Here is a 54,700-nt window from a genome sequence, read left to right on the forward strand (position 1 = left end):
GACTGGGAGGTCGGGGGAGCGCCGGACGAGGCACGGCCGAGCGGCGGATCGGCATAACATCATGTCATGAATGGCGACGCCGCGAGGGCCTCGGAGGTGACTCCGGGGTCCTCGACGCGTGTCGGGCACGTGTCGTGCAGAACGACAGGTCGTGACTCTGATCAACCCCTGTGGACCCGTCGGGCGTGGCCTGGTCGGCCGGATCGCCGTCATCACGGGGAGCTCCGAGAGGGATCTCGCAAAGCAGTCGGTGACGGCGCTGCTGCCGGAGAGCGCGCGAGTGAGCGGTCGGGCGGCTGTCGCCGGCCGCGAGGTCATCGGTCTGCCGGCCGCAGAGTTGCGGCGGCTACGCGGGCAGGAGGTCTCGATGGTCTTCCAGGAGCCGATGACTGCGCTGAACCCGATGCTCAAGGTCAGCGACCAGCTCATGGAGGTCGTGCAGGTCCACGGCATCGCCTATGCGCGATGCGTTGGAGCGTGCGATCGAGCTCATCGACCAGGGCGGGATCGACGACCCGCCGCCGGCGGATCAGGCAGCACCCGCACCAGTGCTCCGGCGGACAGCGCAAGCGCATCGTCATCGCGACGGCCATCGCGTGCGGTCCGGGATCCTGGACCTGCTGCGCGGGCTGAAGCATGAGCCGGACGCCGGCATCCTGCTGATCACCCACAACATGGGCGTCGTCGCCGACATAGCTGATCGGGTGGTGGCCATGCTCGACGGTGCGGTGGTCGAGTCGGGTGACGTCTCGCAGATCCTGCGCGAGCCGCAGCACCCCTGCACGCGACTCCAGCTCTCCGCGATGCCGAGACTCAGCGAGGGTGTGGCTGCGGAGCAGGCGCCGGACGAGGCGTCGACGCCTCGGCGTGCGCCGACACCGGGCGGGACGGAGGGCGGTCGCCGCGAGAGCCGGAGTCCGCGACGAGTCCGCCCCTACCCTCGAAGCCCGGGGCTGGAGCACAGCTTCCACCGGAAGCCCCCGGGTAGTCGAAGGGGTGGGCTTCAGCGTCGACTGCGGGGAGATCTTCGGCCTGGTCGGGGAGCCCGGATCGGGAAAGTCCACATCGACCAATACGATCCTGGGCTGCTCGACGTGGTCCCTCTGCCGGCCAGCGTTATCGACCGATACCCGGACGAGCCGACGTCGGCGCTGGACGTCTCGGTGCAGGCCTCAGTGCTGGAGATGTTCCGCGGGCTGCAGGAGCAATACTCCTTCGCATGCCTCTTCGTCTCCCACGACCTGGCCGTGGTCGATTCGCTGGCCCATCAGGTCCTGGTCATGCCGAAGCGACGGACGGTGGAGCAGGGGAGCACCGGTCACGTGCTCCGTCATGCGCGCCAGGACTACACGCGTCGACTGCTGGCCGCGGCCCCGGTGCCCGACCCGGCGGAGCAGACCCGGCGTCGTCAGGAGCGCCGGCGCATGCCGGCAGCGCACGGCGAGTCCGGGCCCTGATCGCCCCGCCTCACGCCCCGTCGCCGTGGATCCGCTCGGCCTCGGCGCCGGCGTCGTGCAGCGCGGCGAGCACCCGGCGCACGGCGAGGCGTTCGGCCCGGTCGGGGCGCATGATCGCGCTGATGTGCCGCCGGGCGTCGACGTCGGCCAGCGGTCGCAGCATCGTCGTCGCAGTCATCGGCGAGGTGAACCGCGGCAGCAGCGCCAGCCCCGAGCCGTCGGCGACCAGCGCCTCCATCAGGCGGTTGTCCCGCAGCCGCTGCAGGATCTGCAGCTCGGCACCGGCGGCGCGGGCGATCTCCTGCAGGACGGTGTCGAAGGGGTAGTCGCGCGGCACCCCGTACCAGGGATATGCCGCGGCCTGCGCGGCGGTGACCGTCTCGGCGGCGGCCAGCGGATGATCCGCGGCGACGGCGACGTCGATCGGCTCCCGCGCCAGCGGCACCACGGTCAGCCCCTCGGTGCCCGCCGGGCGCGGGCCGCTGAGGCTGTGGGCGACGACGACGTCGTGGTCGAGGGTCAGCTCGGCGAACTGGGCCTCGGCGATGTCGGCGTCGTGGCAGACCACCTCGATGCCCTCGGCCTGTGCCGCGTGCAACGTCCGGGGCAGCAGGACCGCCGCCGCGCTGGGCAGCATCGCCAGCCCCACCGTCCCGGTCGGATGCGCGCGGAAGGCGTCCCAGCGCGCCTCGGCGGCGGCGATCGCCGTGCCGACCTCCGCGCCGGCCTCGGCCAGCACCCGGCCGGCGTCGGTCAGCCGCAGTCCGCGGCCCTGGTGCTCGACCAGCGCCATCCCGGCCTCCCGTTGGGCGGCCTTGAGCTGCTGGGAGACCGCCGAGGCGGTGCGATGCGTGGCCTCGGCGACGGCGGTGATGCTGCCGCGGTCGGCCAGCTCGCGGAGCAGGTCCAGATGGCGCACGTCCATGAAGGCAGGCTACAGCGACGATGCAGGAGAATTCGATAGTGCTTCATCGGTCGGGGTGAGCAGACTGGAGCCATGCCGATCCGCCACCGCCTCCTCGCCCTGCTGGTCGCGGTCCTCTGGGGCCTGAACTTCCTGGCCATCGACACCTCGCTGGGTCATTTCCCGCCGTTCTTCCTGGTCGCGCTGCGTTTCACCCTGCTGGCGATCCCGACTCTGCTGCTCGTCCCGCGCCCGGACGTGCCCTGGCGCTGGCTCATCGGCTACGGCCTCGGCTTCGGCACCTTCCAGTTCCTCTTCCTCTACGCCGGCATGGCCGCCGGGCTGCCGGCCGGAATCGCCTCACTGGTGCTGCAGGCCTCGGCCCCGGCGACGCTGGTGCTCGGGGCGGTGCTGCTGCGCGAGCGCGTCCGCGGCGTGCAGATCGTCGGCATCGTCGTCGCCGTCGTCGGGCTGATCGTCGTCGGGATCCAGCGCGCCGAGCTCAGCGGTGCGCTGCCCTTCCTGCTCGTCGTCGCCGGTGCGCTGAGCTGGTCGGTGGGCAACCTCTGCAACCGGAAGGCGGCCGCCGCTGAACCGATGCGCTTCGCGATGTGGATGTCGATCGTGCCGCCGCTGCCGATGCTGCTGCTCTCGCTGTTCGTCGAAGGACCGGAGACGATCCTCGACTCGCTGGCCGCGGCGGCGACGCCCGAGGCCGTGCCGGCGCTGCTCGGGCTGCTCTACACCATGGTGCTGGGCACAGTCGTCGCCTCCGGGATCTGGAACAGGCTGATGGCCCGACATCCGGCCGGAGTGGTCTCGCCGTTCTCGATGCTGGTCCCGGTGGTCGGGATGAGCGCGGCCTGGATCGTGCTGGGGGAGCGGGTCACCGTGCCGGAGCTGCTGGGCGGGGCGTTGGTGGTCGGCGGCGTGCTCCTGGGCAGCCGCCGGAGTCTGCCGATGCCGGGCCGGCGACGGCCGGCCCGCGCGCATCCGACCGCTGTGAGTCCGGCCGATGCGGCGACGACGGGAGGCGCGGTCAGTCCGGAACCGGTGCCTGGCCCCACGGCAGCAGCCGGGTCGACGGAGCCGGATCGTCCCTCAGCCGCCCGTAGGTGACGACGTCGACGCGCTCGCCGTCGACCAGGAACTTGCCGCGCTCCAGCCCCTCCCGGACGAATCCGGCCGCGCGGGCGACGACGCCGGAGGCCGGGTTGTCCGCCCGATGGCCCAGCTCCAGCCGCTCCAGGCCGGTCACCGGCCGGTCGCCGTCGAGCGCCGGCGTCGCCGGCGGCGGGAGCGTCTCGTCGACCGGAGTCGAGAGCGCGTGGTGCGCCGTCGTCGCCGCGGCGGCGGAGGCTAGTCCGCGGCCGCGGTGCTCCGGGCGGACCCAGTAGAACAGCCAGCCGCGCCGGTCCTCGGCAGTGATGCGCAGTCCGACGACGCCGACCGCCTCGCCGTCGACGTCGATCGCCGCGGCATGCCGGCCGCGGGAGGCGTCGGTCACGTGCAGCACGTACGCCCGCGCGGACTCGAGGCCGTCGACGTCGCCCTGCCGGGCCATCTGCGGATCGGCGGCGAAGGCCTGCCGGACCGCTTCGGCATCGGGGAGGCGCAGCGGCCGCAGGCCGGCTCCGTCGAACGGGTCGGGCGTCCTGCGGCGGGATGTGGGGTCGGAGGCGGGATCCGCGGGCATGGGGCCACTGTATCCGGCGGGGCGCCGGGCACTCCGGCGCCGGGGCCCGGTCGACGTCCCGCTGCTGACCGACGTGCCCGTCGTCGACGCGTTCGCCACCGGTCCGCCCGGTCCGAGACCTCGTGCACCGCTCCGCCTCGTCGAGTTTTCGGGACCTCCTCCAACTGGACCGTGCCTATGAAACAGGACGGGGCGGATCGGCGCCCCCGTCCAGTTGGACGGGGAGAACTGGTCCACCGGCCGGACGCTCCGATCACCCGCCCGCAGCCTCTGCACGCCGCCCGGTACGGCGCTGGCCCGGCGGACCAGTAGACTGGGACATGCTGATGCCCGCACCGCCGCGGGGCGACGTCGTCGTCCCGGTCCGTCGTGCTGGCCGAACACCCCTTTCTGGAAGGTACGCACTCCACCATGACCATCACCGCCGCCCGCGCCCACCTCGGCTCTGACGAGCGCCGGGATCTGCGCAACGTCGCGATCGTCGCCCACGTCGACCACGGCAAGACCACCCTCGTCGACGCCATGCTCTCCCAGACGAAGGCGGTCGGAGGCCACGGCGACGTCGAGGACCGCGTCATGGACTCCGGCGAGCTGGAGAAGGAGCGCGGCATCACGATTCTGGCCAAGAACACCACCGTGTTCTACTCCGGGCCGCATGCCCAGGAGGACGCCGGGGTCGACAAGGTCACCATCAACGTCATCGACACCCCCGGCCACGCCGACTTCGGCGGCGAGGTCGAGCGCGGCCTGTCCATGGTCGACGGCGTGGTCCTCCTCGTCGACGCTTCGGAGGGCCCGCTGCCGCAGACTCGATTCGTGCTGCGCAAGGCGCTCGCCGCCCAGCTGCCGGTGCTGCTGGTGGTGAACAAGACCGACCGGCCCGACGCGCGCATCTCCGGCGTCGTCTCCGACTCTCAGGACCTGCTGCTGGGCCTGGCCTCGGACATCGCCGAGGAGGACTCGAGCATCGACCTGGACACGGTGCTGGACGTGCCGGTCGTCTACGCCTCCGGCAAGGCCGGCCGCGCCTCGCTCGAGCAGCCCGAGGACGGCGGCCTGCCGCAGAGCGAGGACCTCGAGCCGCTGTTCTCGGCGATCCTGCGCCACGTCCCGGCCCCGCGCTACGACGCCGAGCAGATCCTGCAGGCCCACGTCACCAACCTCGACGCCTCGCCCTTCCTGGGGCGGCTGGCGCTGCTGCGCGTCTTCAACGGCACGCTGCGCAAGAACCAGCTGGTCTCCTGGGTCCGCAAGGACGGCTCCCACAAGACCGTCAAGATCACCGAGCTGCTCATCACCGAGGGACTCGAGCGCGTCCCCGCCGAGGAGGCCGGACCGGGCGACATCGTCGCCGTCGCCGGCATCCCGGACATCATGATCGGCGAGACGCTCACCGATCCGGAGAACCCGCAGGCGCTGCCGGACATCGTCGTCGACGACCCGGCGATCTCGATGACCGTCGGCATCAACACCTCGCCGATGGCCGGCCGGGTCAAGGGCGCGAAGGTCACCGCCCGGCAGGTCAAGGACCGCCTGGAGAAGGAGCTCATCGGCAACGTCTCTTTGAAGGTCCTGGACACCGACCGTCCCGACACCTGGGAGGTCCAGGGACGCGGCGAGCTCGCGCTGGCGGTGCTCATCGAGCAGATGCGCCGCGAGGGCTTCGAGCTGACCATCGGCAAGCCCAAGGTCCTCACCCGGGAGATCGACGGGGTGATGCAGGAGCCGATGGAGCACATGATCATCGACGCCCCCGAGGAGTACATGGGTGCGATCACCCAGCTGCTGGCCGGGCGCAAGGGCATCATGGAGACGATGAGCAACACCGGCACCGGCTGGATCCGCATGGAGTTCCGCGTGCCCGCCCGCGGCCTGATCGCCTTCCGCACCAAGTTCCTCACCGAGACCCGAGGCGCGGGCATCGCCTCCTCCTACGCCGACGGCTTCGAGCCGTGGAAGGGCGACATCGAGTACCGCATCTCCGGCTCGCTGGTGTCCGACCGCGCCGGCACGGCCACTCCGTTCGCGATGATCAACATCCAGGAGCGCGGCACCTTCTTCATCGACCCGACGGACGAGGTCTACGAGGGCATGGTCGTCGGCGAGAACTCGCGCAACGAGGACATGGAGATCAACGTCACCAAGGAGAAGAAGCTCACCAACATGCGCTCCGCGGGCTCGGACAGCTTCGAGGGGCTGACTCCGCCGGCGAAGCTCACGCTGGAGGAGTCGCTGGAGTTCGCCAACGAGGACGAGTGCGTGGAGGTCACCCCGGAGGCGGTGCGCATCCGCAAGGTGGTCCTTGACTCCTCCGAGCGCAGCAAGCAGTCCCGGAAGAAGAAGAGCACGTCCCAGTGACGACGACGGCGCGTCCGCGCCGCGGCTTCCGCCCGGTGCTGATGGGTCTGACCGTCGGCATCGGCGCGGTGCTCGGCGTGCTGGGCACCGCCCTGCACGCCGGGATCTGGGTCATCGGCGAGACGCAGGGCGGCCTGGTGATCCCCTGGGGTGCGGCCCTGGCCCTGCTGATCTGCCTGCTGGCCCAGCTGTGGATCGGCCTGCGCGCGGACTCCGTCGTGGAGTCGACGACGATGGGGGCGGTGACCTTCTCGCTGGTCACAGTCACCATGGTCTGGCCCGGGGCCGATCAGTTGGCCGTGCCCTACAGCGCCGAGGCGATGGAGGCCCTGCCGGGCCCGACGATCGCCTCGCTGGTCTGGTGGTTCGGCTCGGCGGGGATCACCTTGGTCAGCATGCTGGCGGTGCGCTGGCTGATCGCCCGCGAGCCGCTGCCCGCCGAATGGCCGGAGGCCGGCTCCGATGCCCGCGCCGGCGTCGGCGCCGGGTCCGGCGAGTCTGTGACGCGACCATGACCCCCGGTCAGGACATCGAGGCCGGTGCTCGGTAGACTGGGGGCACCGGCCGTCCGAGGACGTCGCCCCCGTCGCGCTCGACGCCGGGCCGGTCGGAGAGCACCCCGAGAAGCACAGCTGGTCGCCTCGCCCACGACCGGCCGATCCCGTGTCGCCGTCGGCGGCTGAGGAGAGACAGAGGAGTCCATGACTTACATCATCGCCCTTCCCTGTGTGGACCTGAAGGACAAGGCCTGCATCGAGGAATGCCCGGTGGACTGCATCTATGAGGGCGAGCGCTCGCTCTACATCCATCCCGACGAGTGCGTCGACTGCGGCGCCTGCGAGCCGGTGTGCCCGGTGGAGGCCATCTACTACGAGGACGACGTCCCGGACGAGTGGCAGGAGTACTACCGCGCCAACGTCGAGTTCTTCGACGACGTCGGCTCGCCGGGCGGCGCCGCGAAGGTCGGGATGATCGAGAAGGACCACGAGGTCATCACCGCGCTGCCGCCGCAGGAACACTGAGGACGGCCGGCGCGCGCATGCTGACCCTCCCCGAATACCCGTGGGACGCCATGGTCCCGTATCGCGAGCAGGCCCGACGGCATCCCGACGGCGTCGTGGACCTGTCCATCGGCACGCCGGTGGACCCCACGCCGCCGGTGGTCCGCGAGGCGCTGGCGGCCGCCGCCGACGCTCCCGGCTATCCGACCACGCACGGCCGCCGCGAGCTCCGCGAGGCGGTCGCGGGCTGGTTCGGCCGACGGCGCGGCGTCGCCGACCTCGACCCGGAGGCGGTGATGCCGACGATCGGCTCCAAGGAGCTGGTCGCCTGGCTGCCGACGCTGCTGGGCCTCGGCGCCGGCGACGTCGTGCTGCGTCCGCAGGTGGCGTATCCGACCTATGACATCGGCGCGCAGATCGCCGGGGCCGAGGTGGTCGCCGCCGAGGATCCGACGACGTTGGACGAGGAGACGCTGGCACGGGTGAAGCTGATCTGGGTCAACTCGCCGTCGAACCCCACCGGGGAGGTGAAGACCGCCGAGCAGCTGCGCGCGATCGTCGAGCTGGCCCGGCGCCTCGGCGCCGTCGTCGCCTCCGACGAGTGCTACGCGGAGCTGCCCTGGACCGTCGACGAGGTCCCCTCGATCCTGGACCCGCGGGTCTGCGGGGGAGACCATCGCGGACTGCTGGCGGTCTACTCGGCGTCGAAGCAGTCGAACCTCGCCGGTTACCGGGCGGCGTTCGTCGCCGGCTGCGGGGAGCTGATCGCCGGACTGATCAACACCCGCAAGCATGCCGGGATGATCATGCCGGCCCCGGTGCAGGAGGCGCTGCGCGTCGCACTGACCGACGACGACCATGTCGCCGCCCAGCGGGAGATCTATCGTCGACGTCGGGAGAAGCTGCTCGGTGCGGTGGAGTCGCGGGGGCTGCAGGTGACCGGCTCGCAGGCCGGGCTCTACCTGTGGTGCGCCGACGGTTCCTCGGACACCTGGGAGATCGTCTCCTCGCTGGCCGACGAGGGGATCGTCGTCGGCCCCGGAGTCTTCTACGGCGATCATGGAGCCGGGCACGTCCGGGTGGCGCTCACCGCCGCCGACGAGCGCGTCGACGCCGCCGTCGACCGCTTGGGCTGACCGGCCCGCGGCAGCCCCGCGGGGCGGGCGCGCGGCGCCTCGATCCCCGCTGTGCCGGGCCGGGCCAGAGCGTCCGGTGCGGCAGACCATCACCGACCATCGATGCTGTGCACGAACTGGCCCACGAGGTGACGACCAGGTAGGTTAGCTGTGTCGCCAGATGAGTGTGCCCGACAAGGAGACCGCATGACAGAGCAGTCACCAGCTCGTCTGATCCACGACGATCAGAACCTCGAGCTTCCGGTGAAAGCCGCCGTGGAGGGGAACGACGGCTATGAGATCGCCCCGCTGCGCGGCACGACCGGCAACGTCACCTATGACCCCGGTTTCATGAACACCGCGAACACCACCTCCGCGATCACCTATATCGACGGTGACGCGGGGATCCTGCGGTACCGCGGCTATCCGATCGAGCAGCTGGCCGAGCACTCGAACTTCCTCGAGGTCTCCTACCTGCTCATCCACGGCGAGCTCCCCACCGCCGACCAGCTGAGCGCCTTCGACAACGTCACCCGTCGGCACACGCTGCTGCACGAGGAGCTGAAGGACTTCTTCGGCGGCTTCCCGCGGGACGCCCACCCGATGCCGGTGCTCTCCTCCGCTGTCTCGGCGCTGTCGACCTATTACCCGGACTCGCTCGACCCCTACGACGCCGAGCACGTCGAGCGCTCCACCTACCGGCTGCTGGCGAAGGTCCCGACCATCGCCTCCTACGCCTACAAGAAGTCCATCGGCCAGCCGATGCTCTACCCGGACAACAACCTCACGCTGGTGGAGAACTTCCTCCGCGGCTGCTTCGGCGTGCCGGCCGAGCCCTACGAGCTGGACCCGGACCTGGTGAAGGCCCTGGACACGCTGCTGATCCTGCACGCCGACCACGAGCAGAACTGCTCGACGTCGACGGTGCGGCTGGTCGGCTCGGCCCAGGCGAACATGTTCGCCTCCATCTCCGCCGGCGTCAACGCGCTCTACGGTCCCGCGCACGGCGGCGCCAACGAGGCGGTGCTGAAGATGCTGCGGCAGATCCAGGGCGGAGACGTCACCCCGGAGGCCTTCATGGAGAAGGTCAAGAACAAGGAGGACGGCGTCCGCCTGATGGGCTTCGGCCACCGGGTATACAAGAACTACGACCCGCGCGCCCGCGTGGTGAAGGGCATCGCCGACGACGTGCTGGCCAAGCTCGGCGGCGACGACGAGCTCTTCGAGATCGCCCAGCGGCTGGAGCAGAAGGCGCTGGAGGACGACTACTTCATCGAGCGGAAGCTCTACCCGAACGTGGACTTCTACACTGGGCTGATCTACAAGGCCATGGGCTTCCCGGAGAAGATGTTCACCGTGCTCTTCGCCCTGGGCCGGCTGCCCGGCTGGATCGCCCAGTGGCGGGAGATGATCCAGGACCCGTCGACGAAGATCGGGCGTCCGCGCCAGATCTACACCGGCGCGACCGAGCGGAACTACCGGGGGGTCTGAGGGCCGCTGAGCTCGATCCCCCGCGACGCCCCTGTCGGATCCGTCCGGCAGGGGCGTCGTCGTGCCGGCCGGAGGCGGGGCGGCGAGCAGCGGGGGAGAGTCGGGGACCAGCGGGGCCGGTGGGCTCAGTCCGGCGGAGCGAACCCGATCCGCACTGTGCGCGGCGCGGCGTCCTCGTCGGTGTCGTCCTCGGTGTCCTGCCCGGCGTCGTCGAGACGCTCCCACCGGCCGGTCTCGCGCCGCCACTCGTAGCCGGCGGCCTGCACCGACCACACGCCGTGGACGTCGGCGGTGGCCACCGCCCACTGGCCGACCAGCCAGGCGGGGTCGACCGCCGGCCGCTCCTCGGCCGCAGGGATCTCCACGACCAGCCGCGTCGCGCCGTCGGCGCCCTCCTCATGGCGGATGACCTGCTCCTCCGAGTCGTCACGGCCGTCGCCGTGCGGGAGGTCGAGGACGCGACCGAGGACTGCGGACATCTGCGCGTCCATGCCCTCAGGATCGGCGGCCGGGACGTCCTGCCGGCTGAACTCGCAGGTGACGCCCAGCGGCTGGCGGCCGGCCAACGGCGGCGCGAAGGCGCGGGCGGGATCGACCTGCTCGTCGTAGACGCTGGGGTCCAGCGGGCGGTCCAGGACTGCGGCGGCCTCCTGGACGTCCAGCTGCGGCGTCCAGGAGCGCTTCTCGCGATCACGGGCCTCGACGAGGGAGTCGTAGAACCCGGACACCGGGGCGAGGACCTGCACTTCCTGCTCCCGATCGGTCCAGTCGGGGCCCTCGTCGCGGAAGAGGGCCCGCGCCGGACGATCCTCGCCGCCCGGCGAGACGCGCAGCTCGGACTCCTTCAGCGAGATCGCCAGCGCGTCGACGGCGGCCTCGACGGGCAGTCCGCGGTCGGCCGACATCGCCGCGATGAGTGCGGCGTGCGCCGCCTGCTCGGGGTCCAGGTGGTGCTCCTGGTCGCCGAGGGGCACAGTGCAGCCGGGGTCGAGCAGGTACTCCTGCTCGTCGATGTAGCGCCAGGCGCCGTATCCGGTGCCGCCGACGAGCACGACCATCACCGCCAGCACCGCGATGGTCCGCCGGCGGCGACGCCGGCGGACCATGTCGCGGGTGGCGACGATGGGACGCGAGGAGCGGCTCATGCGGCGGCGGCCCGGCTCAGTTCTTGTGCAGCGCGGTGTTGAGCTCGACCTTCTCGCCCATGCGCGGCACCGCCTGCACCTGACCGGTCGTGGAGTCCCGGCGGAAGAGCAGGTTGGACACGCCGGAGAGCGCGGAGGCCTTGACCGTCTCGCGCACTGTGCGGTCGTCGGCCAGGACGGCGACCTTGGTGCCGGCGGTGATGTACAGCCCCGCCTCGACGACCGAGTCGTCGCCGATGGAGATCCCCACGCCGGCGTTGGCGCCGAGCAGCACCCGCTCGCCGAGGGTGATCTTCTCCTTGCCGCCGCCGGAGAGGGTGCCCATGATCGAGGCGCCGCCGCCGACGTCGGTGCCGTCGCCGACGACGACCCCGGCCGAGATCCGGCCCTCGACCATCGAGGTGCCCAGGGTGCCGGCGTTGAAGTTCACGAAGCCCTCGTGCATCACCGTGGTGCCCTCGGCGAGGTGGGCGCCGAGCCGCACCCGGTCCGCGTCGCCGATGCGCACTCCCGTCGGGGTGACGTAGTCGACCAGCCGGGGGAACTTGTCGATGCTGTGGACGGTGACGTGCCCGCGGCGACGCAGCTTCAGCCGCGTGGTCTCGAAGCCCTCGACCGCGCAGGGGCCGAAGTTCGTCCAGACCACGTTGGTCAGGTGGGCGAAGATGCCCTCCAGGTTGATGGTGCGCGGCTGCACCAGCCGGTGGGAGAGCAGGTGCAGGCGCAGCCAGACGTCGGAGGTCGAGCCCGCCTCGGCGCCCAGGTCGGCCTCGACCGAGACGACCTGGGTGGACACCCCGCGGTCGGGGTCCTCGGACTCGGCCTCGCGCAGCGAGGCGAGCAGCTCGGAGTCGTCGTTCTCGACCAGCGGCGCCAGCACCGGGGCCGGGAACCAGGTGTCGAGCACGGTGCCGTCGGCGGTGACGGTGGCCAGGCCGTGGCCGGAGGCGAGGCGGGCGGAGGCGTCTGCGGAGGTGTCCAGCGAAGTCATGGTCACCATCCTACGGATTAGAGTGGGCGCATGTCCGAGCGCCATGACTCCAGCCCGTCCGTGTCCGCAGAATCCCTCGGAACCGCCGATGCCGCCGCTGCCGCGGGTCGCGGAACCAGGCCCGGCGGCTCGCCGACGGTGATCGACCCGGAGGTCGACGTCGTCGAGCTCACCGAGCGGATCATCGCCTGCGCCTCGGTCTCCGGCGAGGAGACCCCGCTGGCCGACGCCGTCGAGGCCGCGCTGGCCGGGATGGAGGTGCTCGACCTCCACCGCGACGGCGACACGCTGATCGCCCGCACCGACACCGGCGCGGCCGAGCGCGTGGTGCTGGCCGGGCATCTGGACACCGTGCCGCTGCCGAGCGGCGCCGGCTCCCGCGGCACGGTGCCGCCGCAGTGGGAGGGCGAGACGCTCTACGGCCGCGGCGCCGTCGACATGAAGGGCGGAGTCGCGGTGCAGCTGAAGCTCGCCGCCGAGATCGCCGCGCAGGTACGCGGACTGGCCGCGGGAGCCTCGCTGGACCGGGAGGTGACCTGGGTCTTCTACGACCATGAGGAGGTCGCCTCGCACCTGTCCGGGCTGGGACGGGTGATGCGTCGGGTCCCGGAGCTGCTCACCGGCGACTTCGCCGTGCTGCTGGAGCCCACCGACGGCGTCGTCGAGGGCGGCTGCAACGGCACCTGCCGCATCCGGGCGACGATCCGCGGCACCGCCGCCCATTCGGGCCGCTCCTGGATGGGGCGCAACGCCATCCATCGCGCCGCCGCGGTGCTGACCGCGCTGGAGGCGTACCAGCCGCGCGCCGTCGAGGTCGACGGGCTGGTGTACCGCGAGGGGATGAACGCCGTGGACATCTCCGGAGGTGTCGCCGGCAACGTGATCCCCGACGTCTGCACGATCGAGATCAACCACCGCTTCGCTCCGGACACCACCGAGGAGCAGGCCCACGAACGGATCCGCGCGCTGCTGCGCGAGGCCGGGGTCCCCGACGAGCAGACCGAGGTCACCGACACCTCGGCCGCCGCCCGGCCGGGGCTGGACCATCCGGTGGCGCGGGCCTTCGTCGAGGCCGTCGGCGGCGAGCCGAAGCCGAAGTACGGCTGGACCGACGTCGCGCGCTTCTCCGCGCTGGGCGTGCCGGCGGTGAACTTCGGCCCCGGCGACCCGCTGCTGTGCCACACCGACGACGAGCACGTCTCCGCGGCGGCGCTGCGCGCCTGCCACGCGGCGCTGAGCCGCTGGCTGGGCTGATCCGGCCGGCCGGGATATCCTCCTGGTGTGAGACGGATTACGGTTCGGTCACCAGGTCATCGCCGCTTGTCTGCGGATGACCCTGCGGCCCTAGTCTGGCCGGACCGGACCGGCGGCGACCCCGCCCCGATCCGTGACGACGCGTCACATCGCACCATCAGGAGGAGACCATGAGGATCCGAAGCACTGCGGCCGCGGCGACGGCGACGGCGGCCATGCTGGCCCTGTCGGCCTGCGGCGGCGACGACGGCGACTCCGGAGGCGACGGCGGCTCCGGCGACGGCGACTACGTCACCGATCTGACCTTCGGCACCGGCGGCACGTCGGGCACCTACTATCCGCTCGGCGGCGAGCTGACCGACATCTTCTCGTCGAGCATCGACGACATCTCGGTCAACTACGTCGAGTCGGGCGCCTCCGCCGAGAACCTGGGACAGATCTACCAGGAGGAATGGCAGCTGGGCATGACCCAGAACGACACGGCCAACCTGGCTGTCAACGGCGAGCTCGAGGGGCTGGAGGGCGAGCAGATCGACAACGTCGGCTGGATCGCCAACCTGTACCCGGAGGCCGCGCACCTCATCGTCCGAGAGGATGCGGGCATCGAGTCGGTCGAGGACCTCGAGGGCGCCACTGTCGCCGTCGGCGACGCCGGCTCGGGCACCCGCGCCATCTCGGATGCGATCCTCTCGGCCTACGGACTGGAGGAGGGCGACTACACCCCGGAGGTCACCGACTTCGGAACGTCCACCGAGATGCTCGCCGACGGGCAGATCGACGCGACGATCTTCGTCGTCGGCACTCCGGTGGCCGGGCTGACCCAGCTCGCCGCCTCCACCGACGTCGAGCTGCTGCCGGTCGAGGACGAGCAGGCCGAGACCATCTCGGAGAACTCCGGCGCGGAGGCCTACGACATCAGCGCCGACACCTACGACTTCCTCGACGAGGACGTCCAGACCGTCTCGGTCTTCGCCTCGCTGGTGGCCTCGACCTCGCAGATCAGCGAGGACGTCGCCTATGAGATGACCCAGGCGATCTTCGAGAACTCCGATGACATCACCCTCGAGGTCGGCGACTCGATCAGCCAGGACGAGGCCCTGGTCGGCGTCGGCGACGTGCCACTACACCCGGGCGCCGAGCGGTACTACGACGAGCAGGGCGTCGAACTGCCGTGAGCGACGTCCCCTCCGCCGACCGGCCCTCGGCTGCTACGCAGCCGGGGGCCGGCCCCCGGAACGAGGCCGCTGCAGTCCTCCGCGAGAGGGACACCTCCAGCCGCTACCGCACCGACATCGGCTGGTGGGGCTGGATCGTGGGGGCGATCTCGGTCGTCTTCACGCTGTACCACCTCTACGCGGCGCTGGAGCGGCCGTTCAACAACTGGATGCACGGCTCGCTGCACCTGGCCGGGGCTACCTCGCTGATCTTCCTTCTGTATCCGGCCTCGCGCCGGCTGCTGCGCGCCGCCGGCCCGGTGCCGCGGTGGCGCCGCGCGCTGACCGGCGCCGGCGGCTCGGTGCCGGTCTACGACGCGGTGCTCGCCGCAGCGGGGCTGTTCTGCAACCTCTACATCTTCGTCGAGTACACCCGGCTGACCGGCAACTCGGTGCAGGTGCTGGGCTACAGCGACACCGATCATCTCGTCGCGATCCTCGGGATCGTGCTGGTGCTGGAGGCGACCCGCCGCTGTGTGGGCGTGCCGATCGTGATCATCGCGCTGCTGGCGATGACCTACGCGATCTTCGGCGACCGCAGCCCGCTGTTCTCGCACTCCGGGATGTCGCTGGAGGGCTTCGCCACCGACACCTTCCTCTCCATCGGCTCGGGCATCTTCGGCACGCCGCTGCAGGTCTCGTCGAACTTCATCTTCCTCTTCCTGTTCTTCGCCGTGGTGCTGCTGCGCACCAACATCGGCCAGTTCTTCAACGACCTGGCCTTCCGCGCGGCCGGCAAGTACACCGGCGGACCCGCCAAGGCCGCCATCGGCGCCTCGGGTCTGCAGGGCATGGTCTCGGGGTCCTCGGTGGCCAACACCGTGGCTTCGGGCTCGTTCACCATCCCGATCATGAAGAAGGCCGGATTCAAGCCGCACGTCGCCGCCGCCACCGAGGCCACCGCCTCGACCGGTGGGCAGCTGATGCCGCCGATCATGGGCGCGGCGGCGTTCATCATGGCGCAGAACGTGCCGGACCTGGAGTACAACGACCTGATCGTCATCGCCGTCATCCCGGCGCTGCTGTACTTCCTCGGGGCCTTCCTCTCCATCCACTTCGAGGCCAAGCGTCACCGCATCAAGGGCCTGCCGGTCGACGAGCTGCCCAGCTGGCGCTCGCTGCTGGTGCGCGTGGACCTGCTGCTGCCGCTGGTGGTGATCATCTCCACGCTGCTCTCCGGGCTGTCGCCGATGCGCGCGGCGCTGCTGGGCATCGGCACCGCCTTCCTGCTGAGCTTCCTGCGGACCTCGACCCGGCTGGGCCTGCGCGGGCTGGTCGAGCTGCTCTCCGCCGGCGCGCGCACCGCGCTGCCGGTCATCGCCGCCTGCGCGACTGCCGGCATCGTCGCCGGCACGGTGACCTCCACCGGGCTGGGCGGACAGCTGGGCGGCGGGCTGGTCGACCTCGCCGGGGGCAGCTTCCTGCTGGTGCTGGTGATGGTGATGATCGCCTGCATCGTGCTCGGCATGGGGCTGCCGACGACGGCGAACTACGTGGTCACCGCGACGGTCGCCGCGCCGATCCTGTACAACAACTTCGACGTGCCGCTGATCGCCGCGCACCTGTTCGTCTTCTTCTTCGGCATCCTCGCCGACATCACCCCGCCGGTCTGCCTGGCCGCCTACGCCGGCGCGGGCATCGCGCATGCGAACCCGATGGCCGCCGGCGTCTCGGCGCTGCGCATCGCAGTGGCCGGGTTCCTCATCCCGTACGTGTTCATCCTTCAGCCGGCGCTGCTGCTGCAGGGCTCCTGGCAGGAGCTGCTCATCGCGCTGGTGACGGTGATCGTCGGGATGGTCGGCATCGCCTCCGGGCTCGCCGGGCATCTGGCGGTGCGGGCCAGCTGGCTGGAGCGCGTGCTGCTCGTCGCCGGCGGCCTGGCGCTGATCTACCCGCATCTGGGCGTCTCGCTGGGCGGTCTGGCGGCGATGGGGCTGGGCCTGCTGCTGCAGCTCGTCCGGCGTCGGCGCGGCGGGGGAGACGCCGACGCCGCATCCTCGCCGAGCTGAGGCGCGCCGGCGCTAGGCTGGGGCCATGACACAGAACAGCGCTGACGAGCACAGCACCGCCTCCGCCACCGCGTCCGGGACCGAGACCGGCACCCGTCCGATCGCCCTGGTCACCGGCGCGACGCGGGGGATCGGCCGCGCCGTGGCCGAGGACCTGTCCCGCACCCACCGGGTGCTGGTCGGCGGCACCTCCGCCGAGCGGGTCCAGGAGGTCGTCGACTCCCTGGGCGACGCCGCCGGCTTCGTGGCCGACCTCTCCGACGCCGACCAGCTCGACGCCGCCGTCCAGGCGCTGGGCCTGGAGAAGCTGGACCTGCTGGTCCACTCCGCGGGTCTGGCCTGGGGCGGGGAGGTCGGCTCCACTCCAGCCGAGGACTGGCGGCGGCTGTTCGAGGTCAACGTCTTCGCCGTCGCCGAGCTGACCCGGCGGCTGCTGCCGGCTCTGCGCCAGGCTCGGGGACAGGTCGTCGCGATCAACTCCGGGGCCGGGCACAGGTCGTCGGCGGGCAACGGTCCGTATGCCGGCAGCAAGTTCGCCCTGCGTGCGCTCACCGACGCGCTGCGGGCCGAGGAGCGCGGCGTCGTGCGCGTGACCTCGATCCACCCGGGCCGCGTGGACACCGACATGCAGCGTGACCTGCAGTCCCAGCTGGGCAATCTGCGCTACGACGGCAGCGTCTACATCGCCCCGGAGTCCGTGGCCGAGACTGTGCGGCTCGCCGTGGACACGCCGGCGGCGTCGATGGTGGAGGAGCTGTCGATCCGGCCGGTGCAGTCCTGAGGACGTCCGTCCACGAGACGGGACTCGACCGGGCCGGCCCCTGATTCGGCACCGGTCCGACATGCGACAGGGCCCCGTTCCGATCGGAACGGGGCCCTGCGAGAAGCTCCCCCAGCTGGATTCGAACCAGCAACCCCTCGATTAACAGTCGAGTGCTCTGCCGTTGAGCTATGGAGGATTGCGACTGAAAAAGTGTAGCAGGATCGCGACAGCGAGGCGAAACCGGCCCGGCGTCTGCGACGGACATCACACGTCCAGGGTGTTCCGAGCCTCGGGAACGGGCGCTCGGCCGGGCGATGAACTGGCATCGAGGGGAAGGGCGTGGCAGACCTGCGGCGGAGCAGTACCATGGAGCGCGTGCTGACCCCCGATGAGGACACCCAGACCGCTCCCGCGGCCGGCGACGCCGCGCCGATCCGTGTGAGCGCCGTGGTCATCCGCAACTCCGACGGCGAGGTGCTGACGGTGCGCAAGGCCGGCACCGACCGCTTCATGCTGCCCGGCGGCAAGCCCGAGCCGGGGGAGACGCCGGTGCAGACCGCCGCCCGCGAATGCTGCGAGGAGCTCGACGTCCAGCTGTGGCAGGAGGACCTGCGGCGGCTGGGCACCTTCCGCGCCCCGGCGGCGAACGAGCCCGATCGCGACGTCGAGGGTGTGGTCTTCGTCCACGACGCCGTGCCCGCCGGCGCCGACCACACGCCCTCGGCCGAGATCGAAGAGCTGCGCTGGGTCGACTTGACCGCCGAGGAGCCGTCGGCGGACCTGGCCCCGCTGCTCCGCGATCAGATCGCCCCGGCGCTGCAGGCCGAGGCCGCCGTCGCCTGACGACGGCTCGCCCACCCCGCCGACCGCTCGGAGGAGGAGTCCATGCCGCGTCTCACCGTGTTCACCGGATCCAGCACCGGCCATGATCCGGTCCATCGGCGCGCCGCCGATCAGCTGGGCGCCGCGCTGGCCCGGCGCGGCATCGAGCTCGTCTACGGCGGCGGGCATGTGGGTCTGATGGGCGTGCTCGCCGACGCCGCGCTCCGCGCCGGGGGAGTCGTGCACGGCGTGATGCCCCAGCACCTGGTCGACCGGGAGGATGCGCATCCGCGGCTGACCACGCTGGAGGTCGTCGAGGACATGCACGCTCGCAAGCGCCGCATGGCCGAGCTCGGCGACGGCTTCCTCGCGCTGCCCGGCGGCGTCGGCACGCTGGAGGAGCTCGTCGAGATCTGGACCTGGCAACACCTCGGGCTGCACGCCAAGCCGGTGGGTCTGCTCGACGTCGCCGGGTTCTGGCGACCGCTGCTGGCGCTGGCCGATCACATGGTCGAGGCCGGTTTCCTCTCCCGCGATCGCCGCGAGGGACTCTGGACCGGCGAGGACGTCGAGCCGCTGCTGGACCTGCTGGAGGGGACCGGCCGCGGCTGACGGGCGGCGTCGCCGGCGTCGTGCGGCTCGAGCCGGGTCGTCGCGCCCGCCCGACTGCTATCCTCTCCACGACCCCGGTGGTCGCCCGGAGCACCTGGAATCTGCCGATCAGGAGTGAGCATGCCCGCTGCAGACACGACCGCGGCCGACGTCGCCCGGCTCATCATCAGCTGCCCCGACCAGCCGGGGATCGTCGCCGCCGTCTCGGAGGTCATCACTGATCTGGGCGGCAACATCACCACGCTGGACCAGTACAGCACCGGCGTCGCCGGCGGGCGGTTCTTCCAGCGCACCGTCTTCCACCTGCCGGGGCTGGCCGCCGAGCGCCCGCGCGTCGAGGAGGCGATCCGCACCCGGCTGGCCGACCGCTTCGACATGGAGTGGAGCCTGACCGACGCCGCGACCTCCAAGCGGGTGGCGATCTTCGCCTCGAAGACCGACCACTGCCTGCTGGACCTGCTCTGGCGGCACCGCCGCGGCGAGATCCCGATGGACATCGCCATGGTGATCTCCAACCATCCGGACCTCGCCGACGACGTGCGGCCCTTCGGCATCCCGTACTTCCACGTGCCGGTGGAGAAGGGCGACAAGGCCGCCGCCGAGGCGAAGCACCTGGAGCTGCTGCAGGGCAACGTCGACGTCATCGTGCTGGCCCGCTACATGCAGATCATCTCCGAGACCTTCCTCGAGCAGGTCGGCGCTCCGGTGATCAACATCCACCACAGTTTCCTGCCGGCCTTCATCGGCGCCGGGCCGTACCAGAAGGCCCGGGACCGCGGCGTGAAGCTGATCGGGGCCACGGCGCACTATGTGACCAAGGACCTCGACGAGGGGCCGATCATCGAGCAGGACGTCATCCGCGTCTCGCACGAGGACGACGTCGCCCAGCTGACCCGCTACGGCGCCGACGTCGAGCGGGCGGTGCTCTCCCGCGCAGTGCAGTGGCACTGCGAGGACCGGGTCATCCGCAACGGACAGACCACGATCGTCTTCTGACTCCTGGGGCCAGGGCGGGGCGCCGGACAGGACATTACGTCATGGAAGGGTTCTGCAATTCACCTGACGAAGGTGAGGCGATCCTCTTCTGTAGACTGCAGGCGCCGTCTTCCCGGAAGGAACCGCCGATGTCGTCCACCTCCTCCCTCTCCTCCACACCCTCCGCCGCCTCCGCGGCGCCCGCGGCGCGGAAGCCGCGCGTGCAGCACCTGATGCGGGTCGAGTCGGTCCGCCGGCTGAGCCCGCATCTGCTGCGCGTCACGCTCGGCGGCGACGGCTTCTCCGGCATCGAGTTCAAGGAGGCGACGGACCAGTACATCAAGCTGCTCTTCGCCGACCCGGCCCTGGGCCTGGAGCGCCCCTTTGACATGGAGGCGCTGCGCGAGCGGCTGCCGACGGAGCAGATGCCGGTCACCCGGACCTACACCATCCGAGCGATCGACCGTGCCGCCGGCACTCTGGCGCTCGACATGGTCACGCACGGCGACGAGGGGCTGGCCGGGCCCTGGGCCGAGCAGGCCCGGCCGGGGGACCTGATCAGCTTCTTCGGCCCCGGCGGAGGTTACGCTCCGCGGCGGGAGGCGGACTGGCATCTGCTGGCCGGCGACGAGTCGGCGCTGCCGGCCATCGCGACGGCGCTGGAGGCGATGGACCCCGAGGCCCGCGGCGTCGCCGTCGTGGAGGTCCCCGCCGCCGCCGACGAGGTCCCGCTCGCCGCGCCGGAGGGCGTGGAGGTGCGCTGGCTGCACCGCGGGGCGGCGTTCACCCCGGAGACCACGCGACTGACCGAGCACGTCGAACAGCTCGAGATCCCCGACGGCGACGTCCAGGTCTTCGTCCACGGCGAGCGAGAGGAGATGAAGCGGCTGCGTCGGCGTCTGGTCGAGGAGTGCGGTCTGCCGCGGAAGGGGATGTCGCTCTCGGCCTACTGGGCCCACGGCCGCGTCGAGGACCAGTTCCAGGCGGAGAAGCGCCAGCCGATCGGGGCGATCGACCCGGACTGAGCCGGGCCGGCCCGCGGGCCCCTGGGCGGTGTCGTCCGGGGCTGCGTCGTCCTGGACTGCGTCGTCCTGGACGGCGCTCGGCGGCCGCCCCGGGTCGCGGCGCTCACCCGGAGACGGCGCCGATGCCGCCGAGGATCATCCCGATCACCAGCATCCCGACCAGCAGCAGCACGGTGAGCGCGGCGCAGGGGCCGGCCCACCGGGAGTAGCCGGCCAGTCGGCGCCCGTCCCGGTCGCGCAGTGCACCGGCGAGCAGCATGATCAGGTCGATGATCGCCCAGGCGGCGGCCAGCGCGAACAGCGTCTGGCCGAGGACGGCGCGCTCGAGGGTGAGCAGCAGCACGACGCCGGCCGCTGCGAGCAGGAGCTTCGCGATGCCGACGGCGGGACGGCCCAGGTAGAACCAGGCGGCGCCGAGCGGGCCGAGCAGCAGCGCGAGCCCCCAGGCGACCGGGAGCCGCTTCGTCGAGACTGGCTGGTCGGCATGGACGCGCCGATCCTCATCGGTCCAGGTGTTGGCGTAGAGCTCGTCGAAGTCCCAGTCGTCGACCATGGATCCATCTTAGAGGGGGGGGAGAGGCGGGGGCGCTCTCCGCCGGTCACGTGCTGGGCGTCAGCCGCCGAGCCGGGGTGATGGTAGTTTTGATCCGGGAGTCTGCCCGCCAGGCTCGCAGGTCCGACCACACTTTCCAGGACGGAGGAGCTGCCTTGTCACAGCACGGCGCAGGGCACACGCGCACCGCCCCTCGGCCGACGCTTCTCGACCTCATCAAGGTCGTGCTGCGTCTGGGGCCGAAGCAGATCACCGACGAGATCCAGCTGGCGATCGGCCAGCTGAAGACCAAGGGCGTCACCGCCGGCGTCGCCGTCGGGCTGATGGTCGCCGGTCTGGTCTTCGTGACCTTCCTGATCGTGGCCCTGATCGTCGCCGCCGTCGGCGCCTTCGCCCTGATCTTCGACGTCTGGGCCGCCGCGCTGATCGTGGCCGGCATCTTCCTGCTGATCGCGCTGCTCTTCGCGCTCGTCGGCTATCTGCGGCTGAAGAAGGCGCTGCCGCTGCTGCCCGAGGACGCCATCCGCGGGCTGCGCCTGGATCTGGGCGTGGCGCGCGAGGGCAGCGAGTTCGATCCGAAGACGCTCGACCGCGAGGACGCCGAGCGTCGCCGCCGCAAGGAGCAGGCCAAGAAGGAGGCCGCCGAGCGGAAGAAGCGTGAGGCCGAGCAGACCGGTGAGGGCGCCCCGCAGAAGCCGCCGTATCGCGAGCTGCTGCGCCGGACGTCGCTGCGCCGCGACCACCTCGGCTCGCTGCAGGACCAGCTCCGGGCACGCCTGGACAAGGAGTCGCTCAAGGCCGAGCTGCGCGGCGCTGCCGGTTCGGCTCGTCGTCGGTCCTCCGGCGGTGACGGCTCCGGCGGCGGCACCGACTCGTCGGGCTCCGCCGAGTCCGGAGAGCGCGGCGGCGCGGCCGACTATGTGCAGGCCCGCTGGAAGCCGCTGGCGGTGCTGGGCGCCTCGACGGCCGCCGGGGCGGTCTTCCTGCGCGAGCTGACCAAGAAGTAGATCGCCGTGCGGCACTCGGCGCGCCGCGATCTCCGCCGGCGAGCCGGAGCCTCGTCGGCCCGACCGACGAGGAGACCGTGCGACTGATCGGCGCCGGAACCCGGGAGGGTTTCGACTACACCGTGCGCAGGACGTTCTGGACGGTGCCGAACGTCGTCACCGGCCTGCGTCTGACGCTCCTGCCGGTCTTCATCCACCTGATCCTGGCCGAGGAGCTGGTGGCCGCCGTCGTGGTGCTGGTCGTCCTCGGCGGCACCGATTGGGTCGACGGCTGGATCGCCCGGCGCTTCGACCAGCACTCCACCGTCGGCCGCTGGCTGGACCCGCTGGCCGATCGGCTCTCCGTGGCGATCGTGGCGGTGACTCTGGTCGCCGTCGGCATCGCCCCGCTGTGGTTCGTGCTCAGCATCCTCGTTCCCGATGCGATGCTGGCGATCAATGCGGCGGCGCTCTTCGCCGGCTCCCCGGAGCTGGCGGTGACCGCACTGGGCAAGGTGCGGACTGCGGTGCTGATGCTCGGCGCTCCGCTGGTGCTGCTGGCCCGCGCCGAGGTGCTGCCCGGCGCGGGGTGGACGCCGATCGCGGAGAGCGTGCTGGCCGCGGGGTGTCTGATGCACATCCTGGCCGCAGTCGACTATCTTCGACGTGCGCACCGTCAGGCGAGGCGGCTGCGCGCACGGGGGATCGATCCCCGGGACCGCTCCCGGTGGGTCGCGGGGGAGCAGACATGACCACCCCGCGGCATGCCCGCCCGTCGTCGCCCGCCGTCCGTCGCCCAGGAGGACAGGACCCGCTGATGCTCAGCACCGAGCCGAGCTCCGAGACCCCCGCCGACCACTCTGCGGCCGACGGCGCCGCCGCGCGTCCGCTGCGCATCCTCATCGCCGCCGACACCTACCCGCCCGACGTCAACGGTGCGGCGGTGTTCTGCCAGCGGCTGGCCCGATACATGGCCGCCGCCGGCCATGAGGTCCACGTCGCGGCCGCCCGCAACACCGCCGGGCCGGGCGTCGTGGAGGAGACTCCGGAGGCGACCGTCCACCGGTTCCGCTCGCACAAGGCTCCGACCCACGAGTACTACCGGCTGTGCCTGCCCTGGCAGGTGGAGCCGGCCATGGACCGACTCCTCGCCGAGATCCGGCCCGACGTGGTGCACGTGCAGTGCCACTACATGATCGGCAAGGCGGCCATCGAGGCGGCCGAGCGGCGGCGGATACGCACCATCGCCACCAACCACTTCATGCCGGAGAACCTGGATCCGTTCCTGCCGTTCCCGGGCTGGTTCCGGCGGATCGTCGCGGAGAACTCCTGGCGGGACATGTCGCGGCTGATGGGCAAGGCCGCAGTGGTGACCACGCCGACGCCGCTGGCGGCCGAGACCATGAAGCGCCGGGCCGGGTTCCAGCGGGTGCTGCCGCTGTCCAACGGGATCGACGTCGACCACTACAGTCTGCGCGAGGGCGAGACGGTCGAGCCGCATCCGCGGCCGACGGCGCTCTTCGTCGGCCGGCTGGCGGTGGAGAAGCACGTCGACGTGCTGATCGATGCCGTCGCGCAGACCGATCCGGCGCTGGACATCGGTCTGGAGATCGTCGGCGACGGCGAGCAGCGCGACCGCCTGGCCGGGCAGATCGAGCACCTGGGCCTCGGAGACCGGGTGCACCTGCGCGGCCATGTCGACGACGACGAGCTGCGGCGCGCCTATATCCGGGCCGACGCGTTCTGCCAGCCCGGCACCGCCGAGCTGCAGTCGCTGGTCTCGCTGGAGGCGATGTCGGCGGCCCGGCCGGTGATCCTCGCCGATGCGCTCGCGCTGCCGCATCTGATCGAGGAAGGCCGCAACGGCCACCTGTTCACCCCGGGAGACGTCGCCGACCTGACAGCCAAACTCGAGGACCTCTTCCGCCGCAGCCCCGAGGAGCGGGCGGAGATGGGACGGCACAGCCGCACCATGGCCCAGCGACACTCCCAGGCGAAGACCATGGCGGCCTTCGAGCAGCTCTACCGCGGCGCAGACTGGGCCGAGCCCAACCGCCTCGGCAACTGAGGCGCCGTCGCCGACTCCGGGCGCCCGGGCATCGGCGATAGGATGGTCTTCGGCCGTCCTGCCTGTGCGTCCCCGGCGCACGATGCGGCCGCGGGGCGTTAGCTCAGCAGGTCAGAGCAGAGGACTCATAATCCTTTGGTCGCGGGTTCAAGTCCCGCACGCCCCACCGTTGAAAGTCCTAGTCAGAGCGCTAGTAAAGGAAGTTTCTCACTAGGAAGGTAGAAGTCCAGTACGCAGTCAGTACGCAGCAGAATTGATTGCGCCGCCGAGGCCGGTCAGGTCGTCCTCGTACAGCGACGCATAGGCGTCCAGCGTCTCGGTGGCCGACTCGTGGCCGAGGGCGCGCTGCAGCGCCTTGATGTTCGCGCCGGCCTGGACCGCAATCGAGGCGTAGGTGCCGCGCAGGTCGTGGACGCGCATCGAGTCGTCCAGCTTCGCCTGACGCAGCGCCGGCCGGAACGTCCGGTTGAGCCAGTTCCCGGAGCGCAGCAGACCGCCGCCGGGGGAGTGGAAGACATCTTCTCGGTCGTCGTGGCCGTCGACGAGGGGGGCGGAGCTCATCGGCCAGCGCCTCCGGCATCGGCACCCATCGTGTCGCGTGAGACTTCGGGGTGCTCTCGTGCAGGGTGCCGCCGATGTCGATATAGGTCCGCCGGACAGTGATCCTCAGCCGCTCGAAGTCCAGCGCTCCTACCTGTAGCGCCGTCGCTTCACCCCATCGCAGCCCCGTCGTCGCCATGGTCAGCAGCAGGGCACGATCCACGGCGGTCGGCATCGCATCGGCAGCCCGGTGTAGCTCTGCGATGCTTAACCGAGTGTGCTCACGCCTGCCGCCGGCCCTGGGGAGCTTCACTGTCGCAGCAGGATTCACAGCGAGCAGGCGGTCCTCTACGGCCTGCTGCAGGGTCTTGCGGAGGATGAGGCCCGCGTGACGGGCGCGGGCGCCGGAGACCGCATCGTCGCCGCGCTGCAGGCCGACCAGCCATGCCGACACGTCACTGGTGAGCACGGCGTCCAGCGGGACATTCTCCCATCGAGGGAGGACACGAGATCGAGCGACGGAGCGGTACGAGTCCAGCGTCTTCGCCTTCACCTGTAGGCCGTCCATGTACCGCTGGAGTGCGGCCCCGACTGTCTGCCGTCCGGCCGCTGGGTCGACGTAGGTGCTCGTGGTGAGCGCGGTCGTCACCCCGTCTACGTGCCGTTGTGCGTCGACCTTGCGGTTAAACGCCTTGGTCTTCTCCTGGCCCGAGGGGTCGACCCAGCGGGCGCGCCACCGCAACCCCTGGCCGTGTCGAGCAGAGGGGGTGCCGTCGCCTCGAGTCCAGAGGTCTTCAACCCCGGCTCGGCGATTACGACGCTGACTCATCCAGCTTTGCCCGTCGCCGAAGCTCAGGGTGAGCATTCACGAACCGCTGCATATTTGGACCTAGGCGACCCGTGTCAACGACTGTGATTCCGTGGTAGTCGAGGATGTTCGCCCGCTCCTGTGAGCTGAGACGCCGAGCGGAAGACAGGGCGTGCTTGGAGAAGTCCAGCCGGAGTTCGAATTGCTCTTGAACTGTCTGGAGGGTCCCCTCCAGGAGTTCCTCTTGTTGCCCGCGCCAATCTGTACCCCGCCTATCTGCGGCACGGGCAAATGCTTTCTGCCGCTCGTAGTAGCGGGCAAGCGCCTCAACGGCATCGGACAGTGCGGTACCCGCCTCCAAGGCGGCGTCATACATCTCTTGATGGAGCTTGATCTGCTTCAACGTTTCCGGGGTGCTGAGCATGTCGTTCAGATCGTGCCCCAGCTCTCGGGAGATATCGGCGGCTTCATCGAGGCGGACCGGGCGAGTTCCAGATTCAATCTTCTGGACGGTCTGCTGGTGGAAGTTGTATCCCACCGCTGACATGCGCCTAGCGAGTTCCGCTTGCGAGATCTCTTGGGACTCGCGCTCCGACTTCATGTTCTCCCGGAACGCGTCCAGTCGCGTCTCTCCTGGTGGCAGTTCGCTCATGACTCCACCATACGACACTCCTCTGGGGTTGGCCTGGGTTGAACAGCGCACACCTGGTGTTGTGGGCGTGCTACACTTTTGAGTGAGGGCCAAAGAGATTGGCTCGACACTCACAGAGTGTAGGAAGGAAGGGTCAGCAGATGACGACCATCGAAGAGCTCCCGCTGTACATGACCACGAAGCAAGTTTCGGAGCTGACCGGGGTGCCAGAGGGCACGCTGAAGTTCTACCGGAGTCGGCAGAGCGGAGGCCCGCGCAGCTTCGCACTGACTCCGCGCTCGATCCGCTACGCCCGCGAGGACGTCATGGCATGGATCGAGGACCGGCACGCACAGGGCGTCGGCGGCATCGAGGGGGCGGCGTGATGAGTACGCAACAGCCCCAGAACACAGAGAAGCGGCCTGGAGTCTCCCGCCAAGAAGCTCACCAGGCCGCTACCGATTCAGACACCTATCAGGAGGTATCCGCTATGTCCGACGATACAGGAACCCCGAGCAACTCCGGAACCGCGCAGGCCGAGGAATGGCATCCGTGGTGGTGCGCCCGCGGCGAGTACTGCTCGCCCAATAGCGCGGGGGACGCCATCCACTACTCGCCGCCGCGTCGACTCGTCGCCACCCTCCCGTCCGAAGGCCCTGACGGTGGGGAGGACTTCACCGCGGGTGTCGCGGCCGTCGCCCCCACCGAGTGGGGCGAAGTGTACGACCAGGCTGCCTGCCTGAGTATCCACAACGTGTCGGGCATCGGCGACATCGACCTTCATTTGGGCGTCAACTCACTCCGCGACTTCGCCGATTGGCTGATGGCGATGGCCGATCTCATCGAGTCGGTCCACGCGGGCCAGCGCCCGGACCTCGCCGAACTCGAGGGGGCGGTCTCCAATGCCTGAGGAGCAGATCGTCACTGTCGCGCACGAGCGGCTGTCCGATGTCTTCGCGGTCGTCTCGCAGGTCTCCAGCGCCGACGGTGCACCCCACTACCGGCGCAAGGTCCACCTGTCGCTGAGCGCGGCTCAGAACGCAGTCAAGCGGGCGCGAGAGCGCGGGCTGCAGGCAATGATCGTGCTCTGCCGCATGGAGCCCGTCGAGGCGGAGGAGGACGCATGGACTCACGGTTCCCGACTCACTACCTGAACTACCGGGATGTCCTGCGACTCTCTCCTGCGGCGTTCCGCACGTTCGTCCTCAGCACCGCGTGGTCAGTCTCGAACATGACCGACGGCAGTATCCCTCGGGCAGACCTGCCCCTGGTGCCGTTCGCCACTGAGGAGCACGCCGCGGAACTCGTCTCCTCGGGGCTGTGGTCCGAGTCGGACGACGGCTACGTCATCACGGAGTTCGCTAAGCACCAGACATCGGCAGCTCGGATGGAGGCGTCGCTGACGAACCGCCGCGAGACCGACCGTGCTCGGAAGCAACGTGAACGGAAGCACCGCTCCGGCGATCACTCCTCGTGCCTGTCGGAGCACTGCGACGAGGCAGACTCAGCCCCTCCTCAGGAGGAGTCACGGGGACTGTCACGTGACCGTCACGTGAGGTTAGAAGGCAAGGCAGAGGCAGAGGCAGAGGCAGAGGCAGTCCAGGGAGTTCACGAATTTGTGGATGAGGAGACTGGCGAAGTCTTCGACTCAGCATCGACCTCGGATTCTTCAGATTCGACCCCGCTCTCGTCGCGGGTGCCGTCGTTCTCGGAGGCTCCGGAGTATCGGTCGGCTGATCCGTTCGGGTCGACGTCGAGTTCGTCGGCTTCGTCGCCTGATGGTCCGTCGTCGGTGGACTTCGATGCGCTGTTGGATGAGTTCCGGAATCCGGGGGTGGCCTGATGTGCAGCACATGCGGTTACAGCTCGTGTGCTTGTTCGTATATCGCCGAGCTTGGTCCTGGTGGTGAGCATGAGGCGCTGGTGTATGTGGCGCGTCGGATGATGTGGGCTCCTCGTCCTCATCGTGGCGGTTGCCCGTGTCCGGGGTGCTTCTCGGAGCGGCTGTCGTCGTGGCAGGGGGTGCCGTCATGAGTGATCCAGGCATGATTCGTCGCTTCTGGGAGGTGCCTCGTGAGGGCGTCAAGGTCGACGAGGAGGACCCGCTGATCGGCTGGCGGGTCGATGAGGTCGCCCCGGATGGTCGGCTGCGCGGGGTCGGTCGTGACTGTGTTCTCCGCGCTGACCGGTGCACGGCCCCCACCGGTCGACTGGTGAAGGTCCGGTCACTGGTAGCCCACGTGGCCCCGCACCCCAACTGCGAGTGTGGACCGCGGCTGCTCGGCGACGTGCAGGCCCTGTCGAAGTTCTGGGGCGACCTCCGCGACTACTCGGTCGATGCGGGGCTGCGGTGGGCTCCACCCGGCTCGAAAGTCGTCGGTAGATACTCGGCGATGGGGAGGGTGTGCCCTGGGTATGCGGTCCCGGTCGATGACCCGCCGACGACGATCCGGATCGGTGCTGCTCGTCTGCTGGCGGTCTTCGCTTCTGGCGACGTCGACGTGAAGGCGCTGCGGCGAACCTACCCGGACGTGCCGGTCCGGCCAGCGTCGGAGATCCCCGACGGGGCGTTCGGATGGTTGGCCGATCCGGGCGCTGTGGTGCTGCAGGCGACGCCTCATCGGCGCCACATCACAGTTCGGACGGGCGCGGCCACGCTGGAGATCCCCCGGTCGTGGCTGGAGCCGCCAGCAGTCCGTGAGGCGATCTGGAAGGCCATCGGCGGCGAGTGGGCGATGGCAGGCCCGGTCTCGGTTGTCGCTCAGCGGGTCGTGTATCCGCTGACGGTCGACGAGCTGAACTATCGGCAGATGTTGGGTGTGGCGTTTGGAGTCTGCATCGCACTCGGCAACCTTCCGGAAATTGAGTTTGAACTCTAGGAGGAACGGGATAATGACTATCTACTATTCGACATACAGCAAGGGCCTGGGGTCTGCAACGGGTGAGCACGAGGAGCCGCTGCCTACCGAAGTCCCGCGCGACGACCTCGAAGCCGCCGAGCACGGTGGCGCACCGAAGTCGACACCGCCGGGGCCGCTCCCCGTCGACCGCTCCTCAGTTCACCTCGCGCAGATGTTTGCCGAGAAGTCCCGGGCAGATCTCCTCGCCGAGAAACTCCGGACTGCGGAGACCGACGTTCGGAAGCTCCGAAAGATGGTGAAGGACGCCCGGCAGGACGCGGGCCGCTACCGCCATCGCCTCCGCGCCACTGAGGTCGACCTGGAGACTGCCCAGGCGACCATCGCGCACCTTCGCGGCATCGCCGACGTCGTGACCGAAGGGGAGGCCGCATGAGTACCACCCCGAAGATGTACACGGCGAAGATTCGAGCACGCGCTACGGCCTATGTCCTGGCCGTCGCCCGCAACGATGAGCACCGTCACGAGATGCTCGCCGACCTCACCCAGGATGAGCTCCTCCACGTCTTCGAGGGCATCGCGCTTATCGGAGCGAGGACGATGCGGGAACACACCCGCGGCGCCGAGGTGAACACTCTTGAGCGGATGCTCCGGCTCGAACTCCAGACGATGAACAACACTGATTCTTCCCAGGAAGGAAGCTGAATATGAGCGACGAGACGACTGAGAACATGACCGACGAGCAGAACACGGCCCAGGAGGCCGCAGGAGCCCCGGAGACGACCCAGGAAGAGACGGAGGTCCACGGGGATGTAGAAGCTCAGGAAGGCGCACAGGACCCCGAGAAGCAGCAGGAGCAGGACGAGCAGCAGAACCCCAACGCGGAGGCCAAGCGCTATCGCCTCCGCCTGCGGGACGCCGAGGCTGAGCTGGAGTCCACCCGCACCGCCATCGCCGCACTGCAGGAGCAGGTGCTCTCCACCGCACTCGGTGACGGCATCGACGTCGCGCCGGACACCTCGAAGAACCACGCGGTCGACCCCGACACGCTGCAGCCGAAGCCGATCACGGTGTCTCTCCTGCACCCCGATGACCTGTTCAGCATCGGCGGTGTGGACAAGGCCGAGCTGTTCACCGACGGCGCGCTGGACCAGGCGAAGCTCTCCCAGGCGGTCGGGCAGCTCCACATCACGCGGCCCGAGCTGTTCCGGGAAGGTCGGCACGGAGACCCGATCCATCAGCCGGTTCCGACCGCGGGGAACCAGCCGGACACTCAGGCCGCGATCAAGCGTGCCCTCGAAGGCGGCGGCGGATGGCAGGGCGTGATTCAGAACCGCGGCTGACCAACAACTGGCACTGCGCCTCGCCCTGATCACCCACACGGTGGTCGGGGCGGGGTCACGTCAGCCCAGCATGATATAATCAAATCAGACGTTCCACGTTTCCCGAGGAAACAACGAACATCACCGAGACCCCAGTAGGGGTTTCCGGAGCACCCCGAGGGTCGCTGCGGATCAAGACACACGTTCTGATCTACAGGCGACCCTTTTCTGTGTCCACGGGTCGCCGGAAAGGCCAACAATGGCTCTCAACACTACTTCTACCGGCCGCGCATGGCTCCCCGACGCGACCGGTGACCTCATCCTCCGGCCCGTCGCCCGCGAGTCCGTCGCGCTAACCGCACTCGGTGGACCGGTCACCGCGCCCGCCCAGACCAACCGGTTCCGCATCCCGATCGTCGCCGCGGACCCGTCGGCCTCCTACGTCGCCGAGGGCGCAGAGATCCCCCTGAGCGACGGGGAACTCTCCGAGGTCTCCGACGTCTTCCACAAGCTCGCCGGTCTCTCGGTGATCTCCCGTGAGCTCGCCGACGATTCGAGCCCCGGTGCTGCTGATCAGATTGGGCAGGGCCTCGCCCGGGATATCGCCAAGAAGCTGGACGCCAACTTCTTCGGCGCCGGGGGTCTCAACGCGCCGATGGGCCTCGAAGATCTCGCCGGGGTTACCGTCCACGAGACCAGCGGCACCTCGTGGGCTGACACCGACGCGTTCGTCTCCGCGATCTACGGCGCCGAGGGGGAGGGTGCGACCCTGGGTGCGTTCGTCGCTAACCCGACTGATGCTCTGGCGCTGGCCCAGCTCCGAGAGGCCGACACCAGCAACAAGCACCTGCTGCAGCCCGACCCGACCCAGCCGCTGCGGCGACTGCTGGCCGGCATCCCGCTGCTCACTTCGCCGGCCGTCACTGTCGGCACCGTGTGGGGCCTGCCGACCGAGGGCCGGCTGCAGGTCTGCGTGCGCGAGGATGTGCGCGTCGACGTCGACGGCTCGGCGTACTTCTCCAGTGATCAGGTTGCTGTGCGTGCGACTCTGCGACACACGAATCTGTGTGCCCATGAAGCTTCGGTGCAGAAGGTCATGCTTGCCGCCGCCTGATGCTCACCTGAGTCCCTGAGAGGCCCTGAGAGGCCCTGAGAAGCGCCACACGTGCCCCGTTCGCACCAGCCCGCCAACGGGCCACGCGGACGGGGCACACGTGCATGTGGACGAGGACTGCGGCACTTGCCGCAGTTGAGGAGCACGACGACGTGATCAACCGCTGAGCACCTGACCCGCTCCGGGTCACCTGCCGACGACAGGACCAACACGCACCCCCGGGGTTACCTCCCCCCGGGTGGCCCATGCCGTCGTACCACCAGTGCATGGCGCTCTACTCACGATCCGATTTTCTAGGGGTATTCATATATCGCGTTGTTTGGCCCGTTATTGATGCTTTCCGGGCATCGTGGGGCGGGTCTGTGCGCTCCTGGTACTGAGTAACGGATATTCAGCGTCATTCCGGGGGTGTAGGCGGATCGGGCGATCAACTGGCGAAATTTCGCCAGTTGCCGTTACGGCAAAGCGCCAGGTCAGGCGCATGGCCTCGAATCCTCCACGAGGGCCGGGGGGATATCTCCAGTGCCCCGGGGTGGAGCGGAGGAGGGCACCCCGAGGGGGTGGGGCCGGGGGCGAAGTGTATCCGCTCACTTCAGGTCGCGGTGAAAGCCTCCGCCAGTGTCCCGCTGGTCGATGACTGTCTCGCCGGTCAGCGGGTCGTCGAGGTCCAGCGTCTCGATGGTCTCCGCGTCCCAGGCTGCATTCAGCGCCGGGACATCCCCGCCGCCCTCCGCGGGGAGGGTGGCGTGCACAGCGACCCTCGCGGCGTCCGGGTATTCCTCGGTCGCGATATCCAGCGCGTCCAGCGTGTCCTGCTGGATGCCGGTCCGCATAAGATCCACCGTGAAGTTCTCGGACGCTGCCCATTCGAGGAAGACCTGCATCCCTACGCCGCCGACCTCGTAGTAGCTGACAGTGAACTCGGTGTCGTAACGCTCGATGTCGCGAGGCTGGGATGGGTCGGCTGCTTCCTTCTCGGTCTCCTCACTGGGCTTCGATGTCTCAGTTGGGGTGGGTGTCTCGGCCGGCTCCTCCGATTCCTCAGCAGCAGACTTGGACTCCTCTGCCTCTCGGCTGGCCTCAGCCTCAGCCGACTTGGAAGCCTGGGCGTCGCGGCTAGCTTCGGCTTCTGCAGATTCCGATGCCTCGGCCTCGTGGCTAGCGTCAGCTTCAGCGGACCGGGAGGCCTCAGCCTCTGCCGCCTTGCTCTCCTGCGCTTCCTGACTGGCTTCAGCGGCCTCGGCGGCTTCCTGTTCGTCGACGATCTCCTGCATCCCGTCCGGGTCGACCGCCCACAGAATGCCGCCCAAGGCCAATACGCCCCCAATGAGGAGCACAAAACCTGTCCCCAAACCAGCGGCGATCTTCACCACCAGTGGCCACCTTTTGATGCGCTGCCATAGCGACAGCTTGCCCTCCGCCATGTGCGCCTCCCAGGCTGTGCGACGGTGGGGAGAGCCTAGTCCTGCGCTATGGCAGCAGGCGATACATCCTGGCCGGGCTTCGAGTAGTGCAACGTATCGAGACGTCCTCGAAGGCCCGCGATGTGAATGCGAACGCCTTCCACTTCAGTACGCAGTCAGTACGCAGTAACCTGAGTTTTCGTAGTCTTGAGTCGCCTCACGTCAACCCAATAAACCCTTCTGACCTGGCCGTTCGAGGTTGGCGCCTCGTCAGACGTACCTCTGAATCGGACTCATAATCCTTTGGTCGCGGGTTCAAGTCCCGCACGCCCCACCGCCTTCAGCCGCGTCGCGGGCTCGCCGTCAGCGGGCGTCGTCCGCCGGCTCCCGCACCAGCATGTCGACGTGGTCGATCTGCAGCCGCAGATCGCCGGCGCGGATCTGCGCCAGACGATCCTCGCCCCAGCGGCGGGCCCGTTCGGGGTCTCCTGCGGTCTCCTCCGCCGCACCGGCGGATTCCCCGGCCAGCTGTTCGGCGGCGGCCCGCGCGCGGTCGGGGACGAGCTGCTCCAGCAGCGCGGCATCCGCTCCGCCGGCGGCGTCGAGGACCCAGGGGGTCTGAAGGCGATCGACGCTGAGCCCCCGGGTGCCTGCGATCTGCTCCAGCGTCGCCGGCGCCTGCGGTCCGCGGCGTCCACCCCGGCGCTGATGCCGGTCGAAGGCTCCGGAGACCAGATGATCGTCGGGATGCCGCGGGTCGGCGGACATCCCTCCGGTGACCGTCAGCGCGAGCAGCATCGGTGTCCGGTGCCGTGCGGCCGCGGCGACCAGGCTGTCGATCTGTGCGGCGGTGAGCAGGTCCAGCAGCGCCGAGGCGATGACCAGCGTCGGGGTCTGCGCGGTCGCGAGGATCGCGTCGAGCCCGGCGACGTCGTCGCAGCGGGTGCTGATCGGGCCTCTCGCGCCCCGGGCCCGCAGTCGGCGCGCCGTGGCGGCGAGCAGCTCCGGGTCGTGGTCCAGCAGCACCCATTCCTCGTCGCCGGCCAGCTGATCCTGCAGCCAGCGTCCGCCGGAGCCGGTGCCGCAGCCGACGTCGACGATGCGGAGGGGAGGCCGAGCGGACAGCAGGTCGGCGACGGGGTCGCGCGTGGACTCGCGGGCCGCGGCGTCGGCCGCCTCGCGCAGCGTCAGCCAGTCGGCGCTGATGGGCTCGGCCGGCGAACCGGCGTCGGGACGCGTCACGGGCCCGGTCTGCGAGCCAGTCATCGCGCCACGCTCCGGATCAGGGTCTGCCAGGCTGCTGCGGTCCGTGTCCATGGCGGAAGCCTATCCGCTCGTGCCCGGGCGGTCTCGGCCCACCGGCGGCGCAGCGTCGTATCGTCGAGCCAGGCGCGCAGCTGCGCGGTCCACGCCTCGGGGCTGCCGGGGTCGCAGGCGGCTCCGGCCTCGCCCAGCGCCTCCTCCGCGCCGGTCCCGGCGGAGACGATGCCGGGGACGCCGTGGACGCAGGCTTCTGTGACCACCATCCCGAAGGTCTCGGCCCAGGAGGGGAGCAGCAGCAGGTCCGCGTGCTCCCAGAACTCGGGCATAGCCTCCGGAGTCAGCGCCCCGCGGTGGTCGACGCGTCCGGGCAGGCGTCGACGCAGCTCCGCCAGCACGGAGGCACCCTCCGGAGTCTCGGCTCCCGGCCCGGCGAGCTGGAGGGTCCACCCGCGGTCGAGCAGAGGTTCCAGGGCATCGCCGAGGAGACGATGGTTCTTCCGCGGAGTGAAGGAGGCGGCCATCGCCAATCGCGGCGGCCGGAGCGCGAGGGCGGCGCCGGCATCGGCGCCGGCATCGGCATCCGCAACGGCATCGACACCGGCATCCGGGCAGGATCCCCGTCCGAAGCCGGGGCCCGACGCCGGCCGCGTCACGCCGGGGGAGATGACCTCGACGCCGCGGCGTCCGTGCCGCCGTCGGATCTCCTCGGCGGCCCACCGGCTCGTCGCCACCACACGCCGGGCCTGCCGCACCGCCCGCCCCTCGGCGGCATTCAGCTCGTCGGAGTCCGGACCGGCGTCGGCGGCCAGCGGCAGGTGGACCAGCAGGACGTCGGCGACCGGGCTGGCGCCGCCGTCGGCCCGGTCGACAGCACTGGCGGCGGAGAACAGCTCGGGCATCCCGCCGCCGACGAGCCCGTCGACGACCACCGGATGAGATCCGACTCGGTCTCGGACCGCGGACAGCTGTGCGTGCACCTCATGCCGTGCGGCCTCGTCGGGGCGCGGCCAGGCGGCGGAGAGGTCGACGCGATGGACCTCGAGGCCGTGATCCGCCAGGGCGGCGACCACGCGGTCGTTGTACACCGTGCCGCCGCTGGGGGCCGACAGTCGCGGCACCACCCAGATCACCGTGCCGGAGGAGGGTCGAGCCGGGTCCTGATGCCGGTCGGAGTCGACAGCCGCCGGCGACGAGCGCGCAGCGTTCACAGCTCGATCCGGACGTCGGCACGGGCCTGCGGATTCTCCTCGGCGGCGACCTCGAGGGCGTGCAGCCCGTGGTCGCTCGGCAGCGCCTCGGCCAGCTGGTCGGCGATATGAGCGATGATCCGTTCGGTCGTACTGGCCGTGCCGACGAAGGCCGGGTGGTCGTCGAGGTTGCGGTGCCGCAGCGGATCCAGCACCGCTGAGAGCAGCTCCGCGGCGGCTCCGATGTCCATGACCACGCCGTGGGGATCGAGCTGGAGACGTTCGAAGGTCGCCTGGACATGCAGCGTGGCGCCGTGCAGCCGCTGCGCGGGGCCGAAGAACGGGTCGTCCAGACTGTGCGCGATCATGATGTGATCGTCGACGGTCAGGCGGTGGTGGGTGATGCGTCGCGGCATCCGGATCTCCTTCGGGTCGAACGGGGCGAGGTCATCCAGCGGCCGTGGTCATGGCGCATGACTGGACGTCGTCAGCTCGTGTGGTCGATGACATGACAGAGCGTCGAGCGCCAGTCGGGGGCGCCGGTGCTCAGCGCGTCCATCACCGTCGGCAGCTCGTCCAGCGGGGACCGGCCGGTCAGCAGCGCGTCGAAGCGGGCGTCGAGCATCCCCAGCGCGAGGTCCAGCCGCTGCCGCCGGCTGTGTCGCTCCCGGCGCGGCGCCGCGACCTCGCCGACCTGCGAGGCGACGAGTCGCAGACGACGGGCATGGAAGTCTTCCCCCAGCGGCACCCGCGGGGCAGTGCGGCCGAACCACGACTGCTCCACGACGACGGCGTCGTCGCCGGCCAGCCGCAGCGCCGCGGCGAGCCCGTCCTCCGTCGCCGAAGCATGGAAGACCACGTCGACGTCGCCGGCGGCCTCCTCCGGAGTCGTCGCCGCCAGACCGAGCCGGCGCGCCAGGTCCCGGCGGTCCTCGTCGACGTCGAGCACCTGCAGCCGCTCGGGACCCAGCGAGGAGGCCAGCAGCGCGGTGGTGAGGCCGACCAGGCCGGCGCCGACGACGCAGAGGCGGTCGCCGAGCGTCGCCGGTGCCTCCCAGATCGCGTTGAGGGCGGGCTCGGCGATGCCGGCCAGCAACGCCCGGTCGGCGGGGCAGCCCTCCGGAAGCGGGTGGCAGTCGCCGGCGGGCACCACCAGATGGTCGCGGTGTCCGCCGAGACAGAAGACCGTCCGTCCGATCAGCTGCTCGCCCTCGCGGTCGGCCGCCGCGCGGACCACGCCGACGGCCAGATAGCCGTGGCTGACCGGATGGGGCAGATCGCCGAGCTGCAGCGGGGCACGCATGCGAGGGGCCACCGACTCGGGCACCTCGCCGCGATGCACCAGCGTCTCGGTGCCGCGGGAGATCCCGCTGAGGAGAGTCTCGACGAGCACGTCGCCGGGTCCCGGCTCGGGGACCGGTGCGCGACGGATCTCGCCGCGTCCCGGGGCGACGGTCCAGTACTGGCGGCTGAGCGGGGTGCAGCTGCCGGGCATGTCGGAGGACGTGTCGGGGGCCGCCTCGGAGGTCGGTCCGGAGGCGGGCTGGGAGGTCGCAGGACGACCGGAGCGGAACGTGCCGAGGTCCATGGCCGTATCCTGCCATGTCCTCCCCGTCGGGAGGGGCTGTGACCGGCGGCGATCGGGCAATAGGATCGCCGATATGGAGCCGACGGTCTGGAGAGCACGCGGACTCGCGCCGGTGCTGGCGGCCGCTGCGGTGCTCCTCGGCGGACTGACGCTGCTGGGCGATCCGCTGGCGGCGGGCTTCGGCCGCGGGCCGACCGCCGCGCGAGGAGCCTCCGGCGGCGAGGACGACGGCTTTCCCGGGACGGCGGTGCTCGGAGGCCTGCTCGTCTTCGGACTGTGCCAGCGGCACGCGCTCCGCGGCGCCGATCCCTTCCGCGCGGCCGATGCGGTGACGCTGCTGCGCACGACGCTGCTGGGACTGTTCGTCGCGGTGCTGATCCGTCTGCTCCTCGCCGAGACGACGCCGTCCGAGCCCCTGATGCTCGACTGGCCGGCGGTGGCCCTCGCCGCCGTGATCCTGCTGCTCGACGGGGTCGACGGCGCCGTGGCCAGAGCCTGCGGCGGCGGCACCACGGCCGGACGTCGCTACGACGATGTCGCCGACGCGGTGGTGCTGTTCGTGCTCGCCGCGGCGGCGGGCGGGCTGCTGGTGTGGTGGGCGGTGCTGGCCGGGGCGGTCAAGCCGCTGTTCGTGCTCGGCGGGCGATTTCGTCCTCGGTGGCGCGACCCGCTGCGTCCCAGCGGCCTGCGACGCGTGCTGGGCACCGCGCCGGGGGCGCTGCTGCTGACGGCGGTCGCGCCCCTGCCGTGGGAGCAGCGGATGGGCCGGCTCTGCGGGGCCGAGGCCGCTCTGCCGATGGACCCGGCGGTCGGGCGCCTGGTCGCCGCGGGGCTGGCGGTGCTGCTCGTCGCGGTCTCTTTCGGCCGGGACATCGCCGATCTGGAGCGGAGGGCCGTGGGTCGGGGACATGGATGACCACCGCGCGGTCCACGCGACGCTCCCCGCAGTTGGCACAATGGCGGTGTGCTGCGACTCTTCTTCGACGCCCGCTACACCCGGACCCGGGTCCACGACGGGATCTCCCGCTTCTCGGCCAGCCTCATCGAGGCCGCCGCCGAGCATGCCGAGGTCACGCTGCTCATCAGCGACGAGGAACAGCTGAACCTGCTGCCCGAAGGACTGCCTCGGCTGCGGATCACCTCGCCGACCTCGCCCCGCGAGCCCTGGGTGGCCCGGCAGATCAATCCCCACCGGCCCGACGTCGTCTTCTCGCCGATGCAGACGATGGGCGGATTCGGGCGCAGCTACCCGCTGATCCTCACGCTGCACGACCTCATCTACTACGAGCACCGGACTCCGCCGCGGGATCTGCCGGGGCCCGTGCGGCTGGGCTGGCGCCTCTATCACCTCAGCTATCTCCCGCAGCGATTCGTGCTGAACCAGGCCGACGCCGTCGCCACCGTCTCGGAGACCACGCGCGGACTGATGCACGACCATCGGCTCACGCGTCGGCCGATCGAGCTGATCCCGAATGCCCCGCAGCCGGTGGCCGAGCCTCGCGATCCCGAGCAGGCTCCGAGTCGTGATCTGGTCTACATGGGGTCCTTCATGGCCTACAAGAACGTCGAGACTCTGGTGCGTGCCCTCGAGGAGCTGCCTGACCACCGGCTGCACCTGTGCAGTCCGATCGCCGCGTCCCGCCGCGAGGAGCTCGCCGCCCTGACGGTCCGCCCCGAGCAGCTGGTCTTCCATGACGGCATCGACGAGGCCGACTACCGGAAGCTGCTGCGCACCGCCGAGGCTCTGGTCACCCTCTCCCGGGCCGAGGGCTACGGGCTGCCGGTGGTCGAGGCGATGGCCCACGGCACCCCGACGATCGTCTCGGACCTGCCGATCTTCGCCGAGATCGCCGGCGGCGCCGTCGCCTCCCGCGGGGCCCAGATCGTCGACCCCGATCGGCCCGAGCAGCTGGCCGCGGCCGTCCGCACGTTGGAGGACCGCCGGGTCTTCGCCGAAGCCTCCCGGGCCGCTCGTCGGCGCAGCGCCGACTTCAGCTGGGAGGACTCCGCCCGCCGGCTGGTCGAACTGGGGGAGCGGCTGGCCGCCGATCGCAGCTGAGGGCTCGTCCTCGACGGGCAGCAGCACGGAGGGCTCCAGCCGCCCGAGCATCAGCAACGGGTTCAGATACTCGCCGCGCTCGCGGACTCCCCAGTGCAGACAGTCGTCGGCGCACTCCGCGACGGAGGCGACGTGGCCGCCTTCGGCGAGCCGACCGATCTCGTCTCCGGCGGCGACGACGTCGCCGACCTCCACCGATCCGGAGACCGGTTCGAGTGAGCTGACCCGGCCGTCGCCGTGGTCGATCGAGATCACCGGGCGGTCGACCACAGTCCCGACGAAGCGCACCGTCCCGGCGGCGGGAGCCACCACGCGCGGTGCCTCGAGGCGCAGATCGACGCCGCGATGTCCGGCGTCCCACGGACGCGGCGGGGCGGCGAAGTCGGTGACCACCTCCGGGGCGGACCCGGTGGGCGAGACCCAGTCCGTCTGCGGCGACGAGCGGCTCGCCGCGGCGTCGTCGGCGGTCACGGCCGGCGCCGCGAGGCTCGGCGCCAGCAGGACGAGCGCCGCCAGGACGACGGCGAGCACCGCCGTCGGCGGTCGTCGTGCGGGATCGGCGTGCGGCGTCGCACGCTGGACGACGCCGTCGGAGGGGCGGAGTCGCGGGAACAGGTGCATGACCGCCATCGTGGTCCACCTGCGGGTTCTCGGCGCGGCGGACCTCTGCGACTGTGCAGAGCACGGCGTGTCGTCGGTCGGAGGGGGCCGGCTGTGCAGGAACGGGCCGGCGGTCGGCACCAGAAGGGTGCGGGAGCTGCATGCGGCGGGCTCTGAGGGTGAATGGCGGGTGAGGGTGGCACGACAGCGTGTGTCACCGATCGACCCCGTGGAGTTTCGCGGGCCTCCTCCAACTGGACGGGGCGTGGAGAACACGACGAGGCGGATCGGTGGCCCCGTCCAACTGGACGGGGACGAGCGACCCCGCATGACGCGAGGCGGGCGGCGCCGGCCTCTCCAGAGTGCCTCGCACCACAGGGCCCGTGCCGACGATCTGTAGTACACTGATCGCCAGCAGCTGCCGCAGGCTGTCCTCACCCCTGCCTTTCTCCGATCGGCCGGACCGTGTCCGGCGCACCGGGGCCGGGTCGGGGTGCGGATCACGTCGACGGCGCTGACTTCGCGCAGAGGCTGCCTGCTCCGCAGGGCCTCCCCGTCGGTCCGCTCGCCGCAGCGGTCGGGGAGGATGAACCGATCCCTCCTCTGCCAGGGCCCCGGGCGAACCGGGGAGGCAACGATCAACTGAGAAGCTCAGCCGGTGCTGCACGTGAGGACGTGTTCGAAGCCCGGCATCGAAAGGACATCCCATGCCCGTCGTCACCATGCGCCAGCTGCTCGACAGCGGCGTCCACTTCGGCCACCAGACCCGCCGCTGGAACCCGAAGATGAAGCGCCACATCTTCACCGAGCGCAACGGCATCTACATCATCGACCTGCAGCAGTCGCTGTCCTACATCGACCGCGCCTACGACTTCGTCAAGCAGACGGTCGCCCACGGCGGCTCGATCCTGTTCGTCGGCACCAAGAAGCAGGCCCAGGAGGCCATCGCCGAGCAGGCCACGCGCGTCGGCCAGCCCTACGTGAACCACCGCTGGCTGGGCGGCATGCTCACCAACTTCGCCACGGTCTCCAAGCGCGTCCAGCGCATGAAGGAGCTCGAGGAGATCGACTTCGACGACGTCGCCGGCTCCGGCCGCACGAAGAAGGAGCTGCTGCTGCTGTCCCGCGAGCTGGACAAGCTGCAGTCCAACCTGGGCGGCATCCGGAACCTGACCAAGACGCCGTCGGCCATCTGGGTCGTCGACACCAAGAAGGAGCACCTGGCGGTCGACGAGGCCAAGAAGCTGGGCATCCCGGTGGTCGCGATCCTGGACACCAACTGCGACCCGGACGAGGTCGACTACCCGGTTCCGGGCAACGACGACGCCATCCGCTCCGTGGACCTGCTGACCCGCGTCATCGCCGACGCCGCGGCTGAGGGCGTCATCGCCCGCGAGGACAAGCGCGGCGGCGGCTCCGGCCAGGCCGCCGAGCCGATGGCCGAGTGGGAGCGCGAGCTGCTCGAGCAGCACGCCGCCGAGCAGGCCGGCCAGGCCGAGTCCGCCGGTGAGCAGACCTCCGCCGAGAACTCCGAGACTGCCGAGCAGTCGGAGACCGCCGAGAAGTCCGAGTAAGGCTCGACGCGAGCGCGACCGCCGAGCGCGACGCTCGTCGCGTCAGTTCCTCACGCCCGTCCCCGAAGGCGCCACGCCTCCGGGGACGGGCGTGAGGACTGCGGAGCACGCACACCATCACAGATCATCCCCTACGAACCCCATCGGAGGACGGGACATGGCGAACTACACCGCTGCTGACATCAAGGCCCTGCGCGAGCGCACGGGCGCCGGCATGATGGACGTCAAGAAGGCCCTGGACGAGGCCGACGGCAACTTCGAGAAGGCCATCGAGGCCATCCGCGTCAAGGGCCTCAAGGGCGCCGCGAAGCGCGAGAGCCGCTCGGCCGCCGAGGGCCTGGTCGTTGCCAAGGTCGTCGACGGCACCAAGGGCTTCCTGGTCGAGGTCAACGCCGAGACCGACTTCGTGGCGAAGTCCGACAAGTTCGTCGGCCTCGCCGAGCAGGTCCTGGAGACCGCGGTGGCCCATGACGTCGACACCCTCGAGCAGCTGCTGGAGGCCGACGTCGACGGCAAGAAGCTCTCCGACCACGTCACCGAGGAGGGCGCGACCCTGGGTGAGAAGGTCCTGGTCAGCCGGCTCGCCAAGGTCGAGGGCGCCGCCGTCGACGCCTACCTGCACAAGACCGCCAAGGACCTGCCGGCCCAGGTCGGCGTGCTCATCGCCGTCGACGCCGACTCCGAGGACGCCAAGACGGCCGCGCACGACGTCGCCGTGCACGCCGCCGCGATGGCGCCGAACCACCTCACCCGGGACGAGGTTCCGGAGGAGACTGTGGCCAACGAGCGCCGCATCGCGGAGGAGACCGCCCGTGCGGAGGACAAGCCGGAGCAGGCGATCCCGAAGATCATCGAGGGCCGGGTGAACGCGTTCTTCAAGGACAACGTCCTGCTGGACCAGCCCTTCGCCAAGGACCCGAAGCAGACCGTCGCCCAGGTCCTGGAGGCGGCCGGCACCGCGGCGCAGGCCATGGCCCGCTTCCGCGTCGGCTCCTGAACGACGCCGAGACGTCGGAGCACCGCCCCGTGCGGGGCGGTGCTCCTCGTCGGACCGGGCCGTGATGCCTACACTGAGGCAGAACGCTCGATCCACGACGACAGGGGGTGGCCACTCGACTGCAGTGGTCACCCTCTTCTCATGCCCGCCTCCGATGTCCGGACCGCTCCGCGCGCCGACGCCGAAAGGACCCCGCCGCCGATGACCGACCAGGCCGCAGCCCCAGCCGCTCAGACCGCCGTCACCCACCACGAGCCCCGGCAGCCGGGCTCCTCGCGCCGCCGCGTGCTCCTGAAGCTCTCCGGGGAGGTCTTCGGCGGCGGCAGCGTCGGCGTGGACCCGGCGACCGTCCGCGGCATCGCCGAGCAGATCGCCGCGGTCGGCGAGGAGGTCGAGGTCTGCGTCGTCGTCGGCGGCGGCAACTTCTTCCGCGGCGCGGAGCTGTCCCGGGCCGGCATGGACCGGGCGCGCGCCGACTACATGGGCATGCTGGGCACAGTGATGAACTGCCTGGCGCTGCAGGACTTCCTGGAGCAGGCCGGACGGGCCACCCGCGTGCAGACCGCGATCACCATGGGCCAGGTCGCCGAGTCCTACATCCCGCTGCGGGCGATCCGGCACATGGAGAAGGGACGCGTCGTGGTCTTCGGCGCCGGAGCCGGCATGCCCTACTTCTCCACCGACACCGTCTGCGCCCAGCGCGCGCTGGAGGTCGACGCCGACATGATCCTGATGGGCAAGTCCGGCGTCGACGGCGTCTACACCTCGGACCCGAAGACCGACCCGGAGGCCGAGAAGCTCGAGCATCTGACCTACTCGCAGGCGCTGCGGCAGAACATCCGGGTGATGGACCAGACTGCGATGACCATGTGCAACGACAACGACCTGTCGATGCGCGTCTTCGGCATGGAGGGCGACGGCGACGTCACCCGGGCGCTGCTGGGCGAGGAGCTCGGCACGCTGGTGACGCCCTGAGGGCTCCCGCACAGACGCTGCGCGTCTGCACGGGGGCCCTGACCTCAGGGGCCCACGTGACATGGCCCGACGAGCGTCCCCGCGCCGCCCGGCGATGCGCCTGATCAGCTGACCGGCACGTAGACTGGTGCCTGCAGTACCGACTCGAGGAGCTCAAGGAGAGCGACGTGATTGACGAGACCCTGACCGAGGCCGAAGCGAGCATGGACAGCGCCGTCGAGGCGACCAGCGAGGACTTCGCCACGGTGCGCACCGGGCGCGCCAACCCCTCCCTGTACTCCAAGGTGCTGGTCGACTACTACGGCTCGCCGACGCCGCTGCAGCAGCTGGCCTCCTTCAGCACGCCGGACGCCCGGACCATCCTGATCACCCCGTACGACGTCTCGGCGATGCGCGAGATCGAGAAGGCCCTGTCGGACTCCGAGGTGGGCGCCAATCCGTCCAACGACGGCAAGCAGATCCGCATCGTGATGCCGGAGATGACCGAGGAGCGGCGCAAGGAGTACGCCAAGCTGGTCAGGTCCAAGGGCGAGGACCACAAGGTGTCGGTGCGCAACGCCCGCCGCAAGGCCAAGGACGCCATCGCCAAGGCCGTGAAGAACGGCGACATCGGCGAGGACGAGGGTGAGCGCGGACACAGCGACCTCGAGACCCTCACCAAGACCCACACCGAGCGCATCGACGAGATGACGCGCCGCAAGGAAGCCGAGCTGCTCGAGGTCTGATCGATGATCGGTCAGAAGCGCCCGAGACCCGCCGAGAGCGCGGAGGCGGCCGCGCCGCGCACTCCGCGGGCGGGGCGCGACCTCCCCGCGGCCATCCTCACCGGCGCGGCTCTGCTCATTCCCGCCGTGCTGGGGATCGTGTTCATGCCGCTGCTGCTGATCCTGCTGGCGGTGGTGCTGCTGGCGATGGGCGCCTGGGAGGTCGCCGTCGCCCTGGAGACCCAGGGCCTGCGGCTGCCCAAGATCCCGCTGTTCCTCGGCGCGCTGACCATGCCGCTGGCCGCCTTCTTCGGCGGCGTCGAGGCGCTGACTCTGGCGCTGATGGTCACCTGCGCGGCGATCGCGGTGATCGCGGCGATCTACCGGATCCACGACGCCGGACGTTCGATCATGGCCTCGATGTTCGTCGCCTGCTGGGTGCCGTTCCTCATCTCCTTCGCCGTGCTGCTCATCGATCAGCCGATGGGCCAGTGGCGGCTGGCCGTGGTGGTGCTCCTCGTCGTCGCCAACGACACCTTCGGCTATCTGGTGGGCGTGCTCTTCGGCAAACACCCGATGGCCCCGACGATCAGCCCGAAGAAGTCCTGGGAGGGCTTCGCCGGCTCGATGCTCGGCTCCGTCGCAGTGGGCGTGCTCGCCTCGGTGCTGATATTCGACGAGCCGCCGCACATCGGCGCGGTGCTGGCCGCGGCCGTCGTCGTCGTCTCCACCGCCGGGGACTTCTCCGAGTCGATGGTCAAGCGTGAGCTGGGGCTGAAGGACATGTCGCATGTGCTCCCCGGCCACGGCGGAGTGATGGATCGGCTCGACTCGCTGGTCTTCGCGATGCCCACCGCCTTCTTCGTCATCGTGGCGCTGTCTCCGCAATCGACCGGCATTCCATTAGGCTGAGTCCCATGGCGCAGCATCAGACCGCACTGTTCACCGTCCTGGACGAGACCGAGAAGGGATATGACCGCGACGAGGTCGACGCGTTCATGGACCAGGCCCGCGGGGCCTATGAATCGGGCACCGGCATGCCGCTGGCCGAGTTCCGCGAGGCGAGCTTCATGCTCGGCGCCGGCGGCTACGACCCGGAGGAGGTCGACGGCGCGCTGGACCGGCTCGAGGACGCCTTCGCCGTGGCCGAGCGCGACCGTTACATCGCCCAGCACGGTGAGGACGCCTGGTACGAGCTGCTCGCCGAGCGGGCCGCTCCGCTGCGCGGCCGCATCGAACGGCCTGACGGCGCGCGCTTCCGCGGGCCGGCGCATTCGGCCGCGCTGGGCTACCGCCGCGACGAGGTCGACCGGCTCTGCCGCGAGCTCGGCCGCTATCTGGACGGCGAGAACCCGATGAGCGTCGAGGACATCCGCACGGTCTCCTTCAGCGGTGCCCACGGCTCCAGCGGCTACGACGAGGCGCAGGTCGACGCGTTCCTCGACCGCATGACCGAGATCATGGCCTCCGTCGGCTGACAAGGGCTGACAGCGGGCGACGGCGGCGCGAGCCTCCCTGCGGCCGGCGGGCGCGGTCACCCCTCCATGACGGGACGGACTTCGGTGGAGCCGTAGTGCAGATGCGGCATCCGCTCGGCCACGGCATGGGCGGCGGCCTCGTCCTCCGCCGCGACGGCGTGGACGGCGAAGATGATGCTGCGGTCCTCGGCCGTCTCCGCATCGGCGGCGTCGGCATCGTGCTCGGACATCGCCCCGAGATGCACGGTCGACTCGTCCAGCGCCCAGCCGGCGACCAGCGTGCCCTGAGCGCGCAGCTCGGCGTCGAGATCCTGCCAGGCGCGCATCTCCTCGCGCTGCTCGTCGCCGTCCTCGGCAGGACCGGTGCCCGGCACGAAGCGATGGATCAGCAGGTGGGTGGGGCGAGTCATGGGAACCTCCTGGTCGCGGATGGGCTGCGGCCGCCGGCTCCGGCACCATGGCCGGACCGCCGCCGCGGCCTCTACCATCAGAGCACGAGCGCCCCGCCGCCGTCAGCATCCGACGCCGCGCACCGCGCCGACCGGCCGCCCCGGTCGAGCGCCTCGGTGGTCGCCGGCGCAGGAGGTCTCCGCGGCCCCGGGCGCCGGGGACAGATCGCAGAACCGCGGGGAGAACCACATGAGCTCGCCGAGCAGTCAGCAGGGCAGTCAGCAGGGCAGTCAACAGGGCAGCCAGCGTCACCTGATCCACATCGAGGCGCCGCGCGAGCAGGTCTGGGCGGCGCTGACCGACCCGGACCTGACCGAGCGGATCGGCTGTGGCGGACGCGTCGAAGTGGTCCTCGAGCCGGGCGGGCCCTACTGGGCGCACACCACCGATGCGATGAAGCGGAGGGGCCTGGGCGACGTCGCCGTCACCGGCTCCGTGGTCGCCGTCGACCCGCCGCGGCTGCTCACCCTGGACTGGCGAGCGACCTGGCACGACGAGCCGGCCTCTCGGGTGACCTGGCAGATCGACGAGGGCCCCGCCGGGGTCTCGCGGGTGACGCTGACCCACGAGCTGCCGGAGTCCCCGCTGACGGCGGCCGACGTCGCCGGCACCGACGAGGTCGAGGCCGGGGGAGGCGGCTGGCCGTGGGAGCTGTCCAGTCTGAAGACGCTGCTGGAGACCGGCCGGCCGATGGCCGGCGCCGGGGCTCAGCCGGATTGATCCTCGCCGGGGTAGCGCAGCCCGATCTGCTCGCGGACGGTGTCGAGCAGCTCCATGATAGCCACCGTCTCGTCCAGGCCGAGCGCGGAGCCCTCGCAGGTGCCGTCGGCGACGGCGGCCTCGGCGGCGAAGGCCTGGTGCTGCATGCCGCGCCCCTCGCCGCGCACGGCGAAGCGCTCGTGCACGGCGGCGTCGGCGCCGGTGTGCGTGAAGGAGGTGTCGGCGAACCAGATGCCGTCGACGTCGATGCGTCCCTCGGTGCCCAGGATATGGGCGGTGTTCTGCCCCGCCGCGCGGGAGGAGGACAGCGACGTCGACAGTGTTCCGCCGCGGTGACGCATCACTGTGGCGACCTCGGTGTCGGCTCCGGTGGCGCCGACGCGGGCCTGGGCGCTCACCTGCTCGACGGGGCCGAGGATGTCCACGGCGAAGGAGAGCGGATAGATCCCCAGATCCAGCAGCGCCCCGCCGCCGAGGGGCAGGGCATTGATCCGGTGCTCGGGGTCGGTGGGCAGCGACTGGGCGTGGTCGGCGGAGAGCGTGCGGACCTCGCCGAGGACGCCGGAGGCGACGATCTCGCGGATCCTGACCATATGCGGCAGATACCGGGTCCACATCGCCTCCATGGCCAGCAGGCCGCGGGAGCGGGCCATCTCGCGCAGACCGGCCGCCTCGCCGGCGTTCAGCGTGAAGGGCTTCTCCACCAGCACATGGGTGTCCTGCTCGAGCATCATCGTCGCGTGCGCGGCGTGGAAGGGATGTGGAGTGGCGACGTAGACGATGTCGACGTCCTCGTCGGCGGCCAGCTGCTCGGAGGAGCCGTGGGCGCGGGGGACGGCGGAGCCGGTGCCGGATCCTGCACCGGCTCGCGTGCCGGATCCCGCGGCGAGCTCCGCGGCGAAGGCCTCGGCCGACTCCGTCGAGCGCGAACCCACGGCGACGATCTGCCGACCGGCCAGCTGCAGGTCCGCGGCGAAGGCATGGGCGATGTGTCCGGTCCCGAGGATTCCCCAGCGCAGTGCAGCCATAGGTTCTGAACCTACCAGCATGGTGCTCGCCGGAGTGATCGGCGTCACCGGCGCGGGTTCCGGCGCGCCGGCGGACGCCTCAGTCGAGCTGCAGGAGGATCTCCTCGACGACTTCGGCACGGACGTTGGAGAAGCTCGACTCGCGCCCGATCTCGCGGAAGCCCAGCGCCTGCAGGATGGACAGCGTGCCGCCGTTGTCCGTCACGACACGGGCGGACACCGGACGCTCGGGGAAGTCCTCCAGGAAGCGGGTCACCGCCGAGCGGGTCAGCCCGCGGCCCCAGAAGCGCTTGTCCGTCCAGAACATGATCTCGCGCGAGTCCTCGTCCTCGAAGGCGGCGATCGATCCGACGGGCTCGCCGTCGAGGTCGATGGTCCGCACGATGGTGTCGTCCGAGGAGAGCAGCTCGTGCCAGTGGTGGTCGAAGATCGAGCGATCCGACGGGTTCGTCGAGGCGAAGCCGGCCATATGGGCGGCGTCGGCGTCCTGCTGGAACTCGAAGAAGCGATCCAGGTCGCTGGACTGGACTTCCCGCAGCGTGATCATCGCGATGAGGCTCCTCGTGGTCGGACACGGCATGGGCTGGGAGGACCGGCCGGGGCGCCGGGCGGTGCATCGGTCAGGGTCGCACACGTCATCGGGCGCGGCGACGGCAGGGGACGGGCCCCTGCGTGTCCTGCCAGCGTACCGGTCGTGCCGCCGATCGTGCGCACCGATTCCGACATGGGATTCCGCGCCCGCCGTCGGCCGGGGCGATAATGGCCCCATGCAGTCCTCCCGGAATCCCGACGCCGACGCCGACGCCGTCCCGTCGCCAGCCGCCGACGCCGCCGCAGCTCCCGCCGCCGCAGATCCCGATGCCGTCGCGGCCGCCGTGGCCGATGCGGCCGATCCCGCAGCCGTCGAGCACCTCGCCGCGCGCCTGCCCAGCACGGCGGCGACCGGAGTGCGCCGGCTGGCGCTGCTGGGCTCCACCGGCTCGATCGGCACCCAGGCGCTGCAGGTCGTCGCCGCCAATCCCGGACGCTTCGAGGTGCTCGCGCTGGCCGCCGGCCGCGCCACCGAGCAGCTCGCCGCCCAGGTCGCGGCCACCGGGGCGGCGGTGGTCGGCATCGCCGTCGACGGCGGCACCGCCGAGAATCCGGAGAACCCGCCGCTGGTCGAGGCGCTGGCCGACGCCGGCGTCGGCCACGAGGTCCAGATCCACACAGGCGAGGACGCCGCGGAGTCCTGTGCGGGCGTCGGCGCCGACGTCGTGCTCAACGGCATGACCGGCTCGGTCGGGCTGCGTCCGACGCTGGCGGCCCTGGACTCCGGGGCCACGCTGGCGCTGGCGAACAAGGAGTCGCTGGTCGTCGGCGGGGCGCTGGTCGCCGCCGCCGTGCAGCGGCCCGGGCAGGTCGTGCCCGTCGACTCCGAGCACTCGGCGCTGGCCCAGGCACTGAGCTCCGGCCGCCACGAGCGCGGCCTCTGCGCGGCGACGCATATGCCGCACCAGCCCGGTGCGAGCGAGGTGCACCGGCTGATCATCACCGCTTCCGGCGGGCCGTTCCGCGGCTGGGACGCCGCCCGGCTGGCCGAGGTCACCCCGCGGCAGGCGCTGCGGCACCCGAACTTCGCCATGGGCCGGATGGTGACCACCAACTCGGCGACGATGGTCAACAAGGCCCTGGAAGTCGTCGAGGCGCATCTTCTCTTCGACGTCCCGCTGGATGACATCGTCCCGGTGGTCCACCCGCAGCAGATCATCCACTCGCTGGTGGAGTTCCGCGACGGCTCCACGCTGGCCCAGGCCGGGCCGCCGCGGATGCTGGTGCCCATCGCCCTCGGGCTGTCCTGGCCGCACCGGCTGGCCGCCGTCGACGAGCCGGTGGACTGGACGCGTCCGATGAGCTGGGACTTCGAGCCGCTCGACGACGCGGCCTTCCCGGCAGTGCGGCTGGCCAAGCAGGCCGCGGCGGCCTCGCCGACGCATATGGCCGTCTACAACGCGGCCAATGAGCAGGCCGTCGAGGCCTTCCACGCCGGACGGCTGAGCTTCCCGGGCATCCTGGCCACCGTCCAGGAGGTGCTCGCCGCCCATGACGGTCGCACGGCGCCGACGCCGAGCCTCGAGGACGTGCTCGGCGCCGAGCAGCGGGCCCGAGCGCTGGCCGAGGAGCACATCGCCGCCGCACGCCGGACAGTGGGAGGCTGACCCCATGGACATCCTGCTGGTGACCGCCGGAGTGCTGATCGTCGCGCTGGGCATCGCGCTGTCCATCGCCCTGCACGAGATCGGCCATCTGCTGCCGGCCAAGCTGTTCAACGTCCGCGTCACCCAGTACATGGTCGGCTTCGGCCCCACGCTCTTCTCGCGGCGCCGCGGCGAGACCGAGTACGGGATCAAAGCGATCCCGCTGGGCGGCTATGTGGCGATGATCGGCATGTACCCGCCGCCGGAGCCGCACCGGGCCGACGGCGCGGAGGACGGATCGGAGGCCGACGCCGACGTCGACGACCCGCCGCCGTCGGACGTGCCCGCCGAGTGGGCCGCCGAGTACGCCCAGGCCCCCGGCGCGCCGGGGCAGGCAGGAGACGCCGGCGGAGCCGCGGGCGCCGAGGAGGGACGTCCCGGCGGCACGCGCACCGTCGCCTCGCAGTCCACCGGACTGTTCCAGCAGCTCTCCGCCGATGCCCGGCAGACCGCCGCCGAGGAGCTGCGCGAGGGCGACGAGGACCGGATGTTCCACCGGCTGGCCGTCTGGAAGCGGATCATCATCATGCTCGGCGGCCCGGCGATGAACCTGGTCATCGCGCTGGCGCTCACCGCCGGCACGATCTCGCTGCACGGCACCGCCGAGCCGACCACTCAGCTGCGCACCGTCTACGAATGTGTGGCCACCGAGGACGCCGTCGCCGGCGGGCAGCAGAGCTGCGGCGCCGACGACCCCGCCGGTCCCGCCTATGCGGCCGGACTGCGCCCCGGCGACGAGATCGTCTCGTTCGCCGGCGCGGACGTCGACGGCTGGGACGAGCTCACCGGGCTCATCCGGCAGGCGGCGGGGGAGACCAGCTCCATCGGGTACCAGCGCGACGGCGAGCAGCACACCGCGCAGATCACGCCGATACGCGCCGAACGGCCGGTCATCGGGGCGCTGGGCCGGGCCGAGCGCGACGGCGCCGGCGAGATCGTCACCGAGGAGGTCGGCTTCATCGGCGTCGGAGCCGACCAGGCGATGGTCCGGCAGCCGCCCTGGGAGGCGGGCCCGCAGGTCTACCACCAGTCCACGGCGGTCTTCGGGGTGGTCGCCGAGCTGCCGATGCGGCTCTACGACGTCGCGCTGGCGACCTTCACCGAGGCCGAGCGCGACCCCGACGGGCCGATGAGCGTCGTCGGCGTCGGGCGCATCGCCGGCGAGCTCTCGGTCCAGGACCAGATCCCGGTGGAGTCGCGGCTGGCCACGCTGGTCTCGCTGGTGGCCGGGGTCAACGTCGCGCTGATGGTCTTCAACCTGCTGCCGCTGCTGCCGCTCGACGGCGGGCATGTCGCCGGCGCGCTCTACGAGGCGCTGCGCCGTCGGCTGGCGAAGCTGCGCGGCAGGCCCGACCCCGGGCCCTTCGACCTGTCGAAGATGCTGCCGCTGACCTACGTGGTCGCCGCGCTGCTGCTGGGCATGGGGGTGCTGCTGATCTTCGCCGACATCGTCGAGCCGATCCGGCTCTTCAGCGACACAGCCCCCTGATCGACGCCCGCCCCTGAGCGACGCCCGCCCCTGAGCGACACCGACCTCTGAGCGGCGCCGGCCCCTGAGCGGGGCGCCGCCGGGCCGCCGCGAGGGGGCGTCTCAGTGCGCCTGAGCCCGCCTCAGTCCGCCGCCGGCGCGGGGGAGGAGGCGGCCGCGGCGGCCAGCGCGTCGACGCCGGCGGGCGAGAGGGCGTGGTGCAGCGCCAGGATGCTGGCTCCGCGCGTGCCGGCGCCGTGGTGCTCGACGGCCTGGCGGATGTCGAGCTGCTGGGTCGCCAGCGGCATCGCCCGCTGGAAGACCACTTCGCGCACGCCGGCCAGCAGATGCTCGCCGGCGGCGGCCATGCGTCCGCCGACGGCGATGACCTCGGGGTTGAGGAAGCTGATCGAGGCGGCCAGCACCTCTCCCAGGTCCCGGCCGGCCTGCCGGACCGCGCCCATGGCCTCGAGGTCTCCGGCGTCGACGAGCCGGACGACGTCGCCGCCGGTGGAGATCTCGGGGTGGCCGGCCTCGCGCAGGATCGCCGCGATCCGTGTGCCGGAGGCGACCGCCTCCAGGCAGCCTTCGTTGCCGCAGCGGCAGAAGATGCCGTCGCCCGAGCTGACCCGGACATGGCCGATGTCGCCGGCGATGCCCTGGGCTCCGCGCTGCAGCCGTCCGCCGGAGATGATGCCGGCGCCGATGCCGGTGGCGACTTTGACGAAGAGGAAGTGCTCGGCGCTGCGGCTGAGCTGGCTGTGCTCGCCGAGGGCCATGATGTTGACGTCGTTGTCCACCAGCACCAGCGCGCTCAGGTGCTGGCGGAACCAGCCCGGCACGTCGAAGCCGTCCCAGCCGGGCATGATCGGCGGGCGGCTGGGTCGGCCGGTGCCGAAGTGCACCGGTCCGGGCAGGCCGATGCCCACCGCCATGATCGCCCGGCGCTCGCGGCCGATGCGGGTCAGCAGCTCGTCGGCGCGCTCCAGCACCCGTCCCAGCAGCTGCTCAGGGCCGGCGGCGATGTCCACCGGTTCCTCGGCGGCGGCGAGCTGCCGGTTGAGCAGATCGCAGACCGCCAGGCGCAGGTGGGAGGCGCCGAGGTCCACGGCCAGCACGAGCCGGGACTCCGGGAGGAGGGCGACCCGACGGGGAGGTCGCCCGCCGGTGGAGGCGCCGTCGGTGGCCGAGCCGACCAGGCCTAGTTCGGTGAGCGCGGCCAGCCGATCGTTGATCGTCGAGCGAGCCATGCCGGTCCGGTCGGCGAGCTCGGTGCGCGTCTTGGGCGTGCCGTCGCGCAGCAGCTGGAACACGCCGCTGGGGCCGCTCGGGCCGCCGGCGCCCAGGGGGTTGGGGAGCAGGTGGTCGGTCTCCATGATCATCCAGTGAATCACACTTCTCACGCGGTTCGTCCAATTATCGGCGATTTCTTCCGAAGTTCTGTTGACCCCCGACAGAAGTGCGCATAGTGTGACGAGAACAATCCGGCCGTGATGCCGATCACACGATGCGAAGGAGCGACAGCCTCGCCATGAAGACCCCCTCCATCCAGCTGTACACCGTGCGCGAGGCCCTCGACGCCGACCCGGCCGGCACGCTCGAGCGCCTGGCGACGATCGGCTTCACCCAGGTAGAGCCCTTCGGTCTGGACGCCCGCGCCGCCGTGCTGGCCGAGCCGCTGCGCCGTCTCGGGCTGACCGCGCCGACGGCGCACGTGAAGCTCGTCGACGGCGACCCCCGGGCGGCCTTCGACGCCGCCGAGAGCCTCGGCGTCTCGACGGTCATCGACCCGATGATCGACCCGCGGCGCTGGACCACCCGCGAGGACGTCGAGGGCGTGGCCGCGGAGCTGCGCGGGCTCGCCGCACAGGCCGCCGATCGCGGCCTGCGGGTCGGCTATCACAACCACGCCTTCGAGGTGGAGAACCGCATCGACGGCGTTCCGGCGCTGGAGATCCTCGCCGCGGCCGTCGGCGAGGCGGTCGATCTGGAAGTCGACACCTACTGGGCCGAAGTCGGCGGGGTCTCCGCCGTGGAGCTGCTGTCACGGCTGGGCGAGCAGGTGGTGGCCCTGCACGTGAAGGACGGCCCGCGCACCCGCGAGAACACCGACCAGGTCGCCGTCGGCTCCGGAGACCTGCCCGTCGCCGAGATCCTCGCCGCCGCGCCGCAGGCGCTGCCCGTCGTCGAGCTGGACGACCACGCCGGCGAGATCTTCGCCGCCGTCGAGGCCAGCCGCCGCTTCCTCGCCGACCTCGCCTGACCCGGACGCCGGCCTCGCCCGCCGCTCAGCATCGCGCTCATCATCGCGCTCACTGCCCGATCACCGCTTCGAAGGAGCACCCCCCGCGTGAACACCAGCACCAGCCCGCAGCCCGCCGCCCGCCCCGCCGCTGGATCCGCCGGCCCGGGCCCCGTCGGCGTCGGCATCGTCGGCGCCGGAACGATCTCCGAGCAGTATCTGGGCAATCTCACCCGGTTCCCGGACCTCGACGTGCGCTTCATCGCCGACATCGACGCCTCCCGCGCCGCCGAGCGCGCCGCCGACTGGGGCGTGCCGGCCTCGGGCAGCTATGAGGAGCTGTTGGCCGACGACGCGATCGAGATCGTGGTCAACCTGACCATCCCTGCCGTCCACGTCGAGGTCGCGAAGCAGGCGATCGCCGCCGGCAAGCATGTCTGGGGCGAGAAGCCCTACGCGCTGGACCGCGAGTCCGGCCGCGAGCTCAAGCATGCGGCCGAGGCGGCCGGCGTCCGCGTCGCCGTCGCTCCGGACACCTTCCTCGGCGCCGGGCTGCAGACCGCCCTGCGGCAGATCCGCGAGGGGGCGGTGGGCACGCCGCTGACCGGCCTGGCGCTCTTCCAGGTGCCGGGCCCGGAGTCCTGGCACCCCAGCCCGGAGTTCCTCTTCGCCCGCGGCGGCGGACCGCTCTTCGACGTCGGCCCCTATTACCTGACCACGCTGGTGCAGGTCTTCGGCCCGGTGCGCCGGGTGGCGGCGACGTCGTCGACGGCGCGGGACAGCCGGGTGATCGGCAGCGGGCCGAAGGCCGGCACCGAGTTCGCCGTCGAGGTGCCCACGCATCACAGCGCGCTGATCGAGTTCGAGTCCGGCTCCAGCGCGCAGGCGGTCTTCAGCTTCGATTCGAAGCTGCCGCGCGCCGGCTTCGTCGAGATCGCCGGCACCGAGGGCACGGCGGTCTTCCCCGACCCCAACGAGTTCGGCGGCGAGACCACGCTGCACACCGGCGACGGCG

The 54,700-nt window shown here is 70.8% G+C and carries 56 protein-coding genes, 2 tRNA genes and 3 pseudogenes (1 of these 61 cut by a window edge); 42 read left to right on the forward strand and 19 right to left on the reverse strand.

The window, feature by feature from the left end:
- Positions 1–425 precede the first annotated feature (425 nt).
- Positions 426–776 (reverse strand): hypothetical protein, encoded by a 351-nt coding sequence (locus tag GCL72_RS09855; RefSeq protein ID WP_170289554.1) that lies wholly within the window; start codon positions 774–776, stop codon positions 426–428.
- Between GCL72_RS09855 and GCL72_RS09965 the strand changes: the two are divergent.
- Both GCL72_RS09965 and GCL72_RS09860 read left to right on the forward strand, forming a co-directional pair.
- Positions 759–809 (forward strand): annotated as a pseudogene (locus GCL72_RS09965) (hypothetical protein); the annotation flags it as partial. The gene GCL72_RS09855 and the pseudogene GCL72_RS09965 overlap by 18 nt on opposite strands.
- A gap of 276 nt (positions 810–1,085) precedes the next feature.
- A pseudogene (locus GCL72_RS09860) lies at positions 1,086–1,457 on the forward strand (glutathione ABC transporter ATP-binding protein); the annotation flags it as partial.
- 10 nt (positions 1,458–1,467) lie between these two features.
- Here the strand turns inward: GCL72_RS09860 and GCL72_RS04430 are convergent.
- Positions 1,468–2,382 carry a LysR family transcriptional regulator gene (locus GCL72_RS04430; RefSeq protein ID WP_153143516.1) on the reverse strand — a complete coding sequence of 305 codons (915 nt, stop codon included), beginning with the start codon at positions 2,380–2,382 and terminating at the stop codon, positions 1,468–1,470.
- A 72-nt stretch (positions 2,383–2,454) separates the two neighbouring features.
- On the opposite strand from GCL72_RS04430, the gene GCL72_RS04435 reads away from it, so the two are divergent.
- Positions 2,455–3,480 (forward strand): EamA family transporter, encoded by a 1,026-nt coding sequence (locus GCL72_RS04435; protein WP_153143517.1) that lies wholly within the window; start codon positions 2,455–2,457, stop codon positions 3,478–3,480.
- On the opposite strand, the gene GCL72_RS04440 is transcribed toward GCL72_RS04435, so the two are convergent.
- Positions 3,401–4,057: a GNAT family N-acetyltransferase gene (locus GCL72_RS04440; protein ID WP_153143518.1), complete on the reverse strand. Its 657-nt coding sequence runs from the start codon at positions 4,055–4,057 to the stop codon at positions 3,401–3,403. The two genes, GCL72_RS04435 and GCL72_RS04440, sit on opposite strands and share 80 nt — an antisense overlap.
- A 411-nt stretch (positions 4,058–4,468) precedes the next feature.
- On the opposite strand from GCL72_RS04440, the gene typA reads away from it, so the two are divergent.
- The 5 genes from typA (at position 4,469) to GCL72_RS04465 (ending at position 10,022) form a co-directional block, all read left to right on the forward strand.
- A complete protein-coding gene (gene typA, locus GCL72_RS04445) occupies positions 4,469–6,415 on the forward strand; it encodes a translational GTPase TypA (protein ID WP_153143519.1) in 1,947 nt (648 codons plus the stop codon).
- Positions 6,412–6,930 (forward strand): hypothetical protein, encoded by a 519-nt coding sequence (locus GCL72_RS04450; protein WP_153143520.1) that lies wholly within the window; start codon positions 6,412–6,414, stop codon positions 6,928–6,930. The genes typA and GCL72_RS04450 overlap by 4 nt, the downstream gene beginning before the upstream one ends.
- A 186-nt stretch (positions 6,931–7,116) precedes the next feature.
- Entirely contained in the window at positions 7,117–7,437 is a 321-nt protein-coding gene (gene fdxA / locus GCL72_RS04455) for a ferredoxin (protein WP_010523683.1), read from the forward strand.
- A gap of 17 nt (positions 7,438–7,454) precedes the next feature.
- Complete coding sequence (dapC, locus tag GCL72_RS04460) at positions 7,455–8,552, forward strand: succinyldiaminopimelate transaminase (protein ID WP_153143521.1); 1,098 nt, start codon at positions 7,455–7,457, stop codon at positions 8,550–8,552.
- 186 nt (positions 8,553–8,738) lie between these two features.
- Complete coding sequence (locus GCL72_RS04465; RefSeq protein ID WP_153143522.1) at positions 8,739–10,022, forward strand: citrate synthase; 1,284 nt, start codon at positions 8,739–8,741, stop codon at positions 10,020–10,022.
- Between the two features lie 125 nt (positions 10,023–10,147).
- Here the strand turns inward: GCL72_RS04465 and GCL72_RS04470 are convergent, their stop codons facing one another.
- Positions 10,148–11,167 (reverse strand): hypothetical protein, encoded by a 1,020-nt coding sequence (locus tag GCL72_RS04470; protein ID WP_153143523.1) that lies wholly within the window; start codon positions 11,165–11,167, stop codon positions 10,148–10,150.
- Positions 11,168–11,183: 16 nt separating this feature from the next.
- Positions 11,184–12,158, reverse strand: a complete 975-nt coding sequence (dapD, locus tag GCL72_RS04475) for a 2,3,4,5-tetrahydropyridine-2,6-dicarboxylate N-succinyltransferase (protein ID WP_153143524.1) — start codon at positions 12,156–12,158, stop codon at positions 11,184–11,186.
- Positions 12,159–12,188: 30 nt separating this feature from the next.
- Here dapD and dapE point away from each other — a divergent pair, with 30 nt between their 5' ends.
- The 4 genes from dapE (at position 12,189) to GCL72_RS04495 (ending at position 17,416) form a co-directional block, all read left to right on the forward strand.
- Positions 12,189–13,412, forward strand: coding sequence for a succinyl-diaminopimelate desuccinylase (gene dapE, locus GCL72_RS04480; RefSeq protein ID WP_246161012.1), 1,224 nt, complete (start codon positions 12,189–12,191; stop codon positions 13,410–13,412).
- 170 nt (positions 13,413–13,582) lie between these two features.
- Complete coding sequence (locus tag GCL72_RS04485; RefSeq protein WP_153143525.1) at positions 13,583–14,587, forward strand: TAXI family TRAP transporter solute-binding subunit; 1,005 nt, start codon at positions 13,583–13,585, stop codon at positions 14,585–14,587.
- Entirely contained in the window at positions 14,584–16,635 is a 2,052-nt protein-coding gene (locus GCL72_RS04490; protein ID WP_153143526.1) for a TRAP transporter permease, read from the forward strand. Before GCL72_RS04485 ends, GCL72_RS04490 begins: the two co-directional genes overlap by 4 nt.
- A 25-nt stretch (positions 16,636–16,660) precedes the next feature.
- Positions 16,661–17,416 (forward strand): SDR family oxidoreductase, encoded by a 756-nt coding sequence (locus tag GCL72_RS04495; RefSeq protein WP_246161013.1) that lies wholly within the window; start codon positions 16,661–16,663, stop codon positions 17,414–17,416.
- A gap of 106 nt (positions 17,417–17,522) precedes the next feature.
- Here GCL72_RS04495 and GCL72_RS04500 read toward each other — a convergent pair.
- A tRNA-Asn gene (locus tag GCL72_RS04500) sits at positions 17,523–17,594 on the reverse strand.
- Between the two features lie 170 nt (positions 17,595–17,764).
- Between GCL72_RS04500 and GCL72_RS04505 the strand changes: the two genes are divergently transcribed.
- The 4 genes from GCL72_RS04505 to GCL72_RS04520 all read left to right on the forward strand — a co-directional run bounded on the left by GCL72_RS04505 (position 17,765) and on the right by GCL72_RS04520 (position 20,832).
- Complete coding sequence (locus GCL72_RS04505) at positions 17,765–18,241, forward strand: NUDIX hydrolase (RefSeq protein ID WP_211364968.1); 477 nt, start codon at positions 17,765–17,767, stop codon at positions 18,239–18,241.
- A 42-nt stretch (positions 18,242–18,283) separates the two neighbouring features.
- The gene (locus GCL72_RS04510) at positions 18,284–18,832 is read left to right on the forward strand and encodes an LOG family protein (protein ID WP_153143527.1); all 549 of its coding nucleotides are present in this window, start codon (positions 18,284–18,286) and stop codon (positions 18,830–18,832) included.
- A 120-nt stretch (positions 18,833–18,952) separates the two neighbouring features.
- Positions 18,953–19,828 carry a formyltetrahydrofolate deformylase gene (gene purU / locus GCL72_RS04515; RefSeq protein ID WP_153143528.1) on the forward strand — a complete coding sequence of 292 codons (876 nt, stop codon included), beginning with the start codon at positions 18,953–18,955 and terminating at the stop codon, positions 19,826–19,828.
- 128 nt (positions 19,829–19,956) lie between these two features.
- On the forward strand, positions 19,957–20,832 hold the full coding sequence (locus GCL72_RS04520; RefSeq protein WP_211364969.1) for a siderophore-interacting protein: 876 nt from the start codon (positions 19,957–19,959) through the stop codon (positions 20,830–20,832).
- 103 nt (positions 20,833–20,935) lie between these two features.
- On the opposite strand, the gene GCL72_RS04525 is transcribed toward GCL72_RS04520, so the two are convergent.
- Entirely contained in the window at positions 20,936–21,385 is a 450-nt protein-coding gene (locus GCL72_RS04525) for a hypothetical protein (protein WP_153143529.1), read from the reverse strand.
- 155 nt (positions 21,386–21,540) lie between these two features.
- Here GCL72_RS04525 and GCL72_RS04530 point away from each other — a divergent pair, with 155 nt between their 5' ends.
- The 4 genes from GCL72_RS04530 to GCL72_RS04545 all read left to right on the forward strand — a co-directional run bounded on the left by GCL72_RS04530 (position 21,541) and on the right by GCL72_RS04545 (position 24,605).
- Positions 21,541–22,392: a phage holin family protein gene (locus tag GCL72_RS04530; RefSeq protein WP_170289555.1), complete on the forward strand. Its 852-nt coding sequence runs from the start codon at positions 21,541–21,543 to the stop codon at positions 22,390–22,392.
- 77 nt (positions 22,393–22,469) lie between these two features.
- On the forward strand, positions 22,470–23,123 hold the full coding sequence (locus tag GCL72_RS04535) for a CDP-alcohol phosphatidyltransferase family protein (protein ID WP_153143531.1): 654 nt from the start codon (positions 22,470–22,472) through the stop codon (positions 23,121–23,123).
- 65 nt (positions 23,124–23,188) lie between these two features.
- Positions 23,189–24,439, forward strand: a complete 1,251-nt coding sequence (locus GCL72_RS04540) for a glycosyltransferase (protein ID WP_153143659.1) — start codon at positions 23,189–23,191, stop codon at positions 24,437–24,439.
- Positions 24,440–24,531: 92 nt separating this feature from the next.
- Positions 24,532–24,605, forward strand: a tRNA-Ile gene (locus GCL72_RS04545).
- Between the two features lie 71 nt (positions 24,606–24,676).
- On the opposite strand, the gene GCL72_RS09935 is transcribed toward GCL72_RS04545, so the two are convergent.
- Positions 24,677–25,000 carry a tyrosine-type recombinase/integrase gene (locus GCL72_RS09935; protein WP_153143532.1) on the reverse strand — a complete coding sequence of 108 codons (324 nt, stop codon included), beginning with the start codon at positions 24,998–25,000 and terminating at the stop codon, positions 24,677–24,679.
- A gap of 791 nt (positions 25,001–25,791) precedes the next feature.
- Positions 25,792–26,439, reverse strand: a complete 648-nt coding sequence (locus GCL72_RS04560; RefSeq protein WP_153143533.1) for a helix-turn-helix domain-containing protein — start codon at positions 26,437–26,439, stop codon at positions 25,792–25,794.
- Positions 26,440–26,579: 140 nt separating this feature from the next.
- On the opposite strand from GCL72_RS04560, the gene GCL72_RS04565 reads away from it, so the two are divergent.
- The 9 genes from GCL72_RS04565 (at position 26,580) to GCL72_RS04605 (ending at position 31,712) form a co-directional block, all read left to right on the forward strand.
- Entirely contained in the window at positions 26,580–26,804 is a 225-nt protein-coding gene (locus GCL72_RS04565) for a helix-turn-helix transcriptional regulator (RefSeq protein WP_211364970.1), read from the forward strand.
- A gap of 104 nt (positions 26,805–26,908) precedes the next feature.
- Entirely contained in the window at positions 26,909–27,328 is a 420-nt protein-coding gene (locus GCL72_RS04570) for a DUF6907 domain-containing protein (RefSeq protein ID WP_153143534.1), read from the forward strand.
- Positions 27,321–27,572, forward strand: coding sequence for a hypothetical protein (locus GCL72_RS04575; RefSeq protein ID WP_153143535.1), 252 nt, complete (start codon positions 27,321–27,323; stop codon positions 27,570–27,572). The genes GCL72_RS04570 and GCL72_RS04575 overlap by 8 nt, the downstream gene beginning before the upstream one ends.
- The gene (locus GCL72_RS04580) at positions 27,542–28,261 is read left to right on the forward strand and encodes a hypothetical protein (protein WP_153143536.1); all 720 of its coding nucleotides are present in this window, start codon (positions 27,542–27,544) and stop codon (positions 28,259–28,261) included. Before GCL72_RS04575 ends, GCL72_RS04580 begins: the two co-directional genes overlap by 31 nt.
- Before the next feature lie 187 nt (positions 28,262–28,448).
- Positions 28,449–29,297: a hypothetical protein gene (locus GCL72_RS04585; protein ID WP_153143537.1), complete on the forward strand. Its 849-nt coding sequence runs from the start codon at positions 28,449–28,451 to the stop codon at positions 29,295–29,297.
- 13 nt (positions 29,298–29,310) lie between these two features.
- Positions 29,311–29,712 carry a hypothetical protein gene (locus tag GCL72_RS04590; RefSeq protein ID WP_153143538.1) on the forward strand — a complete coding sequence of 134 codons (402 nt, stop codon included), beginning with the start codon at positions 29,311–29,313 and terminating at the stop codon, positions 29,710–29,712.
- Entirely contained in the window at positions 29,709–29,981 is a 273-nt protein-coding gene (locus tag GCL72_RS04595; RefSeq protein WP_153143539.1) for a hypothetical protein, read from the forward strand. The genes GCL72_RS04590 and GCL72_RS04595 overlap by 4 nt, the downstream gene beginning before the upstream one ends.
- A gap of 2 nt (positions 29,982–29,983) precedes the next feature.
- Positions 29,984–30,619, forward strand: a complete 636-nt coding sequence (locus tag GCL72_RS04600) for a hypothetical protein (RefSeq protein WP_153143540.1) — start codon at positions 29,984–29,986, stop codon at positions 30,617–30,619.
- A 238-nt stretch (positions 30,620–30,857) separates the two neighbouring features.
- Positions 30,858–31,712, forward strand: a complete 855-nt coding sequence (locus GCL72_RS04605; RefSeq protein ID WP_153143541.1) for a phage major capsid protein — start codon at positions 30,858–30,860, stop codon at positions 31,710–31,712.
- Between the two features lie 587 nt (positions 31,713–32,299).
- Here the strand turns inward: GCL72_RS04605 and GCL72_RS04610 are convergent.
- From GCL72_RS04610 to GCL72_RS04630, 5 genes are all read right to left on the reverse strand, one after another.
- Positions 32,300–33,136 carry a hypothetical protein gene (locus tag GCL72_RS04610; protein WP_153143542.1) on the reverse strand — a complete coding sequence of 279 codons (837 nt, stop codon included), beginning with the start codon at positions 33,134–33,136 and terminating at the stop codon, positions 32,300–32,302.
- Between the two features lie 342 nt (positions 33,137–33,478).
- Entirely contained in the window at positions 33,479–34,357 is an 879-nt protein-coding gene (locus GCL72_RS04615; RefSeq protein ID WP_170289556.1) for a methyltransferase domain-containing protein, read from the reverse strand.
- 20 nt (positions 34,358–34,377) lie between these two features.
- On the reverse strand, positions 34,378–35,586 hold the full coding sequence (locus tag GCL72_RS04620; RefSeq protein ID WP_153143544.1) for a glycosyltransferase family 4 protein: 1,209 nt from the start codon (positions 35,584–35,586) through the stop codon (positions 34,378–34,380).
- The gene (locus tag GCL72_RS04625) at positions 35,583–35,981 is read right to left on the reverse strand and encodes a 6-pyruvoyl trahydropterin synthase family protein (RefSeq protein WP_153143545.1); all 399 of its coding nucleotides are present in this window, start codon (positions 35,979–35,981) and stop codon (positions 35,583–35,585) included. Before GCL72_RS04625 ends, GCL72_RS04620 begins: the two co-directional genes overlap by 4 nt.
- A gap of 71 nt (positions 35,982–36,052) precedes the next feature.
- Positions 36,053–37,153 carry a zinc-dependent alcohol dehydrogenase gene (locus GCL72_RS04630; protein WP_153143546.1) on the reverse strand — a complete coding sequence of 367 codons (1,101 nt, stop codon included), beginning with the start codon at positions 37,151–37,153 and terminating at the stop codon, positions 36,053–36,055.
- 73 nt (positions 37,154–37,226) lie between these two features.
- Between GCL72_RS04630 and GCL72_RS04635 the strand changes: the two genes are divergently transcribed.
- Complete coding sequence (locus tag GCL72_RS04635) at positions 37,227–38,069, forward strand: CDP-alcohol phosphatidyltransferase family protein (protein ID WP_170289557.1); 843 nt, start codon at positions 37,227–37,229, stop codon at positions 38,067–38,069.
- 51 nt (positions 38,070–38,120) lie between these two features.
- On the forward strand, positions 38,121–39,212 hold the full coding sequence (locus tag GCL72_RS04640) for a glycosyltransferase family 4 protein (protein WP_153143661.1): 1,092 nt from the start codon (positions 38,121–38,123) through the stop codon (positions 39,210–39,212).
- 117 nt (positions 39,213–39,329) lie between these two features.
- Here GCL72_RS04640 and GCL72_RS09955 read toward each other — a convergent pair.
- A pseudogene (locus tag GCL72_RS09955) lies at positions 39,330–40,142 on the reverse strand (M23 family metallopeptidase); the annotation flags it as partial.
- Positions 40,143–40,519: 377 nt separating this feature from the next.
- On the opposite strand from GCL72_RS09955, the gene rpsB reads away from it, so the two are divergent.
- The 6 genes from rpsB (at position 40,520) to GCL72_RS04675 (ending at position 45,540) form a co-directional block, all read left to right on the forward strand.
- On the forward strand, positions 40,520–41,386 hold the full coding sequence (gene rpsB, locus GCL72_RS04650; RefSeq protein WP_153143548.1) for a 30S ribosomal protein S2: 867 nt from the start codon (positions 40,520–40,522) through the stop codon (positions 41,384–41,386).
- Positions 41,387–41,543: 157 nt separating this feature from the next.
- Positions 41,544–42,383, forward strand: a complete 840-nt coding sequence (gene tsf / locus GCL72_RS04655; RefSeq protein WP_153143549.1) for a translation elongation factor Ts — start codon at positions 41,544–41,546, stop codon at positions 42,381–42,383.
- 201 nt (positions 42,384–42,584) lie between these two features.
- Positions 42,585–43,358 (forward strand): UMP kinase, encoded by a 774-nt coding sequence (gene pyrH / locus GCL72_RS04660; protein WP_153143550.1) that lies wholly within the window; start codon positions 42,585–42,587, stop codon positions 43,356–43,358.
- Positions 43,359–43,525: 167 nt separating this feature from the next.
- Positions 43,526–44,083, forward strand: a complete 558-nt coding sequence (frr, locus tag GCL72_RS04665) for a ribosome recycling factor (protein WP_153143551.1) — start codon at positions 43,526–43,528, stop codon at positions 44,081–44,083.
- Positions 44,084–44,086: 3 nt separating this feature from the next.
- Positions 44,087–44,974: a phosphatidate cytidylyltransferase gene (locus GCL72_RS04670; protein WP_153143552.1), complete on the forward strand. Its 888-nt coding sequence runs from the start codon at positions 44,087–44,089 to the stop codon at positions 44,972–44,974.
- A gap of 5 nt (positions 44,975–44,979) precedes the next feature.
- Complete coding sequence (locus GCL72_RS04675; protein ID WP_153143553.1) at positions 44,980–45,540, forward strand: DivIVA domain-containing protein; 561 nt, start codon at positions 44,980–44,982, stop codon at positions 45,538–45,540.
- A 56-nt stretch (positions 45,541–45,596) separates the two neighbouring features.
- On the opposite strand, the gene GCL72_RS04680 is transcribed toward GCL72_RS04675, so the two are convergent.
- Positions 45,597–45,950 carry a YciI family protein gene (locus GCL72_RS04680; RefSeq protein ID WP_170289558.1) on the reverse strand — a complete coding sequence of 118 codons (354 nt, stop codon included), beginning with the start codon at positions 45,948–45,950 and terminating at the stop codon, positions 45,597–45,599.
- A gap of 229 nt (positions 45,951–46,179) precedes the next feature.
- Between GCL72_RS04680 and GCL72_RS04685 the strand changes: the two genes are divergently transcribed.
- Positions 46,180–46,710 (forward strand): SRPBCC domain-containing protein, encoded by a 531-nt coding sequence (locus GCL72_RS04685; protein WP_153143555.1) that lies wholly within the window; start codon positions 46,180–46,182, stop codon positions 46,708–46,710.
- Here GCL72_RS04685 and GCL72_RS04690 read toward each other — a convergent pair.
- Together GCL72_RS04690 and GCL72_RS04695 are read right to left on the reverse strand one after the other, a co-directional pair.
- Positions 46,698–47,738 carry a Gfo/Idh/MocA family protein gene (locus tag GCL72_RS04690; RefSeq protein ID WP_153143556.1) on the reverse strand — a complete coding sequence of 347 codons (1,041 nt, stop codon included), beginning with the start codon at positions 47,736–47,738 and terminating at the stop codon, positions 46,698–46,700. The two genes, GCL72_RS04685 and GCL72_RS04690, sit on opposite strands and share 13 nt — an antisense overlap.
- A gap of 79 nt (positions 47,739–47,817) precedes the next feature.
- Positions 47,818–48,285: a GNAT family N-acetyltransferase gene (locus GCL72_RS04695; RefSeq protein ID WP_153143557.1), complete on the reverse strand. Its 468-nt coding sequence runs from the start codon at positions 48,283–48,285 to the stop codon at positions 47,818–47,820.
- A gap of 220 nt (positions 48,286–48,505) precedes the next feature.
- On the opposite strand from GCL72_RS04695, the gene dxr reads away from it, so the two are divergent.
- Together dxr and GCL72_RS04705 are read left to right on the forward strand one after the other, a co-directional pair.
- Positions 48,506–49,936: a 1-deoxy-D-xylulose-5-phosphate reductoisomerase gene (gene dxr / locus GCL72_RS04700; protein ID WP_153143558.1), complete on the forward strand. Its 1,431-nt coding sequence runs from the start codon at positions 48,506–48,508 to the stop codon at positions 49,934–49,936.
- 4 nt (positions 49,937–49,940) lie between these two features.
- Positions 49,941–51,464: a M50 family metallopeptidase gene (locus tag GCL72_RS04705; RefSeq protein WP_153143559.1), complete on the forward strand. Its 1,524-nt coding sequence runs from the start codon at positions 49,941–49,943 to the stop codon at positions 51,462–51,464.
- A gap of 122 nt (positions 51,465–51,586) precedes the next feature.
- Here the strand turns inward: GCL72_RS04705 and GCL72_RS04710 are convergent, their stop codons facing one another.
- Complete coding sequence (locus GCL72_RS04710) at positions 51,587–52,825, reverse strand: ROK family transcriptional regulator (RefSeq protein ID WP_153143560.1); 1,239 nt, start codon at positions 52,823–52,825, stop codon at positions 51,587–51,589.
- Between the two features lie 149 nt (positions 52,826–52,974).
- Here GCL72_RS04710 and GCL72_RS04715 point away from each other — a divergent pair, with 149 nt between their 5' ends.
- Positions 52,975–53,706, forward strand: coding sequence for a sugar phosphate isomerase/epimerase family protein (locus GCL72_RS04715; RefSeq protein ID WP_153143561.1), 732 nt, complete (start codon positions 52,975–52,977; stop codon positions 53,704–53,706).
- A gap of 87 nt (positions 53,707–53,793) precedes the next feature.
- Positions 53,794–54,700, forward strand: partial view of a Gfo/Idh/MocA family protein gene (locus GCL72_RS04720; protein WP_153143562.1) — the 5' portion only. 245 nt of this gene lie beyond the right edge of the window; the window shows 907 of its 1,152 coding nt (coding positions 1–907); its start codon is at positions 53,794–53,796; its stop codon lies beyond the right edge, outside the window.

The sequence above is a fragment of the Nesterenkonia halophila genome, from assembly GCF_009467795.1.
In the GTDB taxonomy this organism is placed as follows: domain Bacteria; phylum Actinomycetota; class Actinomycetes; order Actinomycetales; family Micrococcaceae; genus Nesterenkonia; species Nesterenkonia halobia.

Bases quoted from the DNA above. Each gene is read 5' to 3' on its own strand.
- GCL72_RS04540 (WP_153143659.1), top strand. From the start codon at position 23,189: ATGCTCAGCACCGAGCCGAGCTCCGAGACCCCCGCCGACCACTCTGCG.
- GCL72_RS04560 (WP_153143533.1), bottom strand. From the start codon at position 26,439: ATGAGCGAACTGCCACCAGGAGAGACGCGACTGGACGCGTTCCGGGAG.
- pyrH (WP_153143550.1), top strand. From the start codon at position 42,585: ATGACCGACCAGGCCGCAGCCCCAGCCGCTCAGACCGCCGTCACCCAC.
- GCL72_RS04470 (WP_153143523.1), bottom strand. From the start codon at position 11,167: ATGAGCCGCTCCTCGCGTCCCATCGTCGCCACCCGCGACATGGTCCGC.
- GCL72_RS04610 (WP_153143542.1), bottom strand. From the start codon at position 33,136: ATGGCGGAGGGCAAGCTGTCGCTATGGCAGCGCATCAAAAGGTGGCCA.
- GCL72_RS04715 (WP_153143561.1), top strand. From the start codon at position 52,975: ATGAAGACCCCCTCCATCCAGCTGTACACCGTGCGCGAGGCCCTCGAC.
- GCL72_RS04710 (WP_153143560.1), bottom strand. From the start codon at position 52,825: ATGATCATGGAGACCGACCACCTGCTCCCCAACCCCCTGGGCGCCGGC.
- GCL72_RS04510 (WP_153143527.1), top strand. From the start codon at position 18,284: ATGCCGCGTCTCACCGTGTTCACCGGATCCAGCACCGGCCATGATCCG.
- dapC (WP_153143521.1), top strand. From the start codon at position 7,455: ATGCTGACCCTCCCCGAATACCCGTGGGACGCCATGGTCCCGTATCGC.
- GCL72_RS04690 (WP_153143556.1), bottom strand. From the start codon at position 47,738: ATGGCTGCACTGCGCTGGGGAATCCTCGGGACCGGACACATCGCCCAT.
- GCL72_RS04520 (WP_211364969.1), top strand. From the start codon at position 19,957: ATGTCGTCCACCTCCTCCCTCTCCTCCACACCCTCCGCCGCCTCCGCG.
- GCL72_RS04635 (WP_170289557.1), top strand. From the start codon at position 37,227: ATGGAGCCGACGGTCTGGAGAGCACGCGGACTCGCGCCGGTGCTGGCG.
- GCL72_RS04465 (WP_153143522.1), top strand. From the start codon at position 8,739: ATGACAGAGCAGTCACCAGCTCGTCTGATCCACGACGATCAGAACCTC.
- rpsB (WP_153143548.1), top strand. From the start codon at position 40,520: ATGCCCGTCGTCACCATGCGCCAGCTGCTCGACAGCGGCGTCCACTTC.
- GCL72_RS04585 (WP_153143537.1), top strand. From the start codon at position 28,449: ATGAGTGATCCAGGCATGATTCGTCGCTTCTGGGAGGTGCCTCGTGAG.
- GCL72_RS04675 (WP_153143553.1), top strand. From the start codon at position 44,980: ATGGCGCAGCATCAGACCGCACTGTTCACCGTCCTGGACGAGACCGAG.
- GCL72_RS04505 (WP_211364968.1), top strand. From the start codon at position 17,765: ATGGAGCGCGTGCTGACCCCCGATGAGGACACCCAGACCGCTCCCGCG.
- tsf (WP_153143549.1), top strand. From the start codon at position 41,544: ATGGCGAACTACACCGCTGCTGACATCAAGGCCCTGCGCGAGCGCACG.
- GCL72_RS04575 (WP_153143535.1), top strand. From the start codon at position 27,321: ATGCCTGAGGAGCAGATCGTCACTGTCGCGCACGAGCGGCTGTCCGAT.
- GCL72_RS09935 (WP_153143532.1), bottom strand. From the start codon at position 25,000: ATGAGCTCCGCCCCCCTCGTCGACGGCCACGACGACCGAGAAGATGTC.
- GCL72_RS04680 (WP_170289558.1), bottom strand. From the start codon at position 45,950: ATGACTCGCCCCACCCACCTGCTGATCCATCGCTTCGTGCCGGGCACC.
- typA (WP_153143519.1), top strand. From the start codon at position 4,469: ATGACCATCACCGCCGCCCGCGCCCACCTCGGCTCTGACGAGCGCCGG.
- GCL72_RS04485 (WP_153143525.1), top strand. From the start codon at position 13,583: ATGAGGATCCGAAGCACTGCGGCCGCGGCGACGGCGACGGCGGCCATG.
- dapD (WP_153143524.1), bottom strand. From the start codon at position 12,158: ATGACTTCGCTGGACACCTCCGCAGACGCCTCCGCCCGCCTCGCCTCC.
- GCL72_RS04495 (WP_246161013.1), top strand. From the start codon at position 16,661: ATGACACAGAACAGCGCTGACGAGCACAGCACCGCCTCCGCCACCGCG.
- GCL72_RS04430 (WP_153143516.1), bottom strand. From the start codon at position 2,382: ATGGACGTGCGCCATCTGGACCTGCTCCGCGAGCTGGCCGACCGCGGC.
- GCL72_RS04605 (WP_153143541.1), top strand. From the start codon at position 30,858: ATGGCTCTCAACACTACTTCTACCGGCCGCGCATGGCTCCCCGACGCG.
- GCL72_RS04600 (WP_153143540.1), top strand. From the start codon at position 29,984: ATGAGCGACGAGACGACTGAGAACATGACCGACGAGCAGAACACGGCC.
- GCL72_RS04435 (WP_153143517.1), top strand. From the start codon at position 2,455: ATGCCGATCCGCCACCGCCTCCTCGCCCTGCTGGTCGCGGTCCTCTGG.
- GCL72_RS04670 (WP_153143552.1), top strand. From the start codon at position 44,087: ATGATCGGTCAGAAGCGCCCGAGACCCGCCGAGAGCGCGGAGGCGGCC.
- GCL72_RS04625 (WP_153143545.1), bottom strand. From the start codon at position 35,981: ATGCCGCGACGCATCACCCACCACCGCCTGACCGTCGACGATCACATC.
- dapE (WP_246161012.1), top strand. From the start codon at position 12,189: ATGTCCGAGCGCCATGACTCCAGCCCGTCCGTGTCCGCAGAATCCCTC.
- GCL72_RS04705 (WP_153143559.1), top strand. From the start codon at position 49,941: ATGGACATCCTGCTGGTGACCGCCGGAGTGCTGATCGTCGCGCTGGGC.
- fdxA (WP_010523683.1), top strand. From the start codon at position 7,117: ATGACTTACATCATCGCCCTTCCCTGTGTGGACCTGAAGGACAAGGCC.
- GCL72_RS04590 (WP_153143538.1), top strand. From the start codon at position 29,311: ATGACTATCTACTATTCGACATACAGCAAGGGCCTGGGGTCTGCAACG.
- GCL72_RS04565 (WP_211364970.1), top strand. From the start codon at position 26,580: ATGACGACCATCGAAGAGCTCCCGCTGTACATGACCACGAAGCAAGTT.
- GCL72_RS04630 (WP_153143546.1), bottom strand. From the start codon at position 37,153: ATGGACCTCGGCACGTTCCGCTCCGGTCGTCCTGCGACCTCCCAGCCC.
- GCL72_RS04525 (WP_153143529.1), bottom strand. From the start codon at position 21,385: ATGGTCGACGACTGGGACTTCGACGAGCTCTACGCCAACACCTGGACC.
- GCL72_RS04570 (WP_153143534.1), top strand. From the start codon at position 26,909: ATGTCCGACGATACAGGAACCCCGAGCAACTCCGGAACCGCGCAGGCC.
- GCL72_RS04695 (WP_153143557.1), bottom strand. From the start codon at position 48,285: ATGATCACGCTGCGGGAAGTCCAGTCCAGCGACCTGGATCGCTTCTTC.
- GCL72_RS04685 (WP_153143555.1), top strand. From the start codon at position 46,180: ATGAGCTCGCCGAGCAGTCAGCAGGGCAGTCAGCAGGGCAGTCAACAG.
- GCL72_RS04440 (WP_153143518.1), bottom strand. From the start codon at position 4,057: ATGCCCGCGGATCCCGCCTCCGACCCCACATCCCGCCGCAGGACGCCC.
- dxr (WP_153143558.1), top strand. From the start codon at position 48,506: ATGCAGTCCTCCCGGAATCCCGACGCCGACGCCGACGCCGTCCCGTCG.
- GCL72_RS04580 (WP_153143536.1), top strand. From the start codon at position 27,542: ATGGACTCACGGTTCCCGACTCACTACCTGAACTACCGGGATGTCCTG.
- purU (WP_153143528.1), top strand. From the start codon at position 18,953: ATGCCCGCTGCAGACACGACCGCGGCCGACGTCGCCCGGCTCATCATC.
- GCL72_RS04595 (WP_153143539.1), top strand. From the start codon at position 29,709: ATGAGTACCACCCCGAAGATGTACACGGCGAAGATTCGAGCACGCGCT.